Annotated in this window: 47 protein-coding genes; 24 read left to right on the plus strand and 23 right to left on the minus strand. The window is 70.9% G+C overall.

Annotated features, from left to right (window positions below):
• Window positions 1-106 precede the first annotated feature (106 nt).
• Genes ACFQ7C_RS08530 through ACFQ7C_RS08545 form a run of 4 tightly spaced genes read left to right on the plus strand, consistent with a single transcriptional unit; the run spans window position 107 to window position 5,934 of the window.
• Complete coding sequence (locus ACFQ7C_RS08530) at window positions 107-1,078, plus strand: carbohydrate ABC transporter permease (RefSeq protein WP_378899141.1); 972 nt, start codon at window positions 107-109, stop codon at window positions 1,076-1,078.
• Window positions 1,062-1,880, plus strand: coding sequence for a carbohydrate ABC transporter permease (locus tag ACFQ7C_RS08535; protein ID WP_378899143.1), 819 nt, complete (start codon window positions 1,062-1,064; stop codon window positions 1,878-1,880). Before ACFQ7C_RS08530 ends, ACFQ7C_RS08535 begins: the two co-directional genes overlap by 17 nt.
• Window positions 1,877-4,930, plus strand: a complete 3,054-nt coding sequence (locus tag ACFQ7C_RS08540) for a glycoside hydrolase family 2 TIM barrel-domain containing protein (RefSeq protein WP_378899145.1) — start codon at window positions 1,877-1,879, stop codon at window positions 4,928-4,930. Before ACFQ7C_RS08535 ends, ACFQ7C_RS08540 begins: the two co-directional genes overlap by 4 nt.
• 2 nt (window positions 4,931-4,932) lie before the next feature.
• Window positions 4,933-5,934 carry a LacI family DNA-binding transcriptional regulator gene (locus tag ACFQ7C_RS08545; protein WP_378899147.1) on the plus strand — a complete coding sequence of 334 codons (1,002 nt, stop codon included), beginning with the start codon at window positions 4,933-4,935 and terminating at the stop codon, window positions 5,932-5,934.
• 12 nt (window positions 5,935-5,946) lie between these two features.
• Here the strand turns inward: ACFQ7C_RS08545 and ACFQ7C_RS08550 are convergent, their stop codons facing one another.
• Window positions 5,947-6,825: an HAD family hydrolase gene (locus tag ACFQ7C_RS08550; RefSeq protein WP_378899149.1), complete on the minus strand. Its 879-nt coding sequence runs from the start codon at window positions 6,823-6,825 to the stop codon at window positions 5,947-5,949.
• A 1-nt stretch (window position 6,826) separates the two neighbouring features.
• Window positions 6,827-7,465 carry a LysE family translocator gene (locus tag ACFQ7C_RS08555; protein WP_378899151.1) on the minus strand — a complete coding sequence of 213 codons (639 nt, stop codon included), beginning with the start codon at window positions 7,463-7,465 and terminating at the stop codon, window positions 6,827-6,829.
• Between the two features lie 100 nt (window positions 7,466-7,565).
• Here ACFQ7C_RS08555 and rlmN point away from each other — a divergent pair, with 100 nt between their 5' ends.
• The 7 genes from rlmN to ACFQ7C_RS08590 all read left to right on the plus strand — a co-directional run bounded on the left by rlmN (window position 7,566) and on the right by ACFQ7C_RS08590 (window position 16,698).
• Window positions 7,566-8,807 carry a 23S rRNA (adenine(2503)-C(2))-methyltransferase RlmN gene (gene rlmN / locus ACFQ7C_RS08560; RefSeq protein WP_378899153.1) on the plus strand — a complete coding sequence of 414 codons (1,242 nt, stop codon included), beginning with the start codon at window positions 7,566-7,568 and terminating at the stop codon, window positions 8,805-8,807.
• 89 nt (window positions 8,808-8,896) lie between these two features.
• Window positions 8,897-10,504 (plus strand): DUF4407 domain-containing protein, encoded by a 1,608-nt coding sequence (locus tag ACFQ7C_RS08565; protein WP_378899155.1) that lies wholly within the window; start codon window positions 8,897-8,899, stop codon window positions 10,502-10,504.
• A gap of 243 nt (window positions 10,505-10,747) precedes the next feature.
• A complete protein-coding gene (locus tag ACFQ7C_RS08570) occupies window positions 10,748-12,481 on the plus strand; it encodes an ABC transporter ATP-binding protein (RefSeq protein ID WP_378899589.1) in 1,734 nt (577 codons plus the stop codon).
• The gene (locus ACFQ7C_RS08575; protein WP_378899157.1) at window positions 12,478-14,625 is read left to right on the plus strand and encodes an ABC transporter ATP-binding protein; all 2,148 of its coding nucleotides are present in this window, start codon (window positions 12,478-12,480) and stop codon (window positions 14,623-14,625) included. The genes ACFQ7C_RS08570 and ACFQ7C_RS08575 overlap by 4 nt, the downstream gene beginning before the upstream one ends.
• Before the next feature lie 53 nt (window positions 14,626-14,678).
• The gene (locus tag ACFQ7C_RS08580; protein WP_378899159.1) at window positions 14,679-15,692 is read left to right on the plus strand and encodes an aldo/keto reductase family protein; all 1,014 of its coding nucleotides are present in this window, start codon (window positions 14,679-14,681) and stop codon (window positions 15,690-15,692) included.
• Window positions 15,693-15,695: 3 nt separating this feature from the next.
• A complete protein-coding gene (locus tag ACFQ7C_RS08585; RefSeq protein WP_378899161.1) occupies window positions 15,696-16,175 on the plus strand; it encodes an NUDIX domain-containing protein in 480 nt (159 codons plus the stop codon).
• 160 nt (window positions 16,176-16,335) lie between these two features.
• Window positions 16,336-16,698, plus strand: a complete 363-nt coding sequence (locus ACFQ7C_RS08590) for a VOC family protein (protein WP_378899163.1) — start codon at window positions 16,336-16,338, stop codon at window positions 16,696-16,698.
• A gap of 107 nt (window positions 16,699-16,805) precedes the next feature.
• Here the strand turns inward: ACFQ7C_RS08590 and ACFQ7C_RS08595 are convergent, their stop codons facing one another.
• From ACFQ7C_RS08595 to ACFQ7C_RS08610, 4 genes are read right to left on the minus strand one after another with little or no spacing between them, the layout of a single operon-like run.
• Window positions 16,806-17,336, minus strand: coding sequence for a ribonuclease H (locus ACFQ7C_RS08595; protein WP_378899165.1), 531 nt, complete (start codon window positions 17,334-17,336; stop codon window positions 16,806-16,808).
• Between the two features lie 10 nt (window positions 17,337-17,346).
• Window positions 17,347-17,871 carry a GbsR/MarR family transcriptional regulator gene (locus ACFQ7C_RS08600; protein ID WP_378899167.1) on the minus strand — a complete coding sequence of 175 codons (525 nt, stop codon included), beginning with the start codon at window positions 17,869-17,871 and terminating at the stop codon, window positions 17,347-17,349.
• An 8-nt stretch (window positions 17,872-17,879) separates the two neighbouring features.
• Complete coding sequence (locus ACFQ7C_RS08605) at window positions 17,880-19,499, minus strand: ABC transporter permease (RefSeq protein ID WP_378899169.1); 1,620 nt, start codon at window positions 19,497-19,499, stop codon at window positions 17,880-17,882.
• Window positions 19,496-20,425 (minus strand): ATP-binding cassette domain-containing protein, encoded by a 930-nt coding sequence (locus ACFQ7C_RS08610; protein ID WP_378899170.1) that lies wholly within the window; start codon window positions 20,423-20,425, stop codon window positions 19,496-19,498. Before ACFQ7C_RS08610 ends, ACFQ7C_RS08605 begins: the two co-directional genes overlap by 4 nt.
• Window positions 20,426-20,509: 84 nt before the next feature.
• Between ACFQ7C_RS08610 and ACFQ7C_RS08615 the strand changes: the two genes are divergently transcribed.
• A complete protein-coding gene (locus ACFQ7C_RS08615) occupies window positions 20,510-20,929 on the plus strand; it encodes a DUF1801 domain-containing protein (RefSeq protein WP_378899172.1) in 420 nt (139 codons plus the stop codon).
• Between the two features lie 41 nt (window positions 20,930-20,970).
• On the opposite strand, the gene ACFQ7C_RS08620 is transcribed toward ACFQ7C_RS08615, so the two are convergent.
• Window positions 20,971-21,534: a hypothetical protein gene (locus ACFQ7C_RS08620; protein ID WP_378899174.1), complete on the minus strand. Its 564-nt coding sequence runs from the start codon at window positions 21,532-21,534 to the stop codon at window positions 20,971-20,973.
• Window positions 21,535-21,746: 212 nt separating this feature from the next.
• On the opposite strand from ACFQ7C_RS08620, the gene ACFQ7C_RS08625 reads away from it, so the two are divergent.
• Genes ACFQ7C_RS08625 through ACFQ7C_RS08645 form a run of 5 tightly spaced genes read left to right on the plus strand, consistent with a single transcriptional unit; the run spans window position 21,747 to window position 26,534 of the window.
• Complete coding sequence (locus ACFQ7C_RS08625; protein WP_378899592.1) at window positions 21,747-22,439, plus strand: GntR family transcriptional regulator; 693 nt, start codon at window positions 21,747-21,749, stop codon at window positions 22,437-22,439.
• Window positions 22,436-23,962, plus strand: coding sequence for an MmgE/PrpD family protein (locus ACFQ7C_RS08630; protein ID WP_378899176.1), 1,527 nt, complete (start codon window positions 22,436-22,438; stop codon window positions 23,960-23,962). Before ACFQ7C_RS08625 ends, ACFQ7C_RS08630 begins: the two co-directional genes overlap by 4 nt.
• Window positions 23,962-24,861 (plus strand): methylisocitrate lyase, encoded by a 900-nt coding sequence (gene prpB, locus ACFQ7C_RS08635; RefSeq protein WP_378899178.1) that lies wholly within the window; start codon window positions 23,962-23,964, stop codon window positions 24,859-24,861. Before ACFQ7C_RS08630 ends, prpB begins: the two co-directional genes overlap by 1 nt.
• Before the next feature lie 22 nt (window positions 24,862-24,883).
• Window positions 24,884-26,074: a bifunctional 2-methylcitrate synthase/citrate synthase gene (locus tag ACFQ7C_RS08640; protein WP_378899180.1), complete on the plus strand. Its 1,191-nt coding sequence runs from the start codon at window positions 24,884-24,886 to the stop codon at window positions 26,072-26,074.
• 4 nt (window positions 26,075-26,078) lie between these two features.
• The gene (locus ACFQ7C_RS08645; RefSeq protein WP_378899182.1) at window positions 26,079-26,534 is read left to right on the plus strand and encodes a hotdog fold thioesterase; all 456 of its coding nucleotides are present in this window, start codon (window positions 26,079-26,081) and stop codon (window positions 26,532-26,534) included.
• Window positions 26,535-26,699: 165 nt separating this feature from the next.
• Here the strand turns inward: ACFQ7C_RS08645 and ACFQ7C_RS08650 are convergent, their stop codons facing one another.
• The 7 genes from ACFQ7C_RS08650 to fadD5 are packed head-to-tail and all read right to left on the minus strand — an operon-like array spanning window position 26,700 to window position 34,612.
• Window positions 26,700-27,767: a branched-chain amino acid ABC transporter permease gene (locus tag ACFQ7C_RS08650; RefSeq protein WP_378899184.1), complete on the minus strand. Its 1,068-nt coding sequence runs from the start codon at window positions 27,765-27,767 to the stop codon at window positions 26,700-26,702.
• Entirely contained in the window at window positions 27,764-28,642 is an 879-nt protein-coding gene (locus ACFQ7C_RS08655; protein WP_378899185.1) for a branched-chain amino acid ABC transporter permease, read from the minus strand. Before ACFQ7C_RS08655 ends, ACFQ7C_RS08650 begins: the two co-directional genes overlap by 4 nt.
• A 12-nt stretch (window positions 28,643-28,654) precedes the next feature.
• On the minus strand, window positions 28,655-29,362 hold the full coding sequence (locus tag ACFQ7C_RS08660; RefSeq protein ID WP_378899187.1) for an ABC transporter ATP-binding protein: 708 nt from the start codon (window positions 29,360-29,362) through the stop codon (window positions 28,655-28,657).
• A complete protein-coding gene (locus ACFQ7C_RS08665) occupies window positions 29,359-30,126 on the minus strand; it encodes an ABC transporter ATP-binding protein (protein ID WP_378899189.1) in 768 nt (255 codons plus the stop codon). The genes ACFQ7C_RS08660 and ACFQ7C_RS08665 overlap by 4 nt, the downstream gene beginning before the upstream one ends.
• 4 nt (window positions 30,127-30,130) lie before the next feature.
• On the minus strand, window positions 30,131-31,417 hold the full coding sequence (locus ACFQ7C_RS08670) for an ABC transporter substrate-binding protein (RefSeq protein ID WP_378899191.1): 1,287 nt from the start codon (window positions 31,415-31,417) through the stop codon (window positions 30,131-30,133).
• 18 nt (window positions 31,418-31,435) lie between these two features.
• Window positions 31,436-33,031 carry an alcohol dehydrogenase catalytic domain-containing protein gene (locus ACFQ7C_RS08675; protein ID WP_378899193.1) on the minus strand — a complete coding sequence of 532 codons (1,596 nt, stop codon included), beginning with the start codon at window positions 33,029-33,031 and terminating at the stop codon, window positions 31,436-31,438.
• A gap of 3 nt (window positions 33,032-33,034) precedes the next feature.
• A complete protein-coding gene (gene fadD5 / locus ACFQ7C_RS08680) occupies window positions 33,035-34,612 on the minus strand; it encodes a fatty-acid--CoA ligase FadD5 (RefSeq protein ID WP_378899195.1) in 1,578 nt (525 codons plus the stop codon).
• A 193-nt stretch (window positions 34,613-34,805) separates the two neighbouring features.
• On the opposite strand from fadD5, the gene ACFQ7C_RS08685 reads away from it, so the two are divergent.
• The gene (locus ACFQ7C_RS08685; protein WP_378899197.1) at window positions 34,806-36,035 is read left to right on the plus strand and encodes a TetR/AcrR family transcriptional regulator; all 1,230 of its coding nucleotides are present in this window, start codon (window positions 34,806-34,808) and stop codon (window positions 36,033-36,035) included.
• A gap of 18 nt (window positions 36,036-36,053) precedes the next feature.
• On the opposite strand, the gene ACFQ7C_RS08690 is transcribed toward ACFQ7C_RS08685, so the two are convergent.
• Window positions 36,054-37,544 carry an aldehyde dehydrogenase family protein gene (locus ACFQ7C_RS08690; protein WP_378899199.1) on the minus strand — a complete coding sequence of 497 codons (1,491 nt, stop codon included), beginning with the start codon at window positions 37,542-37,544 and terminating at the stop codon, window positions 36,054-36,056.
• Between the two features lie 150 nt (window positions 37,545-37,694).
• Between ACFQ7C_RS08690 and ACFQ7C_RS08695 the strand changes: the two genes are divergently transcribed.
• Entirely contained in the window at window positions 37,695-38,306 is a 612-nt protein-coding gene (locus ACFQ7C_RS08695; RefSeq protein ID WP_378899201.1) for a TetR/AcrR family transcriptional regulator, read from the plus strand.
• A 104-nt stretch (window positions 38,307-38,410) separates the two neighbouring features.
• On the opposite strand, the gene ACFQ7C_RS08700 is transcribed toward ACFQ7C_RS08695, so the two are convergent.
• The 4 genes from ACFQ7C_RS08700 to ACFQ7C_RS08715 are packed head-to-tail and all read right to left on the minus strand — an operon-like array spanning window position 38,411 to window position 43,996.
• Window positions 38,411-39,406, minus strand: coding sequence for an NAD(P)H-dependent flavin oxidoreductase (locus tag ACFQ7C_RS08700; RefSeq protein ID WP_378899203.1), 996 nt, complete (start codon window positions 39,404-39,406; stop codon window positions 38,411-38,413).
• Window positions 39,399-41,588 carry a 3-hydroxyacyl-CoA dehydrogenase NAD-binding domain-containing protein gene (locus tag ACFQ7C_RS08705; protein ID WP_378899205.1) on the minus strand — a complete coding sequence of 730 codons (2,190 nt, stop codon included), beginning with the start codon at window positions 41,586-41,588 and terminating at the stop codon, window positions 39,399-39,401. The genes ACFQ7C_RS08700 and ACFQ7C_RS08705 overlap by 8 nt, the downstream gene beginning before the upstream one ends.
• Window positions 41,589-41,630: 42 nt before the next feature.
• Window positions 41,631-42,833: an acetyl-CoA C-acetyltransferase gene (locus ACFQ7C_RS08710; protein WP_378899207.1), complete on the minus strand. Its 1,203-nt coding sequence runs from the start codon at window positions 42,831-42,833 to the stop codon at window positions 41,631-41,633.
• Between the two features lie 11 nt (window positions 42,834-42,844).
• Window positions 42,845-43,996, minus strand: a complete 1,152-nt coding sequence (locus ACFQ7C_RS08715; protein WP_378899209.1) for an acyl-CoA dehydrogenase family protein — start codon at window positions 43,994-43,996, stop codon at window positions 42,845-42,847.
• Window positions 43,997-44,188: 192 nt separating this feature from the next.
• Between ACFQ7C_RS08715 and ACFQ7C_RS08720 the strand changes: the two genes are divergently transcribed.
• The 4 genes from ACFQ7C_RS08720 to ACFQ7C_RS08735 all read left to right on the plus strand — a co-directional run bounded on the left by ACFQ7C_RS08720 (window position 44,189) and on the right by ACFQ7C_RS08735 (window position 48,546).
• Complete coding sequence (locus ACFQ7C_RS08720) at window positions 44,189-44,950, plus strand: SDR family oxidoreductase (RefSeq protein WP_378899212.1); 762 nt, start codon at window positions 44,189-44,191, stop codon at window positions 44,948-44,950.
• Window positions 44,947-46,155 (plus strand): acyl-CoA dehydrogenase family protein, encoded by a 1,209-nt coding sequence (locus ACFQ7C_RS08725; RefSeq protein ID WP_378899214.1) that lies wholly within the window; start codon window positions 44,947-44,949, stop codon window positions 46,153-46,155. The genes ACFQ7C_RS08720 and ACFQ7C_RS08725 overlap by 4 nt, the downstream gene beginning before the upstream one ends.
• The gene (locus ACFQ7C_RS08730; RefSeq protein WP_378899216.1) at window positions 46,152-47,243 is read left to right on the plus strand and encodes a phosphotransferase family protein; all 1,092 of its coding nucleotides are present in this window, start codon (window positions 46,152-46,154) and stop codon (window positions 47,241-47,243) included. Before ACFQ7C_RS08725 ends, ACFQ7C_RS08730 begins: the two co-directional genes overlap by 4 nt.
• 127 nt (window positions 47,244-47,370) lie before the next feature.
• The gene (locus tag ACFQ7C_RS08735) at window positions 47,371-48,546 is read left to right on the plus strand and encodes a thiolase family protein (RefSeq protein WP_378899218.1); all 1,176 of its coding nucleotides are present in this window, start codon (window positions 47,371-47,373) and stop codon (window positions 48,544-48,546) included.
• On the opposite strand, the gene ACFQ7C_RS08740 is transcribed toward ACFQ7C_RS08735, so the two are convergent.
• Window positions 48,530-49,780 (minus strand): endonuclease/exonuclease/phosphatase family protein, encoded by a 1,251-nt coding sequence (locus tag ACFQ7C_RS08740; RefSeq protein ID WP_378899220.1) that lies wholly within the window; start codon window positions 49,778-49,780, stop codon window positions 48,530-48,532. The two genes, ACFQ7C_RS08735 and ACFQ7C_RS08740, sit on opposite strands and share 17 nt — an antisense overlap.
• A gap of 114 nt (window positions 49,781-49,894) precedes the next feature.
• Window positions 49,895-50,125 (minus strand): DUF1232 domain-containing protein, encoded by a 231-nt coding sequence (locus tag ACFQ7C_RS08745; RefSeq protein WP_378899222.1) that lies wholly within the window; start codon window positions 50,123-50,125, stop codon window positions 49,895-49,897.
• 253 nt (window positions 50,126-50,378) lie between these two features.
• On the opposite strand from ACFQ7C_RS08745, the gene pulA reads away from it, so the two are divergent.
• Window positions 50,379-56,396, plus strand: a complete 6,018-nt coding sequence (gene pulA, locus ACFQ7C_RS08750; RefSeq protein WP_378899224.1) for a pullulanase-type alpha-1,6-glucosidase — start codon at window positions 50,379-50,381, stop codon at window positions 56,394-56,396.
• 62 nt (window positions 56,397-56,458) lie between these two features.
• Here the strand turns inward: pulA and ACFQ7C_RS08755 are convergent, their stop codons facing one another.
• Together ACFQ7C_RS08755 and ACFQ7C_RS08760 are read right to left on the minus strand one after the other, a co-directional pair.
• Window positions 56,459-56,830 carry a bleomycin resistance protein gene (locus ACFQ7C_RS08755; RefSeq protein ID WP_378899226.1) on the minus strand — a complete coding sequence of 124 codons (372 nt, stop codon included), beginning with the start codon at window positions 56,828-56,830 and terminating at the stop codon, window positions 56,459-56,461.
• A 39-nt stretch (window positions 56,831-56,869) separates the two neighbouring features.
• A complete protein-coding gene (locus ACFQ7C_RS08760) occupies window positions 56,870-57,049 on the minus strand; it encodes a hypothetical protein (protein WP_378899228.1) in 180 nt (59 codons plus the stop codon).
• Window positions 57,050-57,112 lie beyond the last annotated feature (63 nt).

A 57,112-nucleotide genomic window follows, 5' to 3' on the forward strand; every position in this document is an offset into this window, starting at 1 on the left:
GTGTGGGCGTTGGCGTGCCCCGTGGCGCGGGGCCGGCGGGGGGGCGACGCGGGCGGGCCGGACCGGAACCCGTGATCCCGACCGCCCGAGGAAAGAGACGACGCCCGTGGCCTCCGACGTGAAGACACGCACCAAGACTCCGAGCAGGCGCAAGCAGCCGCCGCCGCTCGACAACTACATCGGCCACCGCAAGCCGTGGCTCGACAACGCGCGCCGCCGCAGCCTCACCGGCTGGGGGTTCCTGCTCCCGGCGGCGCTGCTCATCCTGTTCATGAGCTTCATCCCGATGGCGCAGGCGTTCGTCCTGTCGCTGCAGACGGGACGCGGCACGCGCCTCGAGTTCGCCGATCCGCTCTGGTACAACTACCAGCGCCTGCTGGACGACGACGTCTTCCGCCTCACCCTCACGAACACGTTCATCTACCTGATCATCCAGGTGCCGATCATGCTGACGCTGGCCCTGGTGCTGGCGAACCTGCTGAACAATCCCAAGCTGCGGTTCAAGGCGCTGTGGCGGACGGCGATCTTCCTGCCGTGCGCGGTGTCGCTGGTGTCGTACTCCCTGGTGTTCCGGACGCTGTTCGCCGGTGACGGCTTCGTCAACGACATGCTGTTGTCGATCGGAGTGATCGGCGGCCCGATCAACTGGCTCGGCCAGCCCGAGACGGCCCGGTTCGTGATCATCCTCGGGCTGCTGTGGCGCTGGACCGGCTACAACATGGTGTTCTACCTCGCAGCCCTGCAGAACATCGACCACTCGAGCGTCGAGGCAGCCCGCATGGACGGGGCCAACGCATGGCAGACCTTCTGGTACGTCACGGTGCCCCAGCTGAAGCCCATGATCGTGCTCACCGCGATCCTCTCGATCAACGGAACCCTGCAGATGTTCGACGAGTCGTGGGCGCTGACCCAGGGCGGGCCGGCGCACCAGACCATGTCGATGGCGCACTACCTCTACGAGGTGTCGTTCCAGAAGAACCCGAACTTCGGCTACGCGGCGGCGATCTCGTACGTGATCCTCATGCTCGTCGCCATCCTCTCGTTCATCCAGATGAAGGTCGGTGACAAGCGTGATTAACAAGCTGCGCAGCCTTCCCGGGTACGCCCTGCTGGCGATCTGGGCGCTGTTCTCGATCTTCCCGCTCTACTTCATGGCCGTCTCGGCCACCAACACGAGCCAGGACGTGCTCTCGTCACGGATGCTGCCGGGCACCGCTCTCCTGGAGAACATCGGCGTGCTCTTCTCGACGCAGGACGTCGTGGGCGCGATGACGAACTCGTTCCTCATCGCGGTGGGCACGACGATCCTCGCGCTGACGGTGTGCTCCATCGCCGGCTACGGGTTCGAGGTGTACCACTCGAAGGCCAAGGACGCCGTCATGGCGATCCTGCTGCTCGCGATCATGATCCCGTTCGCCGCCACGATGATCCCGCTGTTCCAGCTGTTCGCGCGGGTCGGCATGGTCAACTCGCTGTGGGCGGTCATCATCCCGATGATCTCGACGCCGTTCCTCATCCTGCTGTTCCGGCAGGCGTCGCGCTCGTTCCCGCACGACATCATCGAGGCGGCGCGCATCGACGGCCTGAGCGAGCTGTCGATCTTCGCGCGGATCTACGTTCCGACGATGCGCTCGACGTTCGCGGCCGCCGCCGTGATCACGTTCATGATGGCGTGGAACAACTTCCTGTGGCCGAAGGTGATCCTCGTCAACAACAGCGTGCTCACGATGCCGATGCTCACCGCGAACATCAGCGCCGGCTACGTGACCGACTACGGCGTGCTGATGCTCGCCGTGCTGCTGTCGTCGCTGCCGACGATGATCGTGTTCTTCCTCCTGCAGCGGCAGTTCGCGCAGGGCATCACGGGGGCGGTCAAGTGACTCTCGACTCCATCGGCACTCGCAGCGCACGCCTCGAGGACCCGGCGTTCGATGCCGCACGCATCGCCGATCCTCGGTTCGTCGAGGAGAACCGCCGGCCGGCCCACTCGGACCACCGGTGGTTCCGGACGGCGGCCGAGGCCGCCGACGGCGTCAGCGGATACGAGCAGTCGCTCAGCGGCCGCTGGAAGATCCACTACGCGAAGAATCCGGCCGCCGCGCCTGCGGGCTTCTTCCACCCCGAGTACGACTGCGACAGCTGGGACGACATCCCGGTGCCCGCGCACATCCAGCTGCACGGCTACGACCGCCCGCAGTACGTCAACGTCCAGTACCCGTGGGACGGCGTCGAGCAGATCGAGCCGGGCGAGGTGCCCGAGCGCTACAACCCGGTCGCGTCGTACGTGAAGACCTTCGTCCTCGACCGGCCGGTCGAGGACGGCGAGACGGTGAGCATCAGCTTCCTGGGAGCCGAGAGCGCGATCGCCGTCTGGCTCAACGGGCGCTACCTCGGGTACGCCACCGACAGCTTCACCCCGTCGGAGTTCGACGTGACCGGTGCCCTGGTCCAGGGGGAGAACAAGCTCGCCGCGCAGGTGTTCAAGTTCTCGAGCGGCTCGTGGCTCGAGGACCAGGACTTCTTCCGGTTCTCCGGGCTGTTCCGCGACGTCGTCGTCCACCGGCGTCCGTCCGCGCACGTGGAAGACCTCCGCGTCGACGTCCACCTCGCCCACGACGACGCGACCGCTGACATCGGGCTGCGCGTCGACCTGCGCGGGGAGGGGAGCGTTCGGGCGCGCCTGGTCGGAGTCGGAGACCTCGAGGACCGCGGCGACGGCGGCTTCGGCATCCGTCTCGAGAATCCCCGGCTGTGGAGCCCCGAGGATCCGTGGCTCTACGAGATCGAGCTCGAGGTGCGGGACGCCGCGGCCGACGCGGTCGAGGTCGTCCTGCAGCGCGTCGGCGTGCGGCGCTTCGCGATCGAGGAGGGGCTGCTGAAGCTCAACGGGCGGCGCGTCGTCTTCTTCGGGGTGAACCGGCACGAGTTCGGCCTCGCCGGGCGCGTGCAGACCGCGGCCGAGATCGAGGCGGATCTGCTCGCGCTCAAGGCGGTCGGCGTGAACGCCGTCCGCACCAGCCACTACCCGAACAGCACCGTGTTCTACGAGCTCGCCGACAGGCACGGGCTGATGGTCATCGACGAGATGAACCTCGAGAGCCACGGCGTGTGGGACCGCATCCGCAAGCTCGGGGCGCCCATCGAGGACGCCGTTCCCGGCGACCGCCCGGAATGGCTGCCGGCGCTGCTCGACCGCGCCGCGAGCATGTACGAGCGCGACAAGAACCACCCGAGCGTCGTGATGTGGTCGCTGGGCAACGAGTCGTTCGGCGGGACGAATCTGCGCGACGTCGCCGCGTACTTCCGCGAGGTCGACAGCCGTCCGGTGCACTACGAGGGCGTGTTCTGGGACCCGCGCTACGAGGAGACGACCGACGTCGCGAGTCAGATGTACACGCCCGCGGCCGAGGTCGAGGAGTATCTGCGCCACCGCCGCGACAAGCCGTTCATCCTGTGCGAGTACGCGCACGCCATGGGCAACTCGTTCGGCGCCGTCGACGAGTACATCGAGCTCGCCTACCGCGAGCCGCTGTTCCAGGGCGGGTTCATCTGGGACTTCGCCGACCAGGCGATCGCGCTCACGGACCGGCACGGCAAGGAGTACTTCGGCTACGGCGGCGACTTCGGAGACTCCCCGAACGACGCCGAGTTCTGCGGCAACGGCATCTTCTTCACGGACCACACGCCGACGCCGAAGCTCCAGGAGGTCGCCTACCTCTACCAGGGCTTGCGCATCCGCATCGACGACGACGGCTTCACGGTGCACAACCGTCTGCTGTCGACGTCCAGCGCCGCGTACCGCTGCGTCGTGACGCTCTCGCGCGAGGGGCGGATGCTGCGCCGCGAAGAGGTCGAGACCGGCATCGCCGCCGGCGAGACGGGTCGCGTCGCCCTTCCCGTCGTGGTCCCCGCCGAGCCCGGCGAGTACGCGATCGACGTGTCGTTCCGCCTGAGGGCGGCGACGGCGTGGGCTCCGGAAGGACACGAGGTCGCCCACGAGCAGCGCGTCGTCCCGGTCGGATCGCCGCCCGCGCGGGTCGCTGCGCCGGCGCCCGAGCTCATCCGGGGCGCGCACAACATCGGAGTGCGCGGTCCCGGATTCAGCGCGCTGTTCTCGACGCTGTACGGCGGGCTCACCTCCTACCGGTTCGGCATGACGTCGGACGGCGGGCGGGAGCTTCTGACCGGGATGCCGCGGCCGCACTTCTGGCACGCGCCGACGTCGAACGAGCGCGGCTGGGAGGCGCCCTTCGAGGACGGCCAGTGGCTGCTCGCCAGCCGCTACGGGCGCGTGCGCGAGCCGCTGACCCGCACGCGGGTGGAGACCGACGAGACCGCCGTGACGGTGACGTACGAGTACGAGCTGCCGACGCGGCCGGCGACGACCTGCGACGTCTCGTACCGCGTCGACGGGTCGGGTCGCGTCGAGGTGACGCAGACCCTGCACCTGGTCGAGGGCCTGCCGAGCCTGCCCGAGTTCGGGATGCTGCTCACCACGCTGCCGGAGTTCCGCCGGCTGCGCTGGTACGGCGACGGCCCGGAGGAGTGCTACATCGACCGCCGCGGCGGGGCGCGCCTGAGCGTGTACGATCGCGACGTGACGACGGAGCTCACCCCGTACCTGCGTCCGCAGGAGGCGGGAAGCCGCACGGGGGTGCGGTGGGCCGAGGTCACGGACGGCAGGGGAGCGGGGCTGCGCGTCGAGTCCGACGGCGCCATGGAGTTCTCGGCCCTGCCGTGGACGCCCGACGAAGTGGAGAACGCCCTGCACCACACCGAGCTCCCGCCGATCCACCGCACCGTCCTGCGGCCGGCGCTCATGCGGCGCGGCGTGGGCGGCGACGACTCGTGGGGTGCGCGCACGCTGGCGCAGTATCGCCTCCCCACCACCGGCGACCTCGTGTTCGACTTCGCGTTCCGAGGGATCTGAGAGTGCAGGAACGCCGCACCTCCCTGCGGGACGTTGCGCAGGCCGTCGGCGTCTCCGTGCAGACGGTCTCGCGCGTCGCGAACGGCGAGCCCAACGTGGCGCCCGAGAAGCGCGAGCTGGTCCTCGCGAAGATGCGCGAGCTGGGCTACCGGCCCAATGCGGCGGCGCGTGCGATCCGGCGGGGGTCCTTCCGCACGGTCGGCGTCGTCTACCACAGCCTCCATTCCGTGGGCACGCATCGCTCGCTGGAGGAGATCTCCGAGCGGGCCGCCGAGAGCGGCTATGCGACGACGCTCATGCCGTTGGCCGCCTCCTCCGGGCAGGCGGCCAACGGCGCGTTCACGCGCCTGGGCGAGATGGCGGTCGACGTGCTCATCGTCATCCTGCCCGCGCCGTTCGGGGTCGACGAGGCGCTGCAGCTTCCCGAGGGAGTGCCGGCGGTGATCCTCGGGCCGCCCCTCGTGGAGGGCGTCGCGACCGTCGACTTCGATCAGCTCGTCGGCGCGCGCCAGGCCGTCCGCTACCTGCTCGACCTGGGCCACCGCACGGTGCATCACATCACCGGACCGCCGGGCTCGTTCTCCGCCGCATCCCGGCTCGACGCCTGGCGGGACGTGCTGACGCAGGAGGGCCGTGCCCTTCCCGCGACGCGGCCCGGCGACTGGAGCCCGCGCTCGGGCTACCACGCGATGCGGCAGCTGCTCGCCGAGGAGCGACCCACCGCCGTCTTCGCCGCGAACGACCAGATGGCGCTGGGCGCCTACCGCGCGATCATCGAGGCCGGCCTCCGGATCCCCGAGGACGTCTCGGTCCTGGGATTCGACGACATCGACGAGGCGGAGATGTTCGCGCCGCCCCTCACCACGGTGCGCCAGGACTGGGGGCTGCTCGGCCGCGAGTCGCTGCGCGTCGCGCTCGAGATGGAAGGCGGCGCGCCACCCGAGCACGTCGACCTGGCGACCCAGCTGGTGCTGCGCGCCTCCACTGCCGCGCCCGCGGGCTGAGCGGCCCGGGGCTCAGATCAGGCCGAGGCGGCGGAACGCGTTCGCGATCCCGTCGTCGAGCACGTCCGTCGTGACGAAGTCGGCGAGCTCCTTGAGCTCGGGCCGCGCGTTTCCCATCGCGACCGAGACGCCGCACACCTGGAACATCTCGATGTCGTTCCAGCTGTCGCCGATGGCGACGGCGTCCGCGGCCGCCATGCCGAGACGGGCGAGCAGCAGCTCGATCGCCGAGCCCTTGGTCGTCTCGCGCTCGCTGATCTCGCCGTTCGAGCCGCCGGGCAGCGGCATGCTCCCCGGCACGATCAGGAACTCGTCGCCGAGGTCCTCGCGCAGCTCCTCGAGACCCTCCGGGTGGTCGCTGACGAACACGGCCTTGTCGATGCGCGTCAGGTCGGCCTCGTCGACGCTCGGGAAGGTGCGCTGCGCGAGACCCACGAGCGAGTCCTCGGGCCGCACCTTCTCGCCCGCCGCCTCACGCGCCTCGAGCGCGGCCGCGTAGTCGCGCATCAGCTCGGCCATGTCGTCGCTCGCGTAGACGGCATCACGGGTCTGCAGGAAGTAGCGGATGCCGCGGCTGCGCAGCGCCGTCAGCATGCGGTCCGTCGCCTCCGGCGACAGCGGGCGGTCGACGACCACCTCCCCGTCGGACACGACGAGCGCACCCGAGTTCGTGACCGCGCCGTCGAAGCCGATCTCGGCGACGTCCGGATGGATGTCGGAGGCCGACCTCCCGGTGCTCAGGTAGACGAGGTGCCCCGCTTCGCGGACCGCGCGGATGGCCGGACCGGTCGACGGCGACACGTGCGAGCCGTGCTCGAGGATCGTGCCGTCGACGTCGAGGAAGATGATGCGCCGGCGGTCGGCAGCAGGCGGGGTCGAGGCATCCGTCATGTCAGTGCTTGTTCCCGGTGAAGAGGAGGATGCCGCCGAGGCCGATCATGAGGCCGCCCCCGGTGGCCGACAGGGTGGAGATGCGCTTCGGAGAGCGCCCGAACCATTCGCGCGCGCCCGCCGCGATGAGCGCCCAGATGCCGTCGGAGATGAGCGCGATGACGAAGAACACGAGTCCGAGCTCGATCATCTGCAGCGGGACCATGCCGGCGCTCAGGTCGACGAACTGGGGGAGCACGGCGACGAAGAACGCGATCGTCTTCGGGTTCGTGATGCCGACGACGAACCCCTCGCCGAGCTGGCGCCAGGCCGAGCGGGGGAGTGCTCCGCCGTTCGCCTCCGCGGCGGCGCGATGGCGGTGCCGGATCGCCTGCACGCCGAGGTACATGAGATAGAGGGCACCGGCGACCTTGACGATCGTGAACAGCACGACCGACTGCGCGACGACGCCCCCCACGCCGATGGCGACGAGGCCGATGATCGGCAGCAGGCCGAGGGCGTTGCCGAGCACGCTGAGCAGCCCGCCGATGCGGCCGAGGGCGAGCGCGCGCCCGATCGTGAACAGCACGCTCGGGCCCGGGATCACGATCAGGACGAGGGCGGCGAGCGTGAAGGCGAGAAGGTTCTCGACGGGGACCACGAGACGACGATAGCCCGACGCTGCGACACGCGCGGTGCTGCAGCATCCGTTCCCGGCGGCATCGGGCTTCGTCCAGACGGGTCCGCGTACCCTGGAGCACATGACCGATTCGCCTGTTCGCACGACGAAACCCCGCCAGGTGCGTCCGGCGACCGAGGGATGGACGCAGAAGAAGGATGCCGAGGGGCGGCCCCTCCTCCAGTTCGCGAGTCCGAAGCGCGGCAAGCCGCCGGTGCACCTGGCGGACTTCACCCCCGAGCAGCGCGTGGAGAAGGTCAAGGAGCTCGGGCTTCCCGGCTTCCGGGCGAAGCAGCTCGAGAAGCACTACTTCCAGCACTGGACCCACAACCCCGCCGACATGACGGACCTCCCCGCCGACGGCCGCGAGGAGTTCGTGCACGGCATGCTGCCGGCCCTCCTCACCGAGGTGCGACGCCTCGAGACCGACCGGGGCGACACCATCAAGTTCCTGTGGAAGCTGCACGACGGCGCGCTCGTCGAGTCCGTGCTCATGCGCTACCCCGGCCGCATCACGCTGTGCGTCTCGTCGCAGGCCGGCTGCGGCATGAACTGCCCCTTCTGCGCCACCGGGCAGGCGGGCCTCACCCGCAACATGTCGGCCGGCGAGATCGTCGAGCAGGTCGTGCGCGCCAACCGCCTCATCGCCGACGGCGGCCTCGGCGGCAAGAAGAAGGACGACAACTCCGCCGAGCGGGTGTCGAACATCGTCTTCATGGGCATGGGCGAGCCGCTCGCGAACTACGCGCGCGTCATGCAGGCGGTGCGCGTGATGACCGACAAGCAGCACGGCCTCGGCATGAGCGCGCGCGGCATCACGGTCTCGACCGTCGGTCTCGTGCCGGCGATCACGAAGCTCGCGCAGGAGGACATCCCGGTCACGTTCGCCCTGTCGCTGCACGCGCCCGACGACAAGCTGCGCGACGAGCTCATCCCGGTCAACTCGCGCTGGAAGGTCGATGAGGCGCTCGACGCCGCGCGTGCGTACTTCGACAAGACCGGGCGCCGCGTGTCGATCGAGTACGCCCTCATCAAGGACATGAACGACCACGGCTGGCGCGCCGACCTCCTCGCCGAGAAGCTGAACGCGCGCGGCCGCGGGTGGGTGCATGTGAACCCGATCCCGCTGAACCCGACGCCCGGCTCGATCTGGACCGCGTCCGAGGTCGCCGTGCAGAACGAGTTCGTGCGCCGCCTCAACGACGCCGGCATCCCGACGACCCTCCGCGACACCCGCGGCAAGGAGATCGACGGCGCCTGCGGCCAGCTCGTCGCCACCGAGGAGGACGAGGCGGTCGCCGCCGTCACCCCGCTCGAGGACTGAGATCCCGGATGCCGCGGGCACGCGGCATCCGTCCTCTCACACGCCTCTAATACACCTGCCGCACAGGTAGCCCCCTCTAGGGTGTGCGGATGTCTTCTTACTCCGCACACCGGCCGGGCCGGTTCGGCTCCGACGGCCGGATCGAGTTCGAGACGGACGGCGAGCAGACCGAGGATCTGTACCTCGATGACGTGCGCGCGCAGCAGGCGGCCGGGGAGCCCGGGGACGATCGCGTCGACGACGGCCCCGAGGACCCGTTCCCCGTGACGCGCGACCTGCTCGAGGACGCACTGGCGATGAACCCGACCCGGCCGGTGGCCGTGGCCGAGCCGGTGGCGGAGCGCGAGGCGACGATCGGCGAGTGGGGTGCGATCGATGAGCCGCGGCACGACGAGCCCGTCGCCGACGAACCTGTGGTCGCGGGGCAGCCGGAGGCGGCAGCATCCGTTCCTCCCGTGCGGGCGAAGCGCGCGAAGCGTCCGCGTCGAGAGCGGACCTCGGGATGGCGCAAGCTCGCGATCCTCGGCGGTGCGGACGGATCGGTGCTCGACGAGGTGCCGACCGAGACACCGCGCTTCGTGCAGATGTTCTTCGTGATCGCGGGCACCGCGCTCATCTCGGCGATCTCCATGTACTTCGCGCTCACCACCGGCGTGCAGATCGTCGCGTGGGGCGCGCTGCCGCTCGCGATCGTGTGGGCGCTCATCATCTTCAACCTCGACCGGTTCCTCACCTCGACGATGCGCTCCTCGCAGAGCATCGGACGGCTGATCGCGCTCGCCATCCCTCGCGTCATCATGGCCGCGGTCATCGGCATCGTCGTGGCCGAGCCGCTCGTGCTGCAGATCTTCCACAACGACATCGCGCGCGAGGTCAACGCGACGAACATCACGCAGGCGCAGTCGGATCAGGACGCCGTCACCGCCGGGCCCGAGAAGCAGGCGCTGGATGCCGCGAGCGAGCGTGTCGCGGCCCTCGAGAGCCAGGCCGCGAGCGGCGTCGTGGCGGGCGCCGACACGACGTCGGCGTCGGCGGCGTCGGCGCAGCAGACCGTGGACGACCTCACCGCGAAGCTGGCCGCGCAGCAGCAGGTCATCGACCAGGCGCGCGCGATCTACCAGTGCGAGCTCACCGGACAGGGCGCGGGCGAGGTGCCCGGCTGCAGCGGCGTCGCGGGTGAGGGGGCGAGCTCGGATGCCGCCGAGGCGCAGCTCGCGGCGGCCCAGTCGGCGTACGACGACCTCAACTCGCAGCTGACGGCGGCGCAGGCGGACCTCGCCGGTGCGCAGGCGGCGGGCACCGCCGACGCGAGCGCCTCGGAGGAGGTCAACAAGCAGCAGGCGAAGGACGAGCTGCCCGGAGCGCGCGAGCAGTACCAGGCGGCGCTCGCCGCCTACGACGCGCGCGCGGCGGAGATCGCGAGCGGCAACTCCGGTGCGGTGGGCCTGCTGAGCCAGATCAGGGGGCTCGAGCGGCTGTCGGAGCGCGAGCCGACGCTCGCGTGGGCGCACTGGCTCATCGCCGGGCTGTTCTTCATGATCGAGCTGCTCCCCGTGCTGGTGAAGGTGCTCACGAGCTGGGGCGAGCCCTCGCTCTACGAGAAGGCCGACGCGCTGCGCCGCCAGGTCGCGCTCGACCGCGTGACCGCGCGCAGCTGGCGCGAGCGGGCCGGCATCGCGCAGGGCGCGGAGGCGTAGCGGCAGCATCCGTCTCCCCTTTCGCGAGTCGGGAGGGCGAGACGTGGGAGCGGTCTCGCGCGTCGCGATATATCGTGTTAGAGTGACCGGCGGGTCGCCGCTGGGAGGCGGCCACGCCTCCCCGTTCCGCCCTCAGTGAACGGGACTGCCGCGATGTCGGCGGCCCGTGCGAAGGTGGGTCGGCACCCTCAGATCCGCAGAGGCGGAGCCTTGCCATGGCTTCGCCGCGTCCGGGAGAACCTCGTGCTGGCAAGAATCCTCGTCCGATATCTGAAACCGTCCGGCTGGCTGCTGCTCGGCGTGCTGCTGTTCCAGTCGGCATCCGCCCTGGCTTCGCTGTACCTGCCCAGCCTCAACGCCGACATCATCGACAACGGCGTCTCGAAGGGCGACACCGAATACATCTGGCGCACCGGCATCGTCATGCTGACGGTGTCGCTGGGCCAGATCGTCGCGTCGATCATCGCGACCTACTTCGCCGCACGCGCCGCGATGAGACTCGGCCGCGACATCCGCGACGACATCTTCGAGCGCGTCTCGGGCTTCTCCGAGCGCGAGGTCACCGGCTTCGGTGCGGGCTCCCTCATAACCCGCAACACGAACGACGTGCAGCAGGTGCAGATGCTCGCGATGATGGCCGCGACGTTCCTCGTCACGGCCCCGCTGCTCGCGATCGGCGGCATCGTGCTCGCGATCGAGCAGGCCGCGAGCCTCGCGTGGATCATCGCGATCGCCGTGCCGGTGCTCCTCGTGGTCGCCGGGTTGCTGATCGCCCGCATGGTTCCGCTGTTCCGCAGCTACCAGGGCAAGCTCGACGGCGTGAACCGCGTGATGCGGGAGCAGCTCACCGGCATCCGCGTCATCCGCGCGTTCGTCCGCGAGCCCATCGAAGAGGAGCGCTTCCGCGAGGCCAACACCGACATCATGATCGTCGGGCGCAAGGTCGGCTCGCTGTTCGTGGTGCTCTTCCCCGCGGTCATGCTGATCCTCAACGTCACCGTGATCGGCGTGATCTGGTTCGGCGGCATGCAGGTCGACAGCGGCGAGATCCAGATCGGCACGCTCTTCGCCTTCATGCAGTACGCCATGATCATCCTCTCGGGCGTGATGATGGCGAGCTTCATGACGCTGATGATCCCGCGCGCCGCGGTGTCGGCCGAGCGCGTCGGCGAGGTCCTCGCCACGCACTCGTCGCTCGAGCGCCCGGCCGACGCCGTCGCCGCGTTCCCGTCGCCGGGCACCGTGGAGTTCCGGGACGTCGCGTTCACCTACCCCGGCGCCGAGCACCCGATCCTCTCGGGCATCAGCTTCCACGCCGAGGCCGGCGAGACGGTCGCCATCGTCGGCTCGACCGGCGCCGGCAAGACCACGCTCGTGTCGCTCATCCCGCGCCTGTTCGACGTCACCGACGGCGTCGTCGAGGTCGGCGGCGTCGACGTGCGCCGCGCCGACCTCGACGCGCTGTGGAGCACGATCGGACTGGTTCCGCAGCGCCCGTTCCTGTTCTCGGGCACGATCGCGTCGAACCTGCGGTTCGGCCGCGAGGACGCGACGGACGCCGAGCTCTGGCGCGCGCTCGAGATCGCCCAGGCGAGCGACTTCGTGAGCCAGATGGACGCCGGCCTGGACGCGCCGATCGCCCAGGGCGGCACCAACGTGTCGGGCGGGCAGCGGCAGCGGCTCGCGATCGCGCGGGCCATCGTCCACCAGCCGCGCGTGCTGGTCTTCGACGACTCGTTCTCGGCGCTCGACCTCACCACCGATGCGCGGCTGAGACAGGCGCTGTGGCGGGAGCTTCCCGACGTCACCAAGATCGTCGTCGCCCAGCGCGTCTCGACGATCACCGACGCCGACCGCATCGTCGTCCTCGACGACGGCGGCATCGTGGGGATCGGCACGCACGAGCAGCTGCTCGAGACGAGCCAGACCTACCGCGAGATCGTCGAATCCCAGCTCGGAGCGGAGGTCGCCCGATGAGCGGCGAACAGCAGTCCAGCGCTGAACAGCAGTCGAAGGCCGAGAAGGCCACCCGCCGGCGCGTGCGCCAGGCCGTCGCGGAGCTCAGCGCCGAGGAGAAGGCCGAGATCGAGCTCGGCGAGCAGGCGCGCATCGCGGCCGACGACTGGAGCGGCGCCGTCGCCCCGGGCAAGGCCGCGCACTTCTGGCCCGCCTTCCGCCGGCTGATCGGGCTGCTGCGCCCGAACGCGTGGGCGTTCGTCTTCGTGTCGATCCTCGGCTCGATCGGCGTCGTGCTCGCGGTGCTGTCGCCCAAGGTGCTCGGCGAGGCGACCAACATCCTCTTCGAGGGTGTGGTGTCGTCGATGGCGCCCGCCGGCATGACCAAGGAGCAGGTCGTCCAGGGGCTCGAGGCCTCGGGGCAGCAGGACCTCGCCAACATCGTCTCGGCGATGGAGAACTTCGTGCCGGGCGCGGGCGTCGACTTCATGGCGCTCAGCCGCGTGCTGCTCATCGTGCTCGGGCTGTACTTCGCGTCCTCGCTGCTGATGTGGCTGCAGGGCTACGTGATCAACGTGATCATGGTGCGCGTCATGTGGCGCCTGCGCGAACAGGTCGAGGCGAAGATCAACCGCCTGCCGCTGCGCTACTTCGACCGCGTGCAGCGCGGCGAGCTGATCTCGCGGGTCACGAACGACATCGACAACATCACGCAGATGATGCAGCAGTCGCTGTCGCAGGCGCTGACGAGCGTGCTCACCGTCATCGGCGTGCTCATCATGATGCTGACGATCTCGTGGCAGCTGACGCTCGTGGTGCTGGTGAGCTTCCCGCTCATGGGCATCCTGTTCGGCGTCATCGGGCCGCGCTCGCAGAAGGCGTTCGGCATCCAATGGCGCAAGGTCGGCCGCCTCAACGCGCGCGTCGAGGAGTCGTTCTCCGGCCACGCGCTGGTCAAGGTCTTCGGCCGGGAGCAGGCGTCGCGCGAGGCGTTCCGCGAAGAGAACGAGGAGCTCTACCAGGCCTCGTTCAAGGCGCAGTTCCTGTCGAACATCATGATGCCCGCGATGATGTTCATCGGGAACCTGACCTACGTCGGCATCGCGGTCTTCGGTGCGCTGATGGTCGCCGGGGGGCAGCTGCGGCTCGGCGACGTGCAGGCGTTCATCCAGTACTCGCAGCAGTTCACCCAGCCGCTGGCAGAGCTCGGCGGCATGGCCGCCGTCGTGCAGTCGGGCACCGCTTCGGCCGAGCGCGTGTTCGAGCTGCTGGACGAGCCCGAGCAGGAGCCCGACGCCGAGGACGCCCCCGCGCTGGTCGAGGGCGACGGCACCATCGAATTCCAGGACGTCGCCTTCTCGTACTCGGCCGACCGGCCGCTCATCCACGACCTGTCGTTCCGGGTCGAGCCCGGCCAGACGGTCGCGATCGTGGGTCCGACGGGTGCCGGCAAGACGACGCTGGTGAACCTGCTGATGCGCTTCTACGAGCTCGACGGCGGCCGGATCCTCCTCAACGGGCAGAACATCGCCGAGCTCACGCGACGCGACATCCGCGCGCAGACCGGCATGGTGCTGCAGGACCCGTGGCTGTTCGCCGGCACGATCCGCGAGAACGTCCGCTACGGCCGCGCCGACGCCACCGACGACGAGATCCTCGCCGCCGCCCGGGCGACGTACGTCGACCGGTTCGTGCACTCGCTGCCCGACGGATACGACACGCTCCTCGACGAGGACGCGTCGAACATCTCGGCCGGCGAGAAGCAGCTCATCACGATCGCGCGCGCGTTCGTGGCGCAGCCCTCGGTGCTGATCCTCGACGAGGCGACGAGCTCCGTCGACACCCGCACCGAGCTGCTGCTGCAGCACGCGATGGCCGCCCTGCGCGAGGGACGCACGTCCTTCGTGATCGCGCACCGCCTGTCGACCATCCGCGACGCCGATCTCATCCTCGTGATGGAGAACGGCGGGATCGTCGAGAAGGGCACCCACGACGACCTCATCGCGGCCAAGGGCGCGTACTTCCGTCTGTACAACTCGCAGTTCGAGCAGGCCGCAGCCGATCTCGACGAGGAGGCGCGCGCCCTCGCCATCGACGCGGAGTCCGGCGAGCCCGCCGGGGCGGCGGACGACGCGGTGGAGGACGAGACCGCACCGGTCGTGTGACGAGATGACGCCGCCCGTCCCGACGTGACCGCCGGGGCGGGTAGCGTTTTCTCATGGTCAATTACCGGTACCTCGGAAACAGCGGTCTCAAGGTCAGCGAGATCACCTACGGCAACTGGGTCACCCACGGCTCGCAGGTCGACGACTCCGCCGCCATCGCGACGGTCCACGCGGCGCTCGACGCCGGCATCACCACGTTCGACACCGCCGACGTCTACGCCAACACGGCCGCCGAGGAGGTCCTCGGCAAGGCGCTGTCCGGTCAGCGCCGCGAATCCCTCGAGATCTTCACCAAGGTCTACTTCCCGACCGGCCCGCAGGGGCCCAACGACACCGGTCTCAGCCGCAAGCACATCTTCGAGTCCATCAACGGGTCGCTGAAGCGTCTCGGCACCGACTATGTCGACCTCTACCAGGCGCACCGGTTCGACTACGAGACGCCGCTCGAAGAGACGTTCCAGGCGTTCGCCGACGTCGTGCGCCAGGGCAAGGCCCTCTACATCGGCGTCTCGGAGTGGACCGCCGAGCAGCTGCGCGAGGGACACGCCCTCGCCAAGAGCTACGGCGTGCAGCTCATCTCCAACCAGCCGCAGTACTCGGCGCTGTGGCGCGTCATCGAGGGCAAGGTCGTGCCCGCGTCGGAGGAGCTCGGCATCTCGCAGATCGTGTGGTCGCCGATGGCGCAGGGCGTCCTGTCGGGCAAGTACCTGCCCGGCCAGCCCGTTCCCGAGGGCTCGCGCGCGACCGACGACAAGAGCGGTGCGCGCTTCATCCAGTCGTTCCTCCGCGACGAGGTGCTCGAAGCGGTGCAGCGCCTGAAGCCCGTCGCAGAGCAGGCGGACCTGTCGATGCCGCAGCTCGCCATCGCGTGGGTGCTGCAGAACAAGAACGTCGCGTCGGCGCTGGTCGGGGCATCCCGTCCCGAGCAGCTGGCCGAGACGGTGAAGGCCTCGGGCGTCGTGCTCGACGCCGACACCCTCGCGGCGGTCGACGCCGCCCTCGGCGACGTCGTGTTCAGCGATCCCGAGGACACCTACACGGTCTCGCCCAAGACCCGTATCGTCTGAGCCGTGATCACCAGCGCCGGCATCCTGCTCTACCGGGTCGCGCCAGAACCTGAGGTGCTCATCGCGCACATGGGCGGGCCGTTCTGGGCGAGCAAGGATGCCGGCGCGTGGTCTGTCCCGAAGGGCGAGTTCGTCGAGGGGGAGGAGGGCGCGCTGGATGCTGCGCGCCGCGAGTTCCGCGAAGAGCTCGGCATCGATCCGCCTGAGCCGCCCTACGCCGAGCTCGGCACGTTCGCGTACTCGTCGGGCAAGCGCGTGACGGTGTTCGTCGCCGACGGCACGGGGTTCTCGCTCGACGGGCTCGAGTTCGGCGAGTTCGAGCTGGAGTGGCCGCCGCGCTCCGGGAAGACGGCGAGCTTCCCCGAGGTCGACCGCGTCGAGTGGGCCGACCTCGATGCCGCACGCGAACGCCTGGTGAAGGGCCAGCGTCCGGCGATCGACGCCCTCGAGCGCCATCTCGCCGACGCCGCCTCCTCCGTCTGACCCGGCCCCACCCCGCCGCATTTCCGCGAGAGTGCAGCGGGCGGACGAGAGGGTGGTTGGTTTCCCTCCCTCTCGGCCACCAGCTGTTCTCTCGCGGGGTCTTGTGGGGGATGGGCGGGCGGCGGAGACTGACCGGGTCCGGCCCGAACGAGGGAGATCCATGGCTCACGGCGACATCACTCACATCGACATCCCGGTCAGTGACCTCAAGGACGGCGCCGAGTTCTACTCCGGCCTCTTCGGCTGGCAGATCGCGGAGGTGCCGGGCTTCGAGGGCTACCCCATGTGGCGGGCTCCGAACGGGATCTCGGGCGGCGGACTGGGGCTGCGCGAGGAAGGCTTCACGAACACGCGCTCCTACGTCGAGGTGGACTCCATCGACGACACGGTGGCGAAGGCGAACGCATCCGGCGGCAGCCTCGTGCGGGAGAAGGCCGAGATCACGCCGACGAGCTGGTGGGCGGTCATCGCCGACCCCGACGGCAACCAGATCGGCCTCTTCGAAGGCACGATGGCGGGCTGAGCCCTCTACTGCCGCAGTTTCCTGCGATCGCGCCGCAAATCGGTGCAACGGTTGCAGGAAAGTGCAGCAATTGCGCGCCCGAGCCGCTTGAGGCTGGCCCCGGGCCCTCAGCGCCCGTTCTTCGGGCGTGCCGAGACGTCGATGCGGTCCTGCGCGCCCAGCGACGACCACGCGCTCGCGGTGCCCTTCGCGGCATGCTCCGACGCGCGCACCGCGCGCTCGTCCGCCCAGGCGTTGAGCACGTGGCCGGAGTGGCCCCGCACGTGCTCGAGCTCGACGTCGGGCAGGCCGGCGGCGCGCCTCGCATCGCGCGCCGCGATGAGCTGCTCGAGGATGTCGACGTTCTTCGTCGGCGCGCCCGTCGAGGTCTTCCAGCCGCGGCGGCGGTGGCCGTCCATCCACTTCGTGTACGTGTCGATCGCGTACTTCGAGTCGGCCTGCACGACCAGGTTCGCGACGTCGGCGTGGTCCTCGATGGCCTTCAGCAGCCCGGTCAGCTCGCCGATGTTGTTCGTTCCCGAGGGGATCGACCCGGCGGCCCAGTGCCCGTCCTCCCCGACCCAGGCCCAGCCCGTCGGTCCGGGGTTGCCCTTGCAGGCTCCGTCGGTGGCAACGATGTAGCGGGGCGCGTCGGTCACTCGGGCAAGGCTACCCGCCCGCCGCGGCCTCGCCGCCCGCCCCCGGCCCCGATCCTTCGCCGCCGGGCGCGCCTGGCGCGTCGCGCCCCGCGCGCCACTCGGCGGCGAGCTGCGGCATCCGTTCCGCGAGATACCGCAAGAAGTCGGCGATCTCGTGCGCCCGCGCGGCCGAGGCGGGTGCCGTGGGGTTCTCGTCGGCGATGCGGTCGAGCGAGGCCGCGAGTGTGCTGTAGAGGGGCGCGTTCGCCGCGATCATGCCCGACCACGAGTCCTCTGCGAGGTCGTACCGGTCGCGGCGGTCGCCCGGGCGCGAGAGCCGGTGGATGAGCCGCATCGAGACGAGGTAGCGCACGGCCCCCGAGACCGCGGCGGCCGAGACGCCGAGGCGGTCGGCGAGGTCGGCGGCGGTGTACCCCTCGTCGGGCGATCCGGCGAGGGCCATCATGACCCGCGCCGGCATGCGCGGCATGCCCACGGCGGTGAGCATCGCGGCCGCCTGCTCGGCCGCCTCGGCGCCGGGGTGCTCGTTCGTCATCGCACCGCTCATCCCGCCGAGGCCAGTTCGCGCCGGCGCATGAAGGCGAGAGCGGTGCCGACCCCCACCGCCGTCGCCGGCACCAGCCACCACAGCCCTCGCAGATCGACGTCGTCACCGTCGACGAGCGGCGCCACCGCGATGGGCGACAGGTGCACCAGCCACTCGGGGAACTGGAACAGGGGCCCGAAGAGTCCCAGCATCATGCCGAGCAGCACGAGGGACCAGCCCAGTGCGATCGTCGCGCGCGGCACCAGCACGAACGCGAGCGCGGTGACGGCGAGGAAGACGGATGCTGCCGCCACCTGCCCCGCGCCGGTCACGAGCACCGTCCGCATGAGCGCCCAGTCGCCGTCCTGGCCCGCCAGTCCCAGCGCAGCCCCGCCGATCGCCGCGGCGACGACGAGGACGATGCCGATGAGGGCGATGACGAGGTAGTCGGCGAGCCACCGCACGCGCCCGACCGGTGCGGCAAGGAGCGGCTCGGCCGTGCCGTGCGCCTCCTCCTGCCGTGCCCGGCACACGATCTGCACGGCGCAGCACGCCGCGAGCACGCCGAGCATGGTGAAGAAGGTGGTGATCGTGCCCTGCTCGACACTGCCGTCGCCCGAGATCTGCCGCAGGATGTCTTCGACGGCGGGGTTGGAGGCGCCCACCTCCTGGACGATCGACGCGAGCGAGGTCGACAGCATCCCGGTGAGGAGTCCTCCGACGGTCCAGCCGAGCACCGCGCCGCGGGTGAGCCGCCACACCAGGCCACCGGGGGTGGACAGGACCGGCGAGGCCGCTGCGCGCCCGAGCCGCTCGGCGACGAAGCTCCCGCCGAGGTCGCGGGCCGAGACGAGCACCCCCGACACGACCGCCAGCACGACCCCGACGCCCAGGCACAGCAGTACCGGCCACCAGAGGTTCTCGTCGAACGCCCGCGTGTTCTCACCCCACCCGAACGGCGAGAGCCACGTCATCCACGAGCTCTCCATGCGCGTGAGGTCGTCGCTCGGTGTGCCGACGGCGTTGCCGATGCCGGACACAACGAAGGTGACCACGATGGTCCACACAGCCGCCGAGTTGGCGCCGCGCGAGGTCCGCAGGAGCTGAGCGCTGAAGAGCCCGACGCCGAGGAAGGTCACGCCGACGGCACCCGTCGCGGCACCTGCCAGCACCGAACCCTCGAGATCGAGCCCGACCGCGAGGAACGCCGCCGCGGTGAGCGCCGCCAGCAGCGTGTTCGCGAGCAGGCCGTGCAGCGCGGTGGCGAGGAACGGCAGGGTGCGCGCCGCAGGCGAGGCGGCGACGAGCTCGGCGCGGCCGGCCTCCTCGTCGCCGCGGGTGTGGCGGACCGCGAGGAAGGTGCTCATGAACGCGGCGAGCATCGCCAGCCACGGGAAGATCAGGAACACCATGAACGCACCCTCGGCGGCTCCCGACGGAAGGCCGCGGAAGAGCAGGATCACGGGGTTGGCGAGCGCGGCGGCCAGCAGGGAGGTGCGGTCCTGCTCGGTTCCGTAGGCATCGCTGACCCCGACGAACGACGCGTACGCGAGCAGCGCGGTGCCCGCCGCCCACAGCAGCACCTGGAGCCAGTCGCGTCGGGCGCGCTGGCCCATCAGCGCGACGAGGCGCTTCATCGTTCCTGCCCGTTGCCCTCGAGCGCGACGAGGTCGTCGCCGTAGTGCCGCAGGAACAGCTCCTCGAGCGAAGGCGGCGCGACCCGCAGGCCGGCGACGTTCCGGGCGGCCAGCTCCGGAAGCATCCCGGCGACCGCGTCGCTGTCGACCGTGAAGCGCACCCGTCCGTCATCGGCCACGACGTCGTGGGCCGCCGCGATGCCGGCTGCGGCCGCAGCATCCGTCCCCTCGAACGACACCTCCGTGCGCGTGAGGTGACGGAGGTCCGCGAGCGTGCCCGACTCGACCACGCGTCCGGCGCGGATGATCGAGACGCGGTCGCACAGCTGCTCGACCTCGGAGAGGATGTGGCTCGACAGGAGCACCGTCGCGCCGGCGCCTCGCACGCGGGCGATCTCGTGGCGGAACATCACCTCCATGAGCGGGTCGAGGCCGCTCGTCGGCTCGTCGAGGATGTAGAGGTCGGCGGGCACGGCGAAGGCGGCGATGAGCGCGACCTTCTGCCGATTGCCCTTGGAGTACGCGCGGCCCTTCTTGCGCGGATCGAACTGGAACGCCTCGGCGAGACGTTTCTTCTCGGCCGCGTAGGCCTTGTCGTGCCGCGACGCTCCGCGCAGGCGTGCCATGAGGTCGATCGCCTCGCCGCCGGACAGGTTCGGCCACACGCTGACGTCGCCGGGCACGTACGCGATGCGGCGGTGGAGGGCGACGGCGTCGCGCCAGGGATCCTTGCCGAAGACGGATGCTGCGCCCCCGGTCTTGCGCGCGAGCCCCAGCAGGACGCGGATCGTGGTGGACTTGCCGGCGCCGTTGGGGCCGAGGAAGCCGTGCACCTGCCCCTCGTCGACGGCGAGGTCGAGGCCGTCGAGAGCGTGGACGCGGCCGTAGTGCTTGGTGAGGCCCGTCGTGCGGATGACTGTGGTCATGGCGCAGACGCTACGCTCGATTCACAAATTCCTGAATATTCCTCACGCTTTCCTCACGGGTGGAGCCGGGATACGTTCGCGTACATGGCCGCAGGCATCGTCACCACCGACTCGGTCCCGTTCCGCGCGATCCTCGAGGGCCGCTCCGAGGAGGTGCGCGACATCGCCTCGGCCACGCGCGGGCTGATCTTCGACGTCCTGCCGCAGACCGTCGAGGTCGTGTGGCCCGCGCAGCGCAGCTCGGGCTACGGCACGGGCCCGAAGAAGAACTCCGAGCAGTTCGCGTGGATCCTCGCCCACGCGGCGCACGTCGCGCTGGCGTTCCCGTACGGCGCGGAGCTCGACGACCCCGCCGGGCTCCTGGGCGGCACCGGCGCGAGGGTGCGCAACGTGCGGCTCGCCTCACTCGAGGACGTCGCCCGGCCCGAGCTGCGGGCGCTGCTGGAGCACGCGATCGGGCACCGCGTGCCCCCGCCTCCGGTCGAGGTGACCGTCGCCGACTGATCCGCGACGGGCCGCGCCGAACGGCGACCGATCACCGGACGTCAGTCGACGACCGCTCGGAGATCCGCGCAGAAGTCGCGGTCCGCGGTGTCGAACTGACCCTTGCTGTCGCCGCCGAGGAACTCGAGGAACTCCCCGTCGGCGTCGACCAGGATCGTCGCGAAGGTCCGCCCGACATCCTTGAAGAGCTTCCTGCCGTCGTCGTCGTAGTACTGCGTCGGGCCCGTGAACAGGATCGTGATCGTCAGGGTGCCGTCGCCGTTGTCGGCCACACGCTGGTCCTTCTCCTGTCCCTGCCACACGGAGCTGAACACCTTGCCGTTCTCGGTGTTCATCCAGCTCGCTTCACGGCGGATGGTGGATGCGCCGTAGAAGACGCCGTGGCGTTCGACGCCCCGGAAGGTCCCGTGCGCGTCCTCCGTGTAGAGCACGTCATACGGGATGTCGGGGCACCAGTCCTCGTGCTCCTCTTGCTCGATGTGCTCGATGTGCTCGGTCCAGTGGTCGATCTCGGGCGGTGCCGCCACGGCTGCCGGCGCCCCCAGTGCCAGCAGGAGTGCTGCCGATGCGGCGGATGCTGCCGCCAGAGCGCGCGAGTGCTTCATGGTCTTCCCCGCTCTTCCGGGCCCGCCTGGGTGTCGGGCCACCCACCGCGGACGATACTCGCGGGCACTCCCGGCCGACACTGGGCGAACACCGTAGGGTGTGCGGGCGTCGGGGTTTATGTATACCGCGTTGAACAATCTGAGATCTCACATGCCTTGAACGCCCTTTTATGTATACACTGGCCGAGGCGTCGAACGAGGAGGTGGTGCGGATGCGGGCCAGCGATCGTGCCTATGCGACCCTCCTCGACGAGATCCAGTCCGGTGTCCTGCGGCCCGGCGCCGTGCTCGGCGAGGTCGAGCAGGCCGCGCGCCTCGGCGTCAGCCGCACCCCTCTGCGCGAAGCGCTCGGCCGCCTGGCCGGCGACGGACTGGTGGCGCAGCAGTCTCCGCGCGTGACGGTGGTGACGGCGATCGACGCCGACGACATCCGCGAGATCTTCGAGGTGCGCCGCGCCCTCGAGCAGTCCGCCGCGCGGCTCGCCGCGGAGCGGGGCGATGCCGCCGCCTTCGCCGAGCTCGCCCTCGAGTTCGCGCGGGTCGACCTCGACGGCGGCGGGGCGGGCGCCGACGGCCGCGACGCCTACTACGCGCTCATCGCCGACTTCGACCTCGCGCTGGATGCTGCGGTGGCGAACGACTATCTCACCGCCGCGCTGCGAACGGTCCGCACACATCTCGTCAGGGTGCGACGGCTCGCACGCGACAATCCCGCGCGGCTCGCAGCATCCGTCGCCGAGCACCGTCTCATCGCGACGGCGATCGCCGCGCGCGACGCCGACCTCGCCGCGCACGCGACGCACGTGCACCTGCACAACGCCCTGCACAGCATCCTCGAGTCACTCACCGCAGCGGCTCCTGCCGATCTCCACGACTCCGCGCTCGACCTGAAAGGCCAGCCATGACCGTCATCCACCACCTCCGCGTCCACCGCAGCGACGAGAACCTCGCGCGCGAGGGGCAGCTCGCGTGGCACATCGCCGAAGTCGCCGCCGACCCCGTCGAAGTCGACCAGGACGTCGTCGACATGATCATCAACCGCGTCATCGACAACGCGGCGGTGGCCGCAGCATCCCTCACCCGTGCTCCCGTGAGCGCCGCCCGCCAGCAGGCCCTCGACCACGCCGTGTCGGTCGGCGGCTCGGGCGCCACCGTCTTCGGCTGCGCGCTCGACCGCAAGACGAGCCCGGAGTGGGCGGCGTGGGCGAACGGCGTGGCGGTGCGCGAGCTGGACTACCACGACACGTTCCTCGCGGCCGACTACTCGCACCCCGGCGACAACATCCCGCCGATCGTCGCGGTCGCCCAGCACGTCGGCGCCGACGGCGCCGCGCTCGTGCGCGGGCTCGCCACCGGGTACGAGATCCAGATCGACCTGGTGCGGGCGATCAGCCTGCACAAGCACAAGATCGACCACGTCGCGCACCTCGGTCCGTCGGCCGCGGCCGGCATCGGCACACTGCTCGGCCTCGACGTCGAGACGATCTACCAGGCCGTCGGCCAGGCCCTGCACACCACCACCGCCACGCGTCAGTCGCGCAAGGGCGAGATCTCGACGTGGAAGGCGCACGCCCCCGCGTTCGCGGGCAAGATGGCGGTCGAGGCGGTCGACCGCGCGATGCGCGGCGAGACGTCGCCGAGCCCGATCTACGAGGGCGAGGACGGCGTGATCGCGTGGCTGCTCGACGGACCGGATGCCTCGTACGAGGTGCCGCTGCCGGGTCAGGGCGAGCCCAAGCGCGGCATCCTCGACTCGTACACGAAGGAGCACTCGGCCGAATACCAGGCGCAGGCGTGGATCGACCTGGCGCGAAAGCTCCACGGCGAGCACCCGGAGCTCGCGGACCCCGCGAACGTCGAGGCGATCGTGCTGCACACCTCGCACCACACGCACTACGTGATCGGCTCGGGCGCCAACGACCCGCAGAAGTACGACCCGACGGCGTCGCGCGAGACGCTCGACCACTCGATCCCGTACATCTTCGCGGTCGCGCTCCAGGACGGCGGCTGGCACCACGTCGACTCCTACCTCCCGTCGCGAGCCGGCCGGGAGGACACGGTTGCGCTGTGGCACAAGATCACCACCGCCGAAGACGAGGAGTGGACCCGCCGGTACCACTCGGAGGACCCGGACGAGAAGGCGTTCGGCGGCCGCGTCGAGATCCGCCTGACGGGCGGCGAGACCATCGAGGACGAGATCGCCGTCGCCGACGCCCACCCGCTCGGCGCGCGGCCGTTCGTGCGCGAGGACTACGTCCGCAAGTTCCGCCTGCTCGCCGAGCCGGTGCTCTCGGCCGACGAGATCGAGCGCTTCCTCGGGCTCGCCGAGCGCCTGCCCGAGCTCACCGCCGACGAGGTGCAGCAGCTCACGATCGTCGCCGACTTCGGCGTGCTCGCCGCGGCGCCGGCGCCGAAGGGACTCTTCTGATGCTGTACTCCACCGTGCCGGCACACGAGAAGCGGCGGCTGTTCCGCGAGCGGCTCGCGTCCGGCGAGCTGCTGAGGTTTCCGGGCGCATTCAACCCGCTGAGCGCCCGGCTCATCGAGCGCAAGGGATTCGAGGGCGTCTACATCTCGGGCGCCGTGCTCAGCGCCGACCTCGGTCTTCCCGACATCGGTCTCACGACCCTCACCGAGGTGGCGGCGCGGGGCCAGCAGATCGCGCGCATGACCGACCTGCCGGCGATCATCGACGCCGACACCGGCTTCGGCGAGCCGATGAACGTCGCCCGCACGATCCAGACCCTCGAAGACGCCGGCCTCGCCGGCACGCACATCGAGGACCAGATCAACCCGAAGCGCTGCGGTCACCTGGACGGCAAGGCCGTGGTCGACGAGGACACCGCGGTCAAGCGCATCCGCGCCGCCGCGGATGCGCGTCGCGATCCGAACTTCCTGATCATGGCGCGCACCGACATCCGTGCGGTGGAGGGGTTGGATGCCGCCACCGACCGTGCGAGGGCGCTCGTCGACGCGGGGGCCGACGCGATCTTCCCCGAGGCGATGCGCACGCTCGAGGAGTTCGCCGCGATCCGGGCCGCCGTGGACGTGCCGATCCTCGCGAACATGACCGAGTTCGGCAAGTCCGAGCTGTTTTCGGTCGACCAGCTGCGGAGCGTCGGCGTCAACATCGTGATCTGGCCGGTCTCGCTGCTGCGCATCGCCATGGGCGCAGCATCCCGCGCTCTCGATACGCTCATCGACGACGGACACCTCACCTCCAAGCTCGGCGAGATGCAGCACCGCGCCGACCTCTACGACCTCATCGACTACGAGCAGTACAACCACTTCGACCAGGACGTCTTCAACTTCCAGATCCAGCGCTGAGTCACGACCCGAAGGAGCAGTCATGACCGATCCCGACATCAAGAAGGGCCTCGCGGGGGTCGTCGTGGACTACACGGCGGTCTCGAAGGTCAACCCCGAGACCAACTCGCTGCTGTACCGGGGCTACCCGGTGCAGGAGCTCGCGGCGACGCAGCCCTTCGAGGCCGTCGCCTACCTGCTGTGGCACGGCGAGCTTCCGACGGACGTGCAGCTGGCGCAGCTGCGCGCGACCGAGCGCGCCTACCGGCACCTGCCCGCCGACGTGCGCGCCGCCATCGACCTCGTGCCGATCGACGCGCACCCGATGGACGAGGTGCGGACCGCCGTGAGCCTGATCGGCGCGCGCGACCTCGCCGGCACCGGCTCGGTGCTCGAGGTGAGCGGGAGCGAGGAGGAGAACCTGGCGCGCAGCGTGCGTCTGTTCGCCGTGCTCCCCGCGATCGTCGCCTATGGTCAGCGCCGCCGGCGCGGCCTGCAGCCGGTCGCCCCGCGCGACGACCTGGACTACGCCGCGAACTTCCTGTGGATGACGTTCGACGAGCAGGCCGACGACATCGTGGTCGACGCCTTCAACCGCTCGATGATCCTCTACGCCGAGCACTCGTTCAACGCCTCCACCTTCACCGCCCGTGTCGTGACGTCGACCCTCAGCGACCTGTACTCGGCGGTCGTCGCGGCGATCGGCGCGCTGAAGGGCCCGCTGCACGGCGGTGCCAACGAGGCCGTGCTGCACATCTTCGACGAGATCGGCACGGCCGAGAACGTCGGTCCGTGGCTCGATCAGGCTCTCGCCGAGAAGCGCAAGATCATGGGCTTCGGCCACCGCGTGTACAAGCGCGGCGACTCGCGCGTGCCCACGATGAAGGCGGCGCTCGACACCCTCGTCGAGCACTACGACCGCCCCGAGGTGGCCGCGCTCTACGACACTCTCGAGAGCGAGTTCGTGAGCCGCAAGGGCATCTACCCGAACCTGGACTACCCGTCGGGTCCGGCGTACAACCTCATCGGGTTCGACACGCTCACCTTCACACCGCTGTTCGTGGCGGCGCGCGTCACAGGGTGGACGGCCCACATCATGGAGCAGCTCGGCTCGAACGCGCTCATCCGCCCGCTGTCGGAGTACAACGGCCCGGCCGAGCGCCACATCGAGGGCTACGTCGCGGATGCCGCGCACCAGGCCGCCGCCGACCGTGAAGAGGAAGCCGCAGGGTGAGGCCGTGAGCCTGTGGTTCGGCGACGTCGCCGGCATCGACCTCTCGGCGATGGCGCCGGGCACGCTCATCGAGAACCTCGGCATTGAGATCGTCGCGATCCGTGACGACGCGCTGGTGGGACGGATGCCGGTGGACCACCGTTCCGTCCAGCCCGCGGGCGTGCTGCACGGCGGGGCCTCGGTCGCGCTCGCCGAGACGCTCGCGTCGTGGGCCGGCTACCTCGCCGTGGACCGCGAGCGGTTCCACGTCGTGGGCATGGAGATCAACGCCAACCACCTGCGCCCCATCTCGTCGGGCTGGGTCGTCGGCACCGTGACGCCGATCGCCGTCGGACGCCGCGTGCACGTGTGGGAGATCCGCATCGCCGACGAGGCCGGCCGTCTCGTCTGCATCTCGCGCTGCACCCTCGCGGTCATCGAGCAGCGCAGCACCTACGCGACTCCGGACGCGCGCTCGTGATGACGGATGCTGCCGCCTCCGCCCGAGCGGCGGGCCGCAGCATCCGTCCTCCGGCGCGCAGACGTGGCGCAACACGCCGAATCGGAGGTCGCGACGCGGCGCGTCGCGACCCCCGAATCGCGGAGCGTCGCGTGAACGGTCACGACGGGGCGGCGGCATCCGTCATCATGAGCCCGCGGGGCGCGATCCGGGGATGCGGCGCACGATCGGAGCGAGCGCGGCCCGAAGGAGTCCCACGAGCCCGTACGGCAGGAAGAAGGCGAACACGATGAGCACGGCGCCGTAGACCGCCCCGGTCGCGGCGGGACTGATGCTCGACGTGAACGTCGGCACGTACTGCACGAACAGGGCGCCGAGCACCGCCCCGGGCACGGTCGCGAGCCCGCCGACGACGATCAGCGTCACGAACGAGATCGAGAGCGTGAGGCCGAAGTTCTCGGGGCCGATGAACTCCAGCAGCATGGCGTACAGTCCGCCCGCGACGCCCGCGTAGACGGCCGATGCCGCGAACAGCCTCGTCTTGGTCTGCCACACGTCCACGCCCAGCGTCTCGGCGACGAGCTCGGCGTCGCGCACGGCGACGAACGAGCGGCCGAGCCGGCCACGGGCCAGCCGGCGCGTCACGAGGTAAGCGAGGGCGGCGGCGACGAGCGCGAGGTAGTAGACCCACTGGTCGTGTGCCAGGGGGATCCACGCGGGGGGATCGCCGTCGATGGCGATGCCGCGGCTGCCGTGGGTCCACGGCTCGAGCGCGCGGATCACCGCGGGCGTGGCCATCGCCATCGCCAAGGTCACGAGCCCCAGCTGCAGGCCCTTCAGCCGCAGCGCGGGAAGGCCGATGAGGTAGCCGACGACGAAGGGGAGCACTCCGGCGGCGACGAGAGTGAACGGATGCGGCAGCCCGCTCTCGCCGGCCACGGCCACCGTGTACGCGCCGATGGCGAAGAACGCGGAGTGGCCCAGTGAGACCTGTCCGCCGAAGCCGACGAGGAGGTTGAGCCCCAGGCCGACGATCGTCCAGATCATCACGAGCGTGATGGTGAGGTTGATGTAGCTCGGGTTGACGAGCGGGACCGCGATGAGGGAGACCGCGGCGACGGCGGACAGCACGATCGTGAGCCACCGCGGCGGCGCGAGAGGCGGGCGCGGCCGGCGAAGCCACTCGGCCACGGAGGACGCCGGCCGCCGTGACGCGAGGAGCGTGCGGACGGGGGACGTGGTCGTGACGGTCATGCGCGCACCAGCTCTCGGCGTCCGAAGATCCCCTGCGGCCTGATCAGCAGCACCGCGACGATGATGAGCAGGGCGACGACCTGCTTGAGCTCGGAGCCCACCGCCGGCAGGTAGCTGCCGGCGAGGTTCTCGATGATGCCGACCGCGACCCCGCCGACGAGCGCCCCGACAGGGGACTCGAGACCGCCGAGCGTCGCCGCGGCGAAGGCGTAGATGAGGACGGGGCCCATCATTCCGGGGTGGAGGAACAGCTCAGGGGCGATCATCGTGCCGGCCAGCGCGCCGACGGCGCCCGCGAGGGCCCAGCCGATCGACATCGTGCGGCCCGTCGAGATGCCCGACAGCTCGGCCGACTCGGGAGACGACACGGCGGCGCGCATGCGAAGACCCACGCGCGTGAAGCCGAAGAGGGCCGCCAGGCCTGCCGCGACGACGAGCACCGAGAGCACGATGCCGACGTCCTGCCGCGAGACCGAGACCCCTCCGATGAGGAACGAGCCGGCCCCGAAGAGGGCCGGCAGCTCCTTCGTCTGATACGTCCAGATCCACCCGATGAGGGCGTTGAGCGCGATCATGAGACCGAGGCTCACGATGATGAGCGGCAGGTGCTGATGGCGGCGCACGAGAGGTCGCACGAGCGCGCGCTCGATGACCGCCGACAGCAGTGCGAGCGTCACCATCGACACGAGCAGCGCGCCCCAGATCGGCACGCCCCACACGGTGAGCTGCCACGACACGTATGCGCCGAGAAGGGCCAGCTCGCCCTGGGCGAAGTTCAGCGTGCGCGACGCGCGGTACACCAGCACGATCGCGAGCGCCAGCGCGCCGTAGACCGCTCCCGTCGCGATGCCGTCGACCACCTGCTGCAGGAACATCGATCCTCCTCGTCACACCCCGAGGTACGCGCGGCGCACCTCGTCCTGATCCCGCAGCTCGGCCGCCGTCCCGCGGACGGTGATCGTGCCGCTCTCGATGACGACGGCCTCTTCGGCGATGCCGAGCGCGAGCTCCGCGTTCTGCTCCACGAGGAGCATCGCGGTGCCGGTCTCGCGTCCGATCTCGTCGAGGGTCGCGAACAGCTCCTGCGTGATCTTCGGCGCCAGCCCCAGCGACGGCTCGTCGAGCAGCACGAGCTGCGGAGCGGCCATGTACGCACGGGCGATCGCGAGCAGCTGCTGCTCGCCGCCGCTCAGCCCGGACGCGGGGCGGCCGCTGCGCTCGGAGAGCCGGGGGAAGCGGTCGAGCCAGCGCGACGCGTCGCGCGCGGCCTCCCGCCCGGGGCGGCCGGATCCGCCGACCAGCAGGTTCTCGCGCACCGTGAGGTCGCCGAACGTGCCGCGGCCCTGGGGCACGTGGGCGATGCCGCCGGCGGCGACGCGGTGCGGCGGCATCCCGGTGATGTCCTTGCCCGCGAAGCGGATGGCGCCCTCGATGCGGCACATGCCCGAGACGGTGCGCAGGGTCGTCGTCTTGCCCGCGCCGTTCGCGCCGAGCACGACGAGGCGCCCGCCCTCGGGGATCTCGAAGATCATGTCGCGCAGGACGGTGACGGCGCCGTAGCCGGCCGCGGCGATCTCGACGGACAGCAGCGTCATGCGGCGCTCCCGAGGTAGGCGGCGACCACCTGCGGGTTGCGCGCGACCTCCGCGGGGGCGCCGGTCGCGATGATGCGCCCGAAGTTGAGCACGACCACCCTGTCGCAGACCGACCGGACGAGGCCCATGTGGTGCTCGACCAGCAGGATCGCGGTGCCGCGCTCCGCGGCGAGGCGGCGCAGCGTCGCGCCGAGCTCGAGCACCTCGCCGTGGACGAGCCCGTTGGCCGGCTCGTCGACGAGCAGCAGCCGGGGCTCGGCGATGAGCGCGCGGGCGAGTTCGACGCGTTTGAGCGTGCCGAAGGGCAGCGTCCCCACGACCCGCGGGGCCGCATTCGCGAGGCCGAGGTCTGCGAGCAGGGCGAGCGCGCGATCGCGCATCGCAGCCTCGGTGCGCGCCACCGACGGGACGGCCAGCGCGGCCGCCCAGTAGCCGCCGCGGGTGGCGTGGTAGGCGCCGGCCAGCACGTTCTCGAGCACGGTCTGCGAGGGGAGCAGACCGAGGTTCTGGAACGTGCGGCCGACGCCGAGGGCCGCGATCCGGTGCCGGGGGAGGCGCGTGACCTCGCTTCCCGCGACGCGGATGCTGCCCTGCTGCGGGCGGTAGAGGCCGCTCACGCAGTTGAACAGGCTCGTCTTGCCGGCGCCGTTGGGGCCGATCAGCCCGACGACCTCGCCGTCGGCGACGGTCAGGCTCGGCCCGTCGAGGGCCTGCAGTCCGCCGAACGACAGCCGGACGTCCGAGATCTCGAGCAGATCGGCCATGGCGTCAGTCGCCGACGGTGTAGCTGCCGTCGGCGAGGTCCCAGTTCTCGCCGTTGAACACCTGCACCTTGATCTCGCGGAACACGTAGGGGTAGTCCGGCGTGGTCGTGATCGTGACCGGCGCGAGGTCGAGCTCGAGCTCGTCGAACGAGGTCGCCGCCTCGAGCAGGGCCGTGCGGGTGCAGCCCTCCATCGTCGTCAGCGCCGCTTCGAGCAGCTGCGCCGTCTGGTAGCCGGCGGCGGCGGGCGCCGACAGCGCGTTCACCTCGTCGGGGTGGGCGGCCGCGAACTCGGTCCACGCGTCGAAGCCCTCATCGCCCGCGAGCGACGGGTCGGTGATGTCCTTCGTGTACGCGATCGACACGACGCCGTCGGCGGCGCCGGGTCCGGCGGGCTTGAGGAAGAACGTCGCGTCGGCGGCGGGGGCGTTGATCACGGTCGTGGCGTCCCACCCGAGCTCGAGCTTCTTCTTGAGCGACTGCGTCGCGAACGCGCCGACCGCCCAGTCGAGGAACACGTCCGCCCCCGAGGCTGCGAGCGTCGTGACCTGGCTGTCGACCGATGCCGATGCCACCTCGTACGACTCGGCCGCGACGAGCTCGACATCCGTGCCCTCGAACGCCGCCTCGAAGCCGGCACGGATGCTCTCGCCGAAATCGTCGTTCTGGTACAGGATCGCCGCCTTGGCGCCCGGGTGGTTCTCGACCAGGTACTCGCTGAGCGCCTGCACCTCGAAGCTGTACTGCGGCATGAAGGCCGTGGTCCACGGCTCGGCCTCGTGGAGGCCGAGGATCGCGTCGCTCCCGGTGCCGGTGAAGAGGTTCGGCACGCCGGCCTCCTCGACGTACGGAGCCACGCTGATCGCGGCGCCCGTGCCCAGCACGCCCGCGAGCGCGAAGACCTCGTCCTGTTCGACGAGCGTGCGCACGTTCGCCGCGGTCTTGGCCGGGTCGTAGCCGTCGTCGAGCACCGACACCGTGACGTCACGGGTCACCCCGTCGGCGAATTCGAGGCCCCCGGCGGCGTTGATGTCGTCGAAGTACGCCTTCAGGGTCTGGCCGATCGCGCCGTAGGCGGCGGCTGGTCCCGACAGCGGGATGCTGTTGCCGATGGTCACCTCGGTGTCGGTGAAGCCCGGGTCGCACTGCGCCTCGCCGGGGGCGGAGGCCTCGGGCGCCGCGTCACGGCCGGCGCAGCCGGCGAGGACCAGGGCGGCGGTCGCGCCGGCCGCGACGAGCGGCAGCAGGCGGCGGGATGGACGGGAGGGGCGGGTGGTGCGAAGGGTCGACATCATTCCTCCTCGAATGCGTCAGGTGCTGTGTGTTGCGGGGGTGGTGTCGCGCATGGCGACGGGGCGGTCCTCGACGTGTTCGAGGACGAAGTAGAAGGCGCGGCCGCGATCGTCGGTGCCGCGGCCGGTCATGACGCCGAACACGACGCCGGGCCCCAGCCGCACGAAGTGGTCGATGATCGGCTGCCCGTCGTAGACCATCGACGCCGTCGCGACGCCGTCGTGCTCGATGACGCGCAGCGTCGCGCCGCCGCGGGCGAGGCCCTGGTCGGCGACGAGCGCTCCGTCGTCGGTCTCGCACACGATCGGCGCGACGTCGTCGCCGGAGCGGAAGAGCTTGCCGTACCAGCGGCTGCGCTCGAGCAGCCTCCCGGCGCGGTGGTCGCGGGTCGCCGCCCAGCCGTGCCACAGTCCGCGCAGCTCGGTCGTCGACACCGGAGGGAGCGAGCGCCACAGCGCCCCGAGGTCGTCGTCGGGCACGCCGTCGCGGAGCCGGTCGACCAGGGAGCGGACGGATGCTGCGGCCGCAGCATCCGTGATCCCCTCCATTTCGAGCACGGGCTTGACGACACGCCCCGCGCGCGCATCGGCGATCGCCGTCTGCGCGTCGGCGAACGCGTACGTGCCGACGAGACGCTCGACCGGCAGCCGCCCCGCGCGCCACAGCGCCGCCAGCAGCGGGACGTCGCGAGGGACGTCCGCGTCGCCCTCGATCACTCCGGCGAGCGTGCGACCCCAGAGCAGGCGCGTCTGCGACACGGTGACGGGGTTGGCGCCGGGCTTGAGCGCGACCGTCGCGGCGACGCCGCGCGGCGCGACGGCGGCGAGGGCCGCGTCGATCGACGGCTGTGTTCCCGCGGTGTCGAGCACGTGGCTGAACAGGGGCGCCGGGCGCAGGGCCGCGAGGGCGTCGGGCGACAGCGCCTCGGTCGCGCCCACCTCGAGGGCCAGGGCGCAGCGCGCCCCGACAGGGTCGCTCACGACGATCCGGCCCACGCCGCGGTGCGCGGCCGCCATCACAGCCGCGAGCCCGGTCGTGCCGGCACCCAGCACGAGCAGCCCGTCGCCGGGCGCGGGTCGAAGAACGTTGAGCACGGTGCCCGCGCCGGTGAGGATGCCGCAGCCCAGCGTCGCCGCCACCGCCCACGGCACGTCGGCGCCGATGGGCGCGGCGCTCGACTCGGGCACGACGATGCGGGTCGCCCACGAGGACTGGGCCATCCACCCCGTCGTGACGCGCTCGCCGCCCTCGGTGGAGGCGTCGGACCGCGGCGCGTAATTGAGCTCGGCGAAGCGGTCGCAGTACGCGGGGTGCCCATCACGGCACGGGCCGCACGCACCGCAGGAGCCGAAGCCGAGCACGACGCGGTCGCCCGGACGCACCCGGGTCACCTCCGCACCGACGGCCTCGACGACGCCCGCGCCCTCATGCCCGAACACGGCGGGGAAGCGGTCCCCCGCTCCGCCGTCGATGCCGAACAGGTCGGTCGGGCACACCCCGGACGCCATCACCCGGACGACGAGCTCGTGCGGGCCGGGAGCGCGCACGGCGACGTCCATGAGCGCGACGGATCCGCCGCGCTCACGGACGAGCGCGGCCACAGCAGCTGTCATGGCCTACGCGGGGGTCAGCTCGCGGTCGGCCGCGCGCAGCGCGACCTTGTTGACCTTGCCCCCGGCGTTGCGGGGGAGAGCGGGCACGACGACCAGCGCCTTGGGCTGCTTGAAGCGCGCGAGCTTGTCGCTCAGCCACGCCTGCAGCTCCTCGACGGTCAGCTCCTCGCCGGGTGCCAGCGCGACCGCCGCGACCGGCACTTCGCCCCACCGCTCGTCGGCGCGGCCGTAGATCGCGACGTCGAGGATCTTGGGGTGGGCGAACAGCACGTTCTCGACCTCGGCGCAGTAGATGTTCTCGCCGCCCGAGATGATCATGTCCTTCTTGCGGTCGACGACCCACACGAAGCCCTCGTCGTCCTGGCGGACGAGATCGCCCGAGTGGAACCAGCCGCCCTCGAACGCCTCGGCGGTCTCGACGGGCTTGCGCCAGTACCCCTTCATGAGGGTCGGCCCGCGGTACACGATCTCGCCGACCTCGCCTCGGGCGACGTCGTTCATGTCCTCGTCGACGACGCGGTACTGGATGGTCGGGATCGGCTTGCCGACCGAGCCGAGCTTGCGGAGCGAGTCCTCGCCGCGGAGCACGCACGTGATCGGCGAGAGCTCGGTCTGACCGAAGACGGCGACGTTCGTCGCGTGCGGGAAGGTGTCGGCCATGGCGTGCAGAAGGGTGTCGGAGGCGGGTGCGGCGCCCCAGCTGATGATGCGCAGGTGCAGGTCGCGCTCGGGGATGGACGGGTCGGCGCAGATGACCTGCCACTGCTGCGGCACGTTGAAGACGATCGTCGCCTTCTCGCGCTCCCAGGCGTCGAGCAGCTCGGTGGCGTTGAACGCGCCGAGCGGGTGGATCACCGTCGGGATGCCGAGGATGAAGTTCGGCGCGATGGACCCGAGACCGGCGATGTGGAAGAGCGGCGCGGTCATGAACGCGATGTCGCTCTCGTCGACGACGTTGTTGGCGCGGATGCAGGTGATCGACTGCGCGTAGAGGTTGACGTGGTCGAGCATCGCGCCCTTCGGGCGGCCGGTCGTGCCCGAGGTGTACATGATGAGCGCCGTCGTGTCTTCGGGGATGTCGGGTGCCTCGAAGCCCGCCGCGTCTTCGGCGACGAGATCCGCCCACGACTCCTGGCCCTCGCCGGCCTCGCCGATGACGATGACCCGGGTGAGGCGGTCGGTGATCTGGGCGACGGCGCCGACGAGCGGAGCGAGCGGCCCCTCGACGATGAGCACGTCCGCGTCGGCGTCGTCGATGATGTAGGCGATCTCGGGCGGCGTGAGGCGCACGTTGATCGGCACGGCGATCGCGCCGATCCGGTTGATGCCGAACACCGAGATCACGACCTCGGGGCGGTTCAGCGTGAGCAGCAGCACGCGGTCGCCCGCGGCGACGCCGCGACGCGCCAGGGCCGCCGCGAACGCGTCGGTGAGGTCGCGCGTCTCGCGCCACGTCGTCGTGGTGCCGAGGAAGCGGAAGGCCGCAGCATCCGGCTTCATCTCGGCATGCGTGGCGACCTGGTTCATCCAGTGGTTGCGCCTCGCGGCGGCGGGGATCGCGGTGGGGGCGGAGTCGTTCATCGGGTGGCCTCTCGTCACGTCATCGTCAACGGATGCCGCAACCCTGCGACACCGGTGGCTCGTGTCGAGTATGCCAGGCGTCGCGGCGGATGTCACGATTTTGTTAACCGAAATTCACATCAGGCGACATGGTGCAAGTGAACGCGCACTCTCGTTCCGGGCCGCGCGCCGCGGCCGCGGGTAGGCTGTCCGCATGCCCACCGTCGCGCCGCCCGCCGCCCGCACGCGGCCGCGGGACCGCAAGCGCCGGATCGAGGAGGCCGCAGCCCTCGCCTTCGCGCAGAACGGCTACCACGCCGTGGCGATGCAGGACATCGCCGCGGCCGTCGGCATCTCGGCGCCCGCCCTGTACCGGCATTTCCCCAACAAGTACGCGCTGTTCGTGCAGACCGCGTTCACCATCGCCCACCGTCTCATCGAAGACACCGATGCCGCGGCCGTGCTCCCCCTGGACTCGCCGGACGACGCGCACGCCGCCCTCGACGCGCTGGTCGACGCGGTCATCGCGACCACCGTGGAGCTCCGGGCGACGGGCGGCATCTACCGCTGGGAGGGCCGCTACCTCGAGCACGACGACCGCGAGCTGCTCACGTCCGAGTTCCGCCTGCTCCGCGCGCGGTTCGAGGCGGCGCACGTCGTGTACCGCCCCGAGGTCGACGAGACCGACCGCCGGCTGCTCGTGCTCGGCGCGCTGAGCGCGGTCGCGAGCATCACGGCGCACCGCACGGTGGTCGGCGCGCGGGCGCTGCGCACCCTGCTGGCCGGTGCGGCATGGCGCGCGCTCGACGGCTCGCTTCCCGCTCCCGACGCGGTGAGGGCGACGGATGCTGCGCCCCCGCGCCCGCCCGACGACGAGCCCGCCTCCGACCAGGGCCGCCGGGCCCGTCTCATCGACGCCGCGATCCGCCAGTTCGCCGCGCGCGGCTACAACGAGGTGACCATCGAGGACGTCGCGGTGGAGGTCGACCTCACGCCGTCGGGGGTCTATCGCCACTTCGACGGCAAGTCCGCGCTGCTCCTCGCCGCCTGCGAGCGTGCGGCGGTGGAGCTCGAGCGGGCGGCGCTGCACGCCCGCGAGTCGGCGTCCTCGCCCGAGGACGCGCTGCGGCGCCTCTGCCGCGCGTACGTCGACCACACGTTCACGCACCTCGCGCTGATGCGCATCTACTTCTCCGAGATCGGCAACCTCGCGCCCGAGGAGCAGCGGCGCCTGCGCGCCATGCAGCGCGCGCACATCGCCGACTGGGCGGCGCTGCTGCAGGCCGTGCGTCCCGAACTCGGCGGGCGCGAGGCATCCGTCCTCGTCCATGCCGGACTGGGCGTCGTCGCCGACCAGGCTCCCCTGCTCGAGGTCCGCGACGACGCGGCGGCCGCGCGGCTGACGCAGCTGGTCGAGATCGTCCTGGGCATCGACCCGGTCTGACGCCGCCGCGGATCGAGGTCAGCGCGCCTTGCCGTGGAGCATCGGGATCATGCGCTCGACCATGTGCATGTCCTTGGGGGAGCGCTCGAGCGTCAGCAGGTTGAGTGCTGCCTTCCGGGTCTGCCGGGCGATCGACTTCGGCACGCTGAACTCGCGGAGGCCGTCGGCGCCGTGGATGCGGCCGAAGCCCGATCCCTTGACGCCGCCGAAGGGCAGGGCCCCGATCGCCGCGAAGCCGAGCACCGAGTTGATGGTGACGACGCCTGCGCGCAGCTGCGCGGCGACGCGCTCGCTCTTCTTCGCGTCCTTGGTGAACACGGCGGCGCCGAGACCGTACTCGGTCGCGTTGGCGCGGGCGACGGCCTCGTCGAGGTCGGCGACGGCGTTGATGACGACGGTCGGGCCGAAGGTCTCGCGCTGGACGGCGTCGGAGTCCTCGGGGACGTCGACCAGCACGATGGGCGACACGGTGCGGTCGGCGACCGACTCCGGACCGCCGAAGACCGCCGTGCCGCCGCGGGCGAGCGCGTCGTCGACGTGCGCGGCGACGACGTCGGTCTGGCTCGCGAGGGTCATCGGCCCGTAGGTCGGGGCATCGCCGGTCACGACGATGCGCTTCGCGCGCTCGACGACCTTGTCGACGAGCGCGTCGCGCACGCGCTGCTCGACGTAGACGCGCTCGACGCCCACGCACGTCTGTCCCGCGTTGCCGAGGGCGCCGAACGCGATGAAGTCGGCCGCGGCGTCGAGGTCGGCATCCGTCGCGACGATGAGCGCGTCCTTGCCGCCGCACTCGGCGACCAGCGGGGTGAGGGTCTCGGAGCACGCCGCCATGACCTTCTTCGCGCTCGCGGTCGAGCCGGTGAACGCGACCTTGTCGACGCCCGCGCGCACGAGATCCGCGCCGGTGGCGCGGCCGCCGGTCACGACCTGCAGCACCGGCCGGTCGCAGACCTCGCCCCACCGGTCGGCGACCCACACGGCGGTGCCGGGCGTCAGCTCGCTGGGCTTGAAGACGACGGCGTTGCCCGCCGCGAGCGCGTACGAGATCGAGCCCATGGGCGTGTAGAAGGGATAGTTCCACGGGCCGATGACACCCACGACGCCGTAGGGCACGTAGCCGAGCGTCGCGTGCTGGTTGTAGTTGACGAGGCCGGCCCTGACCTTGCGACGCTTGAGCACCGGCTCGGCGTTCTTGGCGGCCCAGTCGAGGTGCCCGAGCGTCAGCATCACCTCGAGGAGCGCGTCGCCGTCGGGCTTGCCGGTCTCGCGCGCGATCGTCGCGGCGAGCGCCTTCGCATCGCGCGCGATGGCGGCCTTGAACGCGATCAGCACACGCCGGCGCTCGGAGAAGGCGAGACCCGCCCACCACGTCCCCGCCTCCGTGGCACGCTCGACGGTGCGCCGCACGTCGTCGGCGGACGCGACCGGGTACGAGGCGATCGGGCTTCCGTCGCGCGGGTCGGTGGTGGTGAGGACGGACGTGCTGTCGTCGTGCAGGAGGGTCATGTCGGGTCGTCTCCATCTCGTCGCCGAGACTCGTCGTTGAGGGCGGGAAGTGAATGGTGATTCACAGTATCGCCGCGGAGATCGTGCCGCAAGGGCTGCCGCCAACATTTTCGAATCCTGGTTAGAATGTGCAGGACGAGAGGAGACCTGGTGTCGCAGAGCAGCGAGGACGGCGCGACCGCGAAATCGCAGCGCACGCGCCAGCGCATCCTCGACGCTGCCGCCCAGGTGCTCAGTCGCAAGGGCTACGCGGGCACGCGGCTGACCGACGTCGCCGACGTGGCGGGCGTCCAGGCGCCGGCGATCTACTACTACTTCGGCTCGCGCGACGACCTCGTCGAGGAGGTCATGTGGGCCGGCGCGCATCGCGTGCGCGTGCACGTCGAAGAGGTGATCGCCGCGATGCCCGGCGAGTCGACGCCGCTCGACAGCATCCTGGCGGCGGTGGACGCGCATCTGCGCTACGAGCTGCAGATCTCGGACTACACGACCGCGTCCGTGCGCAACGCCGGGCAGGTGCCCGAGCATCTCCGTGTGCGCCCCGCCGCCGAGGAGGCGGCCTACAGTCGCATCTGGCGCGACCTGTTCCACGCCGCGCAGGATGCGGGTCAGCTCCGGGCCGACCTCGACATCAACATCTTCCGGCTGCTGCTGCTGGGGTCCATGAACTGGGCCGTGGAGTGGTGGAACCCCCGCACCCGCAGCCTCGACGACCTCGTCCGCCAGACCCAGGACCTCGTCCGCCACGGCGCCGGCGCCTGAAACCCGTCTGCTCACCTGTCACGAAACGCCGCCAGAGGGGGCGCGTCGTGACAGGTGAGCAGGGTGGGTGGGGGGACCCGTCGGGGGACGGAGGGGACCTGGCGTCAGGCGAACAATGACAGGCGCTGCGACAGCACCTCGTGGGCCTGGGACACCGTGCGGCGCACGACCTCGCCGGCGGGCGGGATGTCGTGGATCAGGCCCTGCACCTGGCCCACGGTCCAGATGCCGGCGTCGAGGTCGCCGTTCTCGAAGACCTTGCGACCGCGCGCGCCGGCGACGAGCTCGCGCACGTCGGGGAACTGGCCGCCCTCGGCGAGGATGCGCACCACCTCGTCCGACACGGCGTTCTTCGCCACGCGCGCCGTGTTGCGCAGCGACCGGAAGATCAGGTTCGTGTCGAGCTCGCTCGCCTCGACGATGCGCTCCTTCACCGCCGGCGACACGGGCGACTCCTGGGTGCACATGAAGCGAGAGCCCATGTTCACGCCGTCCGCGCCGAGCACGAGCGCCGCCGCGAGACCGCGGCCGTCGGCGAACCCTCCGGAGGCGATGAACGGGATGCTGAGGGCATCGGCTGCGGCCGGGATCAGCACGAGACCCGGCACGTCGTCTTCGCCCGGGTGCCCGGCGCACTCGAACCCGTCGATCGAGACCGCGGTCACCCCGACCTTCTCGGCCTTCAGGGCGTGCCGCACGGACGTGCACTTGTGGATGACCCGCACGCCGTGCTCGCGGAACATGTCCATGTGCGGCTCGGGGTTGGCGCCCGCCGTCTCGACGATCGTCACCCCGGCGTCGATGATGGCTCGCCGGTACTCGTCGTAGGGCGGCGGGGTGATCGACGGCAGGATCGTGAGGTTCACGCCGAACGGCTTGTCGGTCAGCGTCCGCGCGCGCTCGATCTCTTTCACGAGGTCGGCGGGCGTCGGCTGGGTGAGGGCGGTGATCATGCCGAGGCCGCCCGCCTCCGAGACCGCGGCGGCGAGCTCGGCGCGGCCGACCCACATCATGCCGCCCTGCACCACCGGGTGCTCGATGCCGAGCGCCTCGGTGAATCGCGTGCGCAGGCGGGGCTGCGTGAGCGTGGAATCACTCATAGGTCTCACCCGCCTCCGCCTTCGCGAGCAGCGACGCCGGCGGCAGGAACCGGTCGCCGTACCGCTCCGCGAGCTCGCGCGACCGCGCGATGAAGCCCGGCAGCCCGCCGTCGTACTGGTTCACGTACTGCAGCACGCCGCCGGTCCAGGCCGGGAACCCGATGCCGTAGATCGAGCCGATGTTGGCGTCGGGCACCGACGTGAGCACGCCGGCGTCGAGGCACGCGATGGTGTCGAGGGCCTCGGCGAACAGCATCCGTTCCTGCAGGTCCTCGAAGGGGAGCACGGTGCGTCCCGATCCGTACTTCTCGCGCAGGCCCGGCCAGATGCCGACGCGTCTGCCCGACTCGTCGTACTCGTAGAAGCCGCCGCCCGCGCGCCGCCCGGGGCGCTCGGCGTCGACGACCATCCAGTCCATGACGGCCTCCGACGGGTGCTCGACCCAGGTGCCGCCCTCGGCCTCCTCGGCGGCCCGCGTCTCGAGGCGGATCCTCCGCGAGAGCGAGATGGTGAGCTCGTCGAGCAGCTGGAGTGCGCCCGCAGGGTAACCGGCCTGCAGCGCCGCCTGCTCCACCGACGCCGGCTCGACGCCCTCGCCGACCGCGGCGACCGCCTCGGCGATGAACCTGCCGATGACGCGCGAGGTGAAGAACCCGCGCGCGTCGTTGACGACGATCGGCGTCTTGCGGATCTGCTGCACGTAGTCGAACGTCTTCGCGAGCACCTCGTCGCTGGTGCGCTCGCCGCGGACGATCTCGACGAGGGGCATCTTGTCGACGGGGGAGAAGAAGTGGATGCCGATGAAGTCGTCGGTGCGCTCCACCCCCTCCGCGAGGAGCGTGATCGGCAGCGTCGAGGTGTTCGAGCCGAGCACCGCGTCGGGCTCGACCAGGTGCTCGATCTCCTGGAAGACACCCTGCTTGACCGGAACCGACTCGAACACGGCCTCGATCACGAAGTCGACGCCGGCGAAGTCGGCCGGATCGGCGGTCGGCGTGATGCGCGCGAGCAGCGCCCCGGACTTCGAGGCCGTCGTGCGCCCCCGCGCGAGCGCCTTGTCCTCCAGAGCCCGCGAGTAGTCCTTGCCCTTCTCGGCCGCCTCGAGCGAGACGTCCTTCAGCACCACCTCGATGCCGGCCTTCGCCGACACGTACGCGATCGCGGCGCCCATCATGCCGGCGCCGATCACGCCCACCTTGCGGGCCTGGTACTTCGGGAACCCGTCCGGGCGTGAACCCCCGGCGTTGATGTGCCCGAGATCGAAGAAGAACGCCTTGATCATGTTCTTCGCGACCTGACCGTGGGTGAGCTCGACGAGGTAGCGGGTCTCGACCTTGGACGCCGTCTCGAAGTCGACGTACGCGCCCTCGACGGCCGCGGCCATTGCGGCGCGCGGCGCCGGAAGCGGCGCCCCCCTCAGCTGCTTGCGCAGGCTCGCCGGGAACGCCGGCAGCGCGCCCGCGAGCGACGGCGAGTTCGGCGCGCCGCCCGGGATGCGGAAGCCTTTCACGTCCCACGGCTTCACGGGCGCCGGGTTCGCGGCGATCCACGCCTTCGCCGCCGGCACCAGCTCCTCCGTCGACGGCACGAGCTCGTCGACGATGCCCACCGCGAGCGCGTCGGACGGCGAGAACTTCGTCGCGGGCAGGATGACGTCGGTCAGGGCCTTCTGCAGCCCGAGCATCCGCACCAGGCGGGTGATGCCGCCCCCGCCCGGCAGGAGACCGAGCGACACCTCGGGCACGCCCAACTGCGCGCCGCGCACGTCGGCGGCGATGCGGTGATGCGCCGCGAGGGCGACCTCGAGGCCGCCGCCCAGGGCGGTGCCGTTCATCGCCGCGACCACCGGCTTGCCGAGCACCTCGAGCCGGCGCATGTCGGCCTTGACGGCGTCGATGTGCGCCGTCTCCTCGGCGGCCCTGGCGGGGTCGGCGGCGCGCAGGAGGTTCAGGTCGCCGCCGGCGAACCAGCTCTTCTTCGCCGACACCAGGATGACCCCGCGGATGTCGTCCCGCTCCGCCTCGAGCCGGTCGGCCGTCGCCTTCAATGCCGCGACGAAGTGCGGGTTCATGGTGTTGACGCTGCTGCCGGGGTCGTCGAGGGTGATGACGACGTCGCCGTCGGCATCCTGCTCCCAGGCGTAGCCCTGGTACACGGTCGTGTCGTCGATCGTGGTGCTCATAGGTGTTCTCTTCTCAAGTCGGTTCAGACGGATGCCGCGGGCTCAGACCCGCTCGATGACGGTGGCGATGCCCATCCCGGCGCCAACGCACAGCGTCGCGAGGCCGCGCTTCTGGTCGCGACGCTCGAGCTCGTCGAGGAGCGTGCCGAGGATCATGGCGCCGGTCGCGCCGAGAGGGTGGCCGAGCGCGATCGCGCCGCCGTTGACGTTGACCTTGTCGTGGGGGATGTCGAGGTCCTTCATCCACTTCATGACGACGGCGGCGAACGCCTCGTTGAGCTCGAAGAGGTCGATATCGGATGCTGCGAGCCCCGCCCGCTCGAGCGCCTTGAGCGTCGCCGGGGTCGGGCCGGTGAGCATGATCGTCGGCTCGGAGCCCGTGACCGCCGTGGCGACGATCCGCGCGCGGGGCGTGAGGCCGAGCCGCTCGCCGGCCTCCTTGCTGCCGATCAGCATGAGCGCGGCGCCGTCGACGATGCCCGACGAGTTGCCGGCCGTGTGGACGTGGTCGATGCGCTCGACGGCGTGGTACTTCTGCGTCGCGACGGCGTCGAACCCGGCGCTCTCGCCCAGGGCCGCGAACGCCGCCGGGAGATTCCCCAGTCCAGAGGTGTCGGGTCGGCGGTGCTCGTCGGTGTCGAGCAGGGTCACGCCGTTCTGGTCCCGCACCGGCACGACGGACCCCTCGAACCGCCCCTCGCGCCACGCGGTGTCGGCACGGCGCTGCGACTCGGCGGCGTAGGCGTCGACATCGTCGCGCGAGAAGCCCTCGAGGGTCGCGATGAGGTCGGCCCCGATGCCCTGGGGCACGAAGTACAGGTCGTAGTTCGTCGTGGGATCCTGCGCGTAGGCGCCGCCGTCCGAGCCGATCGGCACGCGCGACATCGACTCGACGCCGCCGGCGAGCACGAGGTCCTCGAAGCCGGACGCCACCTTCTGCGCCGCCACGTTGACGGCCTCGAGCCCCGACGCGCAGAAGCGGTTGAGCTGCACGCCGGCGACCGTCTCGGGAAGGCCTGCGACGAGCGCCGCGGTGCGGGCGATGTCGCCGCCCTGCTCGCCGATCGGCGACACCACTCCGAGCACGATGTCGTCGATCAGCGCGGGGTCGACCCCCGGGTTGCGCTCGAGGACCGCGTGGATGAGTCCCACGACGAGGTCGACGGGCTTGGTGCCGTGCAGCGCCCCGCCGCGGTTCTTGCCGCGCGGGGTGCGCACGGCGTCGTAGATGTATGCGTCAGCCATATGGCCTCTCCTCACAGTCCCAGGCCCCGGCCGACGATCTCTTTCATGATCTCGGTCGTGCCGCCGTAGATGGTCGTGATGCGCGCGTCCTCGTAGTCGCGCGCGATGCGGTACTCGCGCATGTAGCCGTAGCCGCCGTGCAGCTGCAGGCAGCGGTTCACCACCTGCACGAGCTGTTCGGTGGTCCAGAACTTCGCGGCGGCGGCGTCCTCGGCCGACAGCTCGCCGGCCGAGTGGAGCCGGATGCAGCGGTCGATGTACGCGCGGCTGACGTCGGTCGCCGTCACCATGTCGGCCAGCTCGAACCGGGTGTTCTGGAACGACCCGATCGGCTTGCCGAAGGCCTTGCGGTCCTTGACGTAGGCCAGCGTGCGCTCGAGCACGCCCTCGCTGGCGGCTACGGCCGCCGCCGCGATCGACAGACGCTCCTGCGGCAGGTTGCGCATGAGCCCGAAGAAGCCGTCGCCTTCGGCGCCGAGCAGGTTCGCCGCGGGGACCCGCACGTCTTCGAAGACGAGTTCGCTGGTGTCCTGCGCGTGCAGTCCGACCTTGTCGAGGTTGCGGCCCCGCGAGAACCCGGGGGTGTCGGTCTCGATGACGAGCAGGCTGAGGCCGCGATGGGGGTCGTCGCTCGTGCGGACGGCGGTCACCACGAGGTCGGCGTTCTGCCCGTTCGAGATGAAGATCTTGGTGCCGTTGACGATGTAGTCGTCGCCGTCGCGCACGGCGGAGGTGCGGATGCCCGACAGGTCGCTGCCGGTGCCGGGCTCGGTCATCGCGACGGCCACGATGAGCTCGCCGGCGGCGATGCCGGGCAGCCACCGCTGCTTCTGCTCGCCGGAGGTGAGGTCGGTGAAGTAGGGGATCACGATGTCGTTCGACAGCGCGACGCCCGCCATGCCGTCCGAGACCGGGTTGTGCGCGAGCTCCTCGCCCATGATCGCGTGGAACCGGAAGTCGTCGGCTCCGCCGCCGCCGTACTCCTCGGGGATCGCGAAGCCCAGGATGCCGGCCTCCGCCGCCTTCGTGAACAGCCAGCGGTCGACCTTGCCCTCGGCGCTCCAGCGATCGGCGTTCGGCCTGGCGTACTGCTCGACGAACGCCCGCACCACCTCGCGGAACTGCTCGTGGTCCTCGTCGTAGATGTCTCTCTCCAGCGTCATCGCCGAACCTCCATGTCGCAGGTGCGGCGTCCTCGCCGCGAAGCATGTTTTTATTATGCATTAGAAATTGGATGCTGCAACCCGGCGCATCCCGCCGGATCACCGGGTTGTGCCGATGCGGTTTCTTACGCACGATTAAACGCAGGCGGCGGTGCTCCCCGGGGAGCAGCCCGCACGAGAGTGAGGACGACGATGACCACAGCGCTCTACGGACGCAGCGCGATCGTGACGGGGGCGAGCCGGGGCATCGGCCTCGCCGTCGCGTCGCGACTGGCCGCAGAAGGGGCACGCGTGTGCCTCACGGCACGGCACCCCGACCAGCTGGCCGACGCCGTCGCGACGCTGCCGGCCGGATCCGCGATCGGCGTCGCGGGCGGCGCCGACGACCCCGACCATCGCGCCGAGACGCTCGACCGGGTCGTGGCGGAGTTCGGCGGCATCGACATCCTCGTGAACAACGCGGGCATCAACCCGGTCTACGGCCCGCTCGCCGAACTCGACCTGGCGGCGGCGCGCAAGATCCTCGAGGTGAACGTCGTGTCGACCCTCGCCTGGACCCAGGAGGCGCTGCGCCGCGGCCTCGGCGAAGGCGCGTACGGCGGCAGCATCGTGAACCTCTCGTCGGTCACGGGTGCGATGCCCTCGCCGGGCATCGGCTGGTACGGCGTGACGAAGGCCGCCGTCGCCCACCTCACGACGACGCTCTCGGTCGAGCTCGCCCCGCGCGTGCGCGTGAACGCCGTCGCACCCGCGGTCGTCAAGACCCGGTTCGCCCGGGCGCTGTACGAGGGGCGGGAGGAGGAGGTCGCGAGCGGCTATCCGCTCGGGCGGCTCGGCGATCCCGACGACGTCGCCGGCGCGATCGCGTTCCTCGTGGGTGACGACGCCTCGTGGATCACCGGCCAGGTGCTGACCCTCGACGGCGGCCTGCTCGGAGCGGGAGGGGCGGCATGAGCCCGGCGGAGCTCGCCGACCTGCGCGACCGCACCCGGGTCTTCATCCGCGAGGTCGTGCTCCCCGCCGAGCCGAAGCCCGGCGCTCCGCTCGACGACGCGACCCGCGACCGCCTTCGCGCGCAGGCCCGCGACGCCGGCGTGTTCGCACCGCACGCGCCCGTCGAATACGGCGGCGGCGGCATCCCGATCGATGCGTGGTCGCCGGTCTTCCAAGAGGCCGGATACTCGCCCATCGGCCCCGCGGTGCTCAACATCATGGCGCCCGACGAGGGCAACATGCACCTGCTGCACGTCGTGGGCACGCCCGCGCAGCACGAGCGCTACCTCGCCCCGCTCGTGCGCGGCGACGTGCGCTCGAGCTTCGCGATGACGGAGCCGCACCCCGGCGCCGGCTCCGATCCGCGGGCGCTCTCGACCACCGCCGAGCGCGTCGACGGCGGCTGGCGGATCACCGGGCAGAAGCGCTTCATCAGCGGCGCGAACGGCGCGTCGTTCGCGATCGTCATGGCGCGCACGCCGGCGGCGGACGGCTGGGACGAAGGAGCGACGATGTTCCTCCTCCCGCTCGACGCGCCGGGCGTCACCGTCGGTCCCGACGTCCACACGATCGAGGGCGCGATCGCGGGCGGGCACCCGTACGTGGGCTTCGACGGATGCCTCGTCCCCGACGACGACGTGCTCGGCGAACCGGGCCAGGGGTTCCGCTATGCGCAGGTGCGCCTGGGGCCCGCGCGGCTGACCCACTGCATGCGCTGGCTCGGGCTCGCGCGCCGCGCGCACGACACCGCGCTCGACCGGGCGAACGCGCGCGAGCTCTTCGGCTCGCGCCTGCGCGACCTCGGCGTCGCCCAGGCGCTCCTCGCCGACAGCGTCATCGACATCGAGACCTCCGACGCGATCATCGACAGGACGGCACGGATGCTGCGCGCCGACCCCCGCGCCGGAGAGGCGATGTCGTCGGTCGCCAAGGTGCACTGCTCTGAGGCGGTGTTCCGCGTGATCGACCGGGCCGTGCAGCTGTGCGGCGGCGACGGCGTCACCGACGCGCTGCCGCTCATCCAGTACCTCAACGAGGTGCGCCCGTTCCGGATCTACGACGGGTCGAGCGAGACGCACCGCTGGGCGATCGCGCGGCGCGCGGCATCCGCCCGCTCCCGCGAGGTCGAGGCGGGCGCCGCACGGCTCGACGAGGTGACCCCGTGATCGTGCAGCCCGACGGCGTCGAGGTGGTGGCGACCCGAGCCGATGCCACCGGGCTCGAGCGCCCGCCGCTTCTCGTGGTGGACGCCGTCGAGGAGCACCTCCGCGGGCTGGGCTTCGGCGACGGCGCCCTCTCGTGGGAGCGCATCGGCGAGGGGCACTCGAACGTCACCTACGCTGTCGCGTATGCGGGCCGCGACCTCGTGCTGCGGCGCGGGCCGCGCCCGCCGCATCCGCCGTCGACGCACGACATGGCCCGCGAGGCGCGCGTGCAGCGCGTGCTCGGCGCGGCGGGCGTGCCCGTGCCCGTGATCGTTGCGGAGTGCGACGACGCCGCCGTGCTCGGCGTGCCCTTCTACGTCATGGAGCGGGTCGACGGAGACGTGATCACCGACGCCGTGCCGCCGGCGCTCGACGACGCCGAGGGGCGCCGCGGCATCGGCTTCGCCGCCGTCGACGCGCTCGCCGCGCTGCACGCCGTGCCGGTCGACACCGGCGAGGTGGCGGCGCTCGGGCGGCCGGACGGATACCTCGCGCGCCAGGTCGGCCGCTTCGCCGCGCTGTGGGAGGTCAACTCGCGACGTTCGTTCCCCGCGGTCGCCGAGCTCGCGGCGTGGCTGGGCGAGCGGATGCCCGAGACGCAGCGGGCGGCCGTGGTGCACGGGGACTTCCGCATCGGCAACCTCATGTATGCGCCGGGCGCCCCGGCGCGGGTCGCGGCGATCCTCGACTGGGAGATGGCGACGCTCGGCGACCCGCTCGCCGATCTCGGCTACTTCACCGCGACGTACGCGCGTCCCGGATCCGTTCCGACGCCCCTCGAGCTGACTCCGGTCACGCGGCTCGACGGCTTCCCCGAGACCTCGGAGCTCGTCGCGAGGTATGCGGCGCAGCATCCGCTCGATCTGTCGATGCTGCCCTGGTACGAAGCGCTCGCGTTCTTCAAGGCGGCGGTGTTCTGCGAGGCGCTCTACACGCGCTGGCTCGACGGCCAGCGCCCGGGCGACACCTTCGGCCCGACGCTCGAGGCGGGCGTGCCGCGGCTGCTCCAGGCCGCGCAGGAGCGGGCGGCGGCACTGCCGCCGTCCTGATGCCGCACCGGCTCGATTCGGGTGGCGCGACACGCGGGCTCGCTGCAGTCATGCCGCGCGTCGCGACACCCGAATCGGCGGCGCGGCTTCCTTCACCCCGGCATAGGCTCGACGCAGGAGGTCTCCCATGCCCCAGGCCGTCATCGTCGACGTCGTCCGCACCCCGTCGGGGCGCGGCAAACCCAGGGGAGCGCTGAGCGCGGTCCACCCGATCGATCTCGCGGCGCACGTGCTCAGCGCGCTGCTCGAGCGCAGCGGGCTGGAGTCGCGTCAGGTCGACGACGTGCTCATGGGCTGCGTCAGCCAGGTCGGGGACCAGGCCATGAACATCGCGCGGCACGCCGTGCTCGCCGCGGGATTCGACGAGAGCGTGCCCGCCGCCACCATCGACCGCCAGTGCGGCTCGAGCCAGCAGGCTGCGCACTTCGCGGCTCAGGGCGTGATCGCGGGCGCCTACGACATCGTGATCGCCGCGGGAGTGGAGTCGATGAGCCGCGTGCCGCTGGGCTCGTCGCGCGTCGGCGGGACGAAGGCCCCGGGCCTCGTGCACCGGTACCCCGAGGGTCTCGTCAATCAGGGCGTGTCGGCCGAGCTCATCGCGCAGAAGTGGGGCTTCAGTCGCGAGGAGCTCGACGCGTACTCGGCGGAGTCGCATCGGAGGGCGGCGGATGCCTGGAGCCGCGGCGCGTTCGACTCCCAGGTCGTGCCGGTCCTCGCCGACAGCGAGGCCGTCGGGTTCGACGAGACCGTGCGCCCCGGCACGACGGTCGAGTCGCTGGCCGGGCTGAAGCCGGCCTTCCGCACCGACGAGCTCGCCGCCCGCTTTCCCGAACTCGACTGGCGCATCACCGCGGGCAGCTCGTCGCCGCTCACGGATGCAGCATCCGCCGTTCTCATCATGAGCGAGGAGAAGGCGGCCGAGCTCGGCCTGACGCCACGGGCGCGCTTCCACTCGTTCGCGGTCGTGGGCGACGACCCGATCATGATGCTGACGGGGCCCATTCCCGCGACCCGCCGCATCCTCGAGCGCAGCGGTCTGTCGATCGGCGACCTCGACGCGTACGAGGTGAACGAGGCGTTCGCCTCGGTGCCGCTCGCGTGGCAGCACGACCTCGACGCCGACCCGGCGAGGCTGAACCCCTGGGGCGGCGCCATCGCCCTCGGGCACGCGGTCGGGGCCTCGGGCACGCGCCTGCTCGGCACGCTCGTGGCGCATCTCGAGGCGACGGGCGGTCGCTACGGCCTGCAGACCATGTGCGAGGGCGGCGGCATGGCGAACGCCACGATCATCGAGCGTCTCTAGGGCGCACGCCCGGTCCCCCTGTCCCGCGGCCCCCTGCACCGCGTGCCGCTTCAGTCGAGCGTGATGTCGACGTAGAGCGCAGCGTGGTCGGACGCCGCCTCGTGGCCGGCCGTGATGGTGTCGAAGTGGGGAACAGCGTGCCGTTCGCGCCGCCCCAGACGCCCATGCGGAAGATCCCGGCACCGGTCGCCCGCGCGCGCAGGCTCGGCGAGAGGAGCAGGTAGTCGATCTTGTTCGACTTCGTGCCGTTGCCGAAGGTGCCGGGGCGCTCCTCGTCGGGGTCGCCGTCGTCGAACGGCGTGACCGCGGCGATGTCGGTGAGATCGGTGGCGGTGAGCAGCGGCTGCAGCGCCTCGCTGTCGGGGGTGTCGTTGAAGTCGCCCATCACGACGACGTGTGTGACGCCGGCGTCGCGGATCGCCTGGTAGATCTCCGCCGTGCGGGCCGCCTGGCGCTTGCGGCGCGCGATGCTCGCCGCGTTGTTGCCGCCGAACTTGCTCTTGAAGTGGTTGACGAGCACGACGAGTGGCTGCCCGGCGAACGCGGTGCCCGCGGGGAACGTGAACCAGTACTCGGGGCAGTCGCGGCTGAAGACGCGGTCGCCGAAGGGACCGTCGTCGATGTGCGACCGCATCGAGATGAGCGGGTACGCCGCGCTCGACAGCACGCCGACGTCGATGCCGCGCGGATCGTTGCCGTCGATCACCATGACGTGCGGGTAGGTCGGCTGCGCGCCCGTCGCGTCGACCAGCAGCGAGTCCGTGAAGCGGGCGAGGGTGAGGCGGTCCTCGGTCTCGACGACTCCGACGATGTCGGCGCGCACCTCGCGGATCACGCGCGCGGTGTTCGAGATGGCCTTCTCGTCGATCCGGTCCTTGATGAGGTCGACCCAGCCCGTCCAGTCGGCGCGGCCGCGGGCGACGACGGTGACCTGCGACCCGTCGGGGTCGTTCTGCGGGCGGTGGAGCAGCTTGCCGCGGATGCGCCGCAGCACGACGAAGGTGTTCTTCCGGGTGACGTCGCCGTCGTCGCGGAGCAGCTTCAGCTCGCCGAGCAGCTGCAGGATCTCGGCCTTCACCTCGGGGGTGTACACCTCGCGTTCGAACAGCTCGTTGACGCGCGCGTGGGCGCGGAGGATCCCGGCGGCGACCTCCTCCGGCCGGTTCATCGCACGAGGACGCGAGAACAGGTTCTCGACGTTGTACGACGCGATCCGGATGCTCTGCTGAACCATGGCTGCCCCCTCGAGCCCGCACACCCCAGTGCGACGGGAAGACCCGTCACAGGGGAGGAACGACGGGAGGCCGTCTGTGATACAACCGGCTGACGTCTCGGATCGCCCTGCGGGCTATCGCGCGGGGAGCGCGGTCAGCCACCGCCGATGCTCGCGCGCGAGGAGCAGGGCGAGGATGCTCCAGACGCCGAGGTCGTCGGTCAAACCCAGGGGGCCGAGCACGAGTTCGGGGATCAGGTCGATCGGCGAGATCGCGTAGACGACGGCAGCGGTCGCGGCGATCCACGTCGTCGACGCGACGCGGTGCTCACCGCCCTTGAGTGCCTTGAGGAACCTCCACCACATGGATCAAGTGTGCGCCGGGATGTCGGCGGAGGGGCCGCCGGTATCGATTCGTGATCTTCCGCGGCCCACGGCGATCGTGCAAGCGATTGCGTGAACGGGAGCGGAACGGATGCTGTGGCCCGCAGCATCCGCTCGATGAAAGCCTTCTCATGCTGTAAGCGCTTGCACTTTTCGCGAGACCGTTGCTAGTGTCGGCGGCACAACTGCACCGCGGGCACGTCGGCGTGCCCACCGCCCCACCCCAGGAGCTCCCGTGTCGAAGTCGACCTCAGGACGTGCCCGCACACTCATCGCCAGCCTCGCCGCGGCGGCCCTCGTCGTGACCGGAGGGGTGATCGCCATCGCCCCCGCGGCAGCCGCCGAGCGCACGTTCGCGCTCGTCGGCAGCCTCCAGTCAGAACTCGGGTGCGCCGACGACTGGAAGCCGGAGTGCGCGGCGACCGAGCTCGCCGCCACCGAGACGGCGGGCGTGTACGCCGCGGAGTTCGACGTGCCGGCGGGTTCGTACGAGTACAAGGTCGCGGTGAACGACGCGTGGGACGAGTCCTACGGTCTGAACGGCGGCGGCGACAACATCCCGCTGACCATCGGCGGGCCCGCGACGCTGCGGTTCGTCTTCGACGACAGCACGCACCGCGTCGGCGTCGAGGTGAAGAGCCTGCGCGCGGGCTACACCGCCGAGGACGACGCCCTCGTCGCGGCGCCCGTGCGTCAGCCGGGCAGCCAGGAGCAGTTCTACTTCGTGATGACCGACCGCTTCGCGAACGGCGACACCACGAACGACGAGGGCGGGCTGACCGGCGATCGGCTCACGACCGGCTTCGACCCGGCCGACAAGGGCTTCTACCACGGCGGCGACATCGCGGGCCTGCGCGAACAGCTCGACTACATCGACGGGCTCGGCACCACCGCGATCTGGCTGACCCCGAGCTTCAAGAACAACCCCGTGCAGGGCGAGGGCGCGAACGCGAGCGCGGGCTACCACGGCTACTGGATCACCGACTTCACGCAGATCGACCCGCACCTCGGCACGAACGCCGAGCTCGAGGCGCTCATCGCCGAGGCGCACGCCAAGGGCATCAAGGTCTACTTCGACATCATCACGAACCACACCGCCGACCTGATCTCGAATACGCAGGGCCAGTACTCGTACATCGACCAGGCGACGCGCCCGTACACGGACGCCTCGGGCACGGCCTTCGACCCCGCCGACTACGCGGGCACCGACACGTTCCCGGCGCTCGACCCCGCCACGTCGTTCCCGTACACGCCGGTCGTGAACGACGCCACCGCCAAGGTCCCGGCATGGCTGAACGACCCGACGCTGTACCACAACCGCGGCGACTCGACGTGGTCGGGCGAGTCGGTCACCTACGGCGACTTCTCGGGCCTCGACGACCTGATGACCGAGCACCCGACCGTCGTGAACGGCTTCGTCGACGTCTACCAGAACTGGATCGACCTCGGCATCGACGGCTTCCGCATCGACACCGCCAAGCACGTGAACTTCGAGTTCTGGGAGCAGTGGACCACCGAGGTGCTCGACTACGCGCATGACGTCGCGAAGAAGCCTGACTTCTTCATGTTCGGCGAGGTCTACGACGCCGACCCGGTGAAGCTGTCGCCGTACGTCCGCGACACCGACATGAACTCGGTGCTCGACTTCACCTTCCAATCCTCGGCCGTCAGCTTCGCCGCGGGCAACAGCGCGAAGGGACTCCAGGCGCTGTACGCGGGCGACGACTGGTACACGACGGACGACACCTCGGCGACGGCGCTGCCGACCTTCCTCGGCAACCACGACATGGGCCGCGTCGGCTACATGCTGCAGTCGACGCCGAACGCCCTCGAGCGCGACCTGCTCGCGCACGACCTGATGTTCCTCGGCCGCGGCCAGCCCGTCGTCTACTACGGCGACGAGCAGGGCTTCGCCGGCGCCGGCGGTGACAAGGACGCGCGCCAGACGCTGTTCGCGACCGAGGTCGCCGAGTACCAGAACCAGAAGCTCATCGACGGCACCACTGCCGGGTCCGTCGACCGCTACAGCACGACGGCGCCGGTCTACCAGCGCATCGCCGAGCTCGCCGCGCTGCGCGACGCGCACCCGGCGCTCGTCACCGGTGCGCAGATCGAGCGCCACGCCGACAACGGCGCCGGCGTCTACGCCTTCTCGCGCGTCGACCGCGAGGAGAAGGTGGAGTACCTGGTCGCGCTCAACAACACGGCGTCCGCGAAGACCGTGAACCTCACCACCCTCACTGCGAGCGCGTCGTTCGCCCCGGTGTACGGCACCGACACGGCGGTGTCGACGGATGCCTCAGCCGAGGCATCCGTCACCGTCCCGGCACTCTCGGCCGTCGTCTACCGCGCCGGCACCTCGGTGTCGGCTCCCGAGTCGCCGGCGGCCATCACGGTGAGCGCGCCGACGGCGGGTGCCGGTCTCACCGGCTCGGTCGCCGTCAGCGCCGACGTGGACGACGCGACCTGGCAGGAGACGAGCTTCGCCTGGCGCGTCGCAGGCTCCGACGAATGGCACGCGCTCGGCACCGCCGAAGACACCGACCCGCGCGTCTTCCACGCGGTCGAGGGCGTCGCGAACGGCACGCTCGTCGAGTACCGCGCGGTCACCACCGACGCCGCCGGCCGCCACGCCGCCGCATCGACGTACGCATCCGTGGGCAACGCGGTGTCGCTCGTCGTCGAAGAGGAGCCCGAGTCGCCGATCGACATGGTGACCGTGCCCGGCAGCCTCAACTCCGAGATGGGCTGTGCCGGCGACTGGACCCCCGGTTGCGAGGCCGCGAAGCTCACGCTCCGCGCCGACGGCATCTGGGCGGGCACGTTCGACCTGCCCGCGGGCGACTACGAGTACAAGGTCGCGATCAACGGCACGTGGGACGTCAACTACGGTGCGAACGGCGCTCCGGGCGGCGGGAACATCACCATCGCGCACGCCGGCGGGCCGATCACGTTCTACTTCGACCCTCGCTCGAACATCGTGCAGTCGACGGCCGAGGGCCCCATCGTGACGCTGCCGGGCTCTGCGCAGAGCGAGCTGGGCTGCGCCGGTGACTGGGCGCCCGACTGCCTCGCGACCCTCATGGCCGACGGCGACAAGGACGGCGTCTACGAGTTCTCGACCGACGCGATCCCCGCGGGCGCGTACGAGATCAAGGTCGCGCACGGCCTCAGCTGGAACGAGAACTATGGCGTGGGCGGAACCCCGGGCGGCGCGAACTACTCGTTCAGCGCGAGCGACGGCAAGCTGATCGCCTTCCGCTACACCCTCGGCACCCACGTGCTCGAGATCGAGGTCACCGACCCGCCGCTCGCCGGCGTGGGCGAGCAGCGCGCGCACTGGATCGACGCCGACACCATCGCGTGGCCGGCCGACCTCGGCGCCGTGCCCGCAGACGCCTCGTGGCAGCTGCACGCATCGGCGGAGGCATCCGTCGCCCTCGTCGACGGTGAGGTGACCGGCGGTGACGCGATCGACCTCACGGTGGTCGAGGGCGGGCTGACGGCCGAGCAGAAGGCCCGGTTCCCGGCTCTCGCGAGCTTCGTCGCGCTCCGCGTTCCGGAGGGCACGGATGCCGCGGCCCTCGTCCGCGGGCAGCTGGCGGTGTCGCAGCGCGACGCCGACCGCGTGCTCTCGGGCTTCACCGGCGTGCAGATCCCCGGCGTGCTCGACGACCTCTACGCCGACGGCGTGGCGGATGCCGACCTGGGCGTGACGTTCCAGGGCAAGAAGCCGACGTTCCGCCTGTGGGCGCCGACCGCGCAGTCCGCGACGCTGCTCACGTGGGAGGCCGGCGCCGACGGCGACCCGGTGCGCCACGACGCGGCGTGGGACGCAGCATCCGGTGTCTGGAGCGTCGCGGGCGACAAGGCGCTGAAGGGCGACGAGTACCTGTGGGAGGTCGTCGTCTACGCGCCGACCACCGGGGCGATCGAGACGAACCAGGTCACCGACCCGTACTCGGTCGCGCTCACGACGAACTCGGAGCGCTCCGTCGCGGTCGACCTCGCCGACAAGCAGTGGCGCCCGAAGGGCTGGGAGAAGACGAAGGCGCCGGTGATCGACCGTCCGGTCGACCGCGCGATCTACGAGCTGCACGTGCGCGACTTCTCGATCACCGACGAGTCGGTGCCCGAGGCCGAGCGCGGCACGTACCGTGCCTTCACCCGCGACAGCGCGGGCACGGCGCAGCTGCGCCAGCTCGCCGACGCGGGCATCAACACGGTGCACCTGCTGCCGACCTTCGACATCGCCACGATCGAGGAGGACCGCTCGCAGCAGGCCGCGCCCGACTGCGACCTCGCATCGTACGCGGCCGACAGCACCGAGCAGCAGGCGTGCATCGAGAAGATCGTCGACGCCGACGGCTTCAACTGGGGCTACGACCCGTACCACTACACGACGCCCGAAGGCTCGTATGCCGTAGACCCGGAGGGCGGCGCGCGCGTGGGCGAGTTCCGCGAGATGGTCGGCGCGCTGCACGGCATGGGCCTGCAGGTCGTGCTCGACCAGGTGTTCAACCACACCTCCGCGTCGGGTCAGGCGCCGACCTCGGTGCTCGACCAGGTGGTGCCCGGCTACTACCAGCGTCTCAACCTCGCGGGCGGCGTCGAGACCTCGACGTGCTGCCAGAACGTGGCCACCGAGCACGAGGTCGCGCAGAAGCTGATGGTCGACTCCGTCGTGACCTGGGCGCGCGAGTACAAGGTCGACGGCTTCCGCTTCGACCTCATGGGCCACCACTCGAAGGAGAACATGCTCGCGATCCGCGCGGCGCTCGACGAGCTCACGCTCAAGAACGACGGCGTCGACGGAAAGGCGATCTACCTGTACGGCGAGGGCTGGAACTTCGGCGAGGTCGCGAACAACGCGCTGTTCGAGCAGGCCACGCAGGGGCAGCTCGGCGGCACCGGCATCGGCACCTTCAGCGACCGGCTGCGCGACGCCGTCCATGGCGGCAGCCCGGTCGCCGGCGAGACGATCCAGCAGCAGGGCTTCGGCACCGGCCTCGGCACCGACCCGAACGGCGCGCCCATCAACGGCACGACCGAGCAGGCGCTCGCCGATCTCGCCCACCAGACCGATCTCGTGAAGCTGGGACTCGCGGGCAACCTCCGCGACTACACGCTGACCGATCACACCGGCGCCGTGAAGGCGGGCGACGAGCTCGACTACCGCGGCTCGCCGGCCGGATACGCCGATCAGCCCGACGAGATCATCACGTACGTCGACGCGCACGACAACGAGACGCTGTACGACCTGTCGGTGCTGAAGCTCCCGGCCGACACGACGATGGCCGATCGTGTGCGCATGAACACGCTGTCGCTCGCGACCACGGCGTTCGCGCAGACCCCGTCGTTCTGGCACGCCGGCACCGAGCTGCTGCGGTCGAAGTCCCTCGACCGCAACAGCTACAACTCGGGCGACTGGTTCAACCGCATCGACTGGACCGGCCAGCAGTCCACCTTCGGCTCGGGTCTGCCCCGGGCGGCCGACAACGAGGAGTCGTGGGCGATCAAGCAGCCGCTGCTGGCGAATGCCGCGAACAAGCCGGCGGCGTCCGACATCGCCACGGCCGAGGCATCCGCTCTCGACCTGCTCCGCGTGCGTGAGGAGGTGGGCCTGCTGCGCCTCGGGTCTGCCGCGCTGATCGGCGAGAGGGTCACGTTCCCGAACAGCGGACCGGATGCCGCACCCGGCGTGCTCACGATGCTCATCGACGACCTCGTCGGCGAAGACGTCGACCCCGAGCTCGAGGGCGCACTGGTCGTGTTCAACGCCGGCGTGGAGCCGACGACCCAGACGATCTCGTCGCTCGCAGGGCGCTCGTTCTCGCTGACGCCGGCGCTCGCGAACGGCTCGGACGCGGTGGTCAAGACGACCACGTGGGACGCCTCGACCGGCAGCGTCACCGTTCCCGCGCGCTCCGCAGTGGTGCTGGTCGACCGTGAGCCGGTCGCCACGACGACACTCGTCGCGCCGACGAAGGTGCTCGTCAAGACGGGCGGCAGCGTGACCGTCGCGGGCAAGGTGACCGCCGCCGACGGGTCCGCGCCGGTCGGCACGGTGACCGTCACCGACAACGGCAAGGTCGTTGCGACCGTCGAGCTCACTGCCGCCGCGAAGGGCCGCGTCGGGGTGGATGTGAAGCTCTCGAGCCGAGGGGTGCACCTCCTCCGCACGACGTTCACGGGCGCCGGCGACTACCAGGACTCCCGCGCGGCGATCCCGGTGCCCGTTCTGGTCTACTGAAAAACCCCGCCGGGTGGGCGCATCCCACCCGGCGGGGCCGTCGACCGGCGGGGCGCGTGAGCCTAGGGGAGTGGACTGCCGATGCGCAGCAGGTTGCCGTTGCGGTCCACGACCGCGAACTCGCGCATGCCGTAGTCGGTGTCGACCGGGGCTTCGATGCGGCTGCCCGTCGGCGGATCGGGCTCGACGAGGCCGGTCCACTCGTCATGCAACGCGCGTGCATCGTCGACGTAGAAGTAGCACATCGACGCGGTGGTCAGCGGGTCGACCGAGGGATCCTCGGTGAAGTGCAGCTCGATCGCGCCGCGGCCGATGATGAGGTACCGCCACTCCTCGGGCGGGGCGCCTCGGTTCTCGAAGCCCAGCCGCTCGAAGAACGCGAGCGTCTCGGCGAGGTCGCGGCTCAGGAGGATCGGGACGGCGCGCTCGCTCATCCCGGCAGGCTAGCGCGATGCCCCACCGGCGCGACAGGGCTAGAGAAGCTCCAGCAGCTGCGGGCCGAACACCGCGACGGCGGCCGCGGCGACGCCCGCGACCCCGAGCGCGACGATCGCGACGACGAGGATGTTGCCCCCGATGGTGAGGAGCAGCGCCGCGGCCGCGGGGAGCTCGCGGCGGCGGGTGACCGGGATCGTGGACGTGGTGCTGACCATGCCTTCGACGCTACGGAGCAGGCCGCGCCGCCGCGTCCGCCCGGAGTCTCATCCGGGTCCACC

Source organism: Microbacterium sp. NPDC056569, from assembly GCF_042793475.1.
GTDB lineage: Bacteria > Actinomycetota > Actinomycetes > Actinomycetales > Microbacteriaceae > Microbacterium.

What these genes read in the sequence shown, in the direction of transcription:
- ACFQ7C_RS08745 (WP_378899222.1), bottom strand. Translation starts at nt 50,125, where the DNA reads ATGTGGTGGAGGTTCCTCAAGGCACTCAAGGGCGGTGAGCACCGCGTC.
- ACFQ7C_RS08625 (WP_378899592.1), top strand. Translation starts at nt 21,747, where the DNA reads ATGCGGGCCAGCGATCGTGCCTATGCGACCCTCCTCGACGAGATCCAG.
- ACFQ7C_RS08670 (WP_378899191.1), bottom strand. Translation starts at nt 31,417, where the DNA reads ATGTCGACCCTTCGCACCACCCGCCCCTCCCGTCCATCCCGCCGCCTG.
- ACFQ7C_RS08700 (WP_378899203.1), bottom strand. Translation starts at nt 39,406, where the DNA reads ATGAGTGATTCCACGCTCACGCAGCCCCGCCTGCGCACGCGATTCACC.
- ACFQ7C_RS08690 (WP_378899199.1), bottom strand. Translation starts at nt 37,544, where the DNA reads ATGACCCTCCTGCACGACGACAGCACGTCCGTCCTCACCACCACCGAC.
- ACFQ7C_RS08565 (WP_378899155.1), top strand. Translation starts at nt 8,897, where the DNA reads ATGTCTTCTTACTCCGCACACCGGCCGGGCCGGTTCGGCTCCGACGGC.
- ACFQ7C_RS08650 (WP_378899184.1), bottom strand. Translation starts at nt 27,767, where the DNA reads ATGACCGTCACGACCACGTCCCCCGTCCGCACGCTCCTCGCGTCACGG.
- ACFQ7C_RS08605 (WP_378899169.1), bottom strand. Translation starts at nt 19,499, where the DNA reads ATGAAGCGCCTCGTCGCGCTGATGGGCCAGCGCGCCCGACGCGACTGG.
- ACFQ7C_RS08715 (WP_378899209.1), bottom strand. Translation starts at nt 43,996, where the DNA reads ATGACGCTGGAGAGAGACATCTACGACGAGGACCACGAGCAGTTCCGC.
- ACFQ7C_RS08575 (WP_378899157.1), top strand. Translation starts at nt 12,478, where the DNA reads ATGAGCGGCGAACAGCAGTCCAGCGCTGAACAGCAGTCGAAGGCCGAG.
- ACFQ7C_RS08620 (WP_378899174.1), bottom strand. Translation starts at nt 21,534, where the DNA reads ATGAAGCACTCGCGCGCTCTGGCGGCAGCATCCGCCGCATCGGCAGCA.
- ACFQ7C_RS08720 (WP_378899212.1), top strand. Translation starts at nt 44,189, where the DNA reads ATGACCACAGCGCTCTACGGACGCAGCGCGATCGTGACGGGGGCGAGC.
- ACFQ7C_RS08590 (WP_378899163.1), top strand. Translation starts at nt 16,336, where the DNA reads ATGGCTCACGGCGACATCACTCACATCGACATCCCGGTCAGTGACCTC.
- ACFQ7C_RS08705 (WP_378899205.1), bottom strand. Translation starts at nt 41,588, where the DNA reads ATGAGCACCACGATCGACGACACGACCGTGTACCAGGGCTACGCCTGG.
- ACFQ7C_RS08675 (WP_378899193.1), bottom strand. Translation starts at nt 33,031, where the DNA reads ATGACAGCTGCTGTGGCCGCGCTCGTCCGTGAGCGCGGCGGATCCGTC.
- ACFQ7C_RS08685 (WP_378899197.1), top strand. Translation starts at nt 34,806, where the DNA reads ATGCCCACCGTCGCGCCGCCCGCCGCCCGCACGCGGCCGCGGGACCGC.
- ACFQ7C_RS08580 (WP_378899159.1), top strand. Translation starts at nt 14,679, where the DNA reads ATGGTCAATTACCGGTACCTCGGAAACAGCGGTCTCAAGGTCAGCGAG.
- prpB (WP_378899178.1), top strand. Translation starts at nt 23,962, where the DNA reads ATGCTGTACTCCACCGTGCCGGCACACGAGAAGCGGCGGCTGTTCCGC.
- ACFQ7C_RS08550 (WP_378899149.1), bottom strand. Translation starts at nt 6,825, where the DNA reads ATGACGGATGCCTCGACCCCGCCTGCTGCCGACCGCCGGCGCATCATC.
- ACFQ7C_RS08760 (WP_378899228.1), bottom strand. Translation starts at nt 57,049, where the DNA reads ATGGTCAGCACCACGTCCACGATCCCGGTCACCCGCCGCCGCGAGCTC.
- ACFQ7C_RS08665 (WP_378899189.1), bottom strand. Translation starts at nt 30,126, where the DNA reads ATGGCCGATCTGCTCGAGATCTCGGACGTCCGGCTGTCGTTCGGCGGA.
- rlmN (WP_378899153.1), top strand. Translation starts at nt 7,566, where the DNA reads ATGACCGATTCGCCTGTTCGCACGACGAAACCCCGCCAGGTGCGTCCG.
- ACFQ7C_RS08755 (WP_378899226.1), bottom strand. Translation starts at nt 56,830, where the DNA reads ATGAGCGAGCGCGCCGTCCCGATCCTCCTGAGCCGCGACCTCGCCGAG.
- fadD5 (WP_378899195.1), bottom strand. Translation starts at nt 34,612, where the DNA reads ATGAACGACTCCGCCCCCACCGCGATCCCCGCCGCCGCGAGGCGCAAC.
- ACFQ7C_RS08725 (WP_378899214.1), top strand. Translation starts at nt 44,947, where the DNA reads ATGAGCCCGGCGGAGCTCGCCGACCTGCGCGACCGCACCCGGGTCTTC.
- ACFQ7C_RS08615 (WP_378899172.1), top strand. Translation starts at nt 20,510, where the DNA reads ATGGCCGCAGGCATCGTCACCACCGACTCGGTCCCGTTCCGCGCGATC.
- ACFQ7C_RS08640 (WP_378899180.1), top strand. Translation starts at nt 24,884, where the DNA reads ATGACCGATCCCGACATCAAGAAGGGCCTCGCGGGGGTCGTCGTGGAC.
- ACFQ7C_RS08660 (WP_378899187.1), bottom strand. Translation starts at nt 29,362, where the DNA reads ATGACGCTGCTGTCCGTCGAGATCGCCGCGGCCGGCTACGGCGCCGTC.
- ACFQ7C_RS08630 (WP_378899176.1), top strand. Translation starts at nt 22,436, where the DNA reads ATGACCGTCATCCACCACCTCCGCGTCCACCGCAGCGACGAGAACCTC.
- ACFQ7C_RS08610 (WP_378899170.1), bottom strand. Translation starts at nt 20,425, where the DNA reads ATGACCACAGTCATCCGCACGACGGGCCTCACCAAGCACTACGGCCGC.
- ACFQ7C_RS08735 (WP_378899218.1), top strand. Translation starts at nt 47,371, where the DNA reads ATGCCCCAGGCCGTCATCGTCGACGTCGTCCGCACCCCGTCGGGGCGC.
- ACFQ7C_RS08740 (WP_378899220.1), bottom strand. Translation starts at nt 49,780, where the DNA reads ATGGTTCAGCAGAGCATCCGGATCGCGTCGTACAACGTCGAGAACCTG.
- ACFQ7C_RS08710 (WP_378899207.1), bottom strand. Translation starts at nt 42,833, where the DNA reads ATGGCTGACGCATACATCTACGACGCCGTGCGCACCCCGCGCGGCAAG.
- ACFQ7C_RS08655 (WP_378899185.1), bottom strand. Translation starts at nt 28,642, where the DNA reads ATGTTCCTGCAGCAGGTGGTCGACGGCATCGCGACGGGAGCGGTCTAC.
- ACFQ7C_RS08600 (WP_378899167.1), bottom strand. Translation starts at nt 17,871, where the DNA reads ATGACGAACGAGCACCCCGGCGCCGAGGCGGCCGAGCAGGCGGCCGCG.